This is a genomic window from Burkholderia sp. BC1 (assembly GCF_052683555.1).
In genome coordinates this window covers 1-56,452 of the sequence record NZ_JBQYLP010000015.1, presented here as the reverse complement: position 1 = coordinate 56,452, position 56,452 = coordinate 1, and the positions used below count along the sequence as shown (strand labels likewise).

The following is a 56,452-nucleotide window of genomic DNA, read 5'->3' as shown; positions in this document are numbered from 1 at the left end:
GCAGCAGCCGCCCGAGGTTGCGCGCGAGCGGGTGCGGGAAGCCGGTCAGCGAGGCGAGCCACACGAGCCACACGAAGGTGCCGAGGATCGTGAAGCTGAGCACCGCGAACCAGTCGATCGCATTGATCGCGCCGCGCTTGAGCGTCGGCAGCGCGAACGTCGCGAGCACGGCGAGCGGCGGCAGCAGCAGCATGTACATGCGGTTCGACTGCTGACTTTGCAGGATCACGAGCGCGACGAGCGGCACGACGACCGACAGCGGAATCGCGATGTGCGCGCGCCGGCGCATCCCGGCCCAGCTCCACCACGCCCAGATCGCGAGCGGCCACGCGGGCCACGTGAACAGCGGCAGGTTCTTCGCCGCATAGCCGAGCACCGCGGTCGGCGGGCCCGAGAAGCGCATCAGGCTGCCGTGGATCCACTGGTTGAAGAACCACGCCGCGTCGTCGGGCGCTGCGATGAACGCGGCGATCGGCCACAGCGCGAAGATCGCGATCGCGACCGGCACGCCGACGAGCGGCAGGCGCAGGTTGCGCATCTCGGGCGTGACGAGCCAGAGCGCGGCCGTGCCGGCGAGCAGCGCGACGACGAGCACCGGGTTGCCCGACAAGCCGACGAGGCCGATCGCGGCACCCCAGCAGAGCGCGCCTTGCAGCGGCTTGTCGATGCCGCGCACGATGCCGTAGACGAGCATCGCGATCCACGCGAACTGCGCAAGCTGCGGCGTCGTTTCGTGTCCGCGCTCGGCGAGGCCGAAGCACGCGACGAGGATCAGCAGCGCACCGTCGGCGAGCGTGCGGCCGTAGTCGCGCGGCTCCGGCTCGCCGCCGAACGCGTACTTGAATGGCTGGACTTCCGCGCGCCGGCCGAGCAGATAGGCCGCATACCAGACGAACGCGCACGCGACGCAGAACCAGATGCCGGTATCGACGCGCGACGCGTTGCTCGCGTCGACCCAGGGCGCCAGCGCGCGGATCGACAGCGCGCCGAGCCAGTAGCCGAGCGGGCCGTCGCTCGTGATGAACTTGCCGACGAGGTTCGGCAGCAGCCAGTCGTCGTGGTGGCCTGTCGCCATCGTCCACATCACGCCGAAGCCCGCCGCGTCCTCGTTCTTCCACGGATCTCGGCCGAACAGGCCGAACGCCGCATAGACGAAGCAGAGCGTGAGCAGCAGCCAGCGCGGCAGCGCGCGCGTGGCGGAGGCGGTGAGACGGACGACAGGCTTCATGCAGATGAACGATGTGTGATGAGCGGGCGGCCGCGCGGCCGGGCCGGTTTCGAGCATCCGGCATTGTAGACGCGCGCACGCGCGCGCGGCAGCTCATGGCGGGCTCGCGGGCCGGGCCGTGTGCCGGACGCGCGGAGACAAAAAAGGGCAGCCGAGGCTGCCCTTTTGTGCGGAGACCGGTGCGTTGCAGCCACCGGCTGCGGTGCGAAGCTTACTTCGCGACCTTGCCGCTTGCGCGCGAACCGAACTTGTTCTTGAACTTCTCGACGCGGCCGGCCGTGTCCATGATCTTTTGCTGACCCGTGTAGAACGAGTGCGATTCCGACGAGACTTCGATCTTCGCGAGCGGATAGGTCTTGCCTTCGAGCTCGATGGTTTCGCGCGTCTGGATCGTCGAACGCGTGATGAACTTGAAGCCGTTCGACATGTCTTGGAAGACGACTTCGCGGTAATCCGGGTGAATGCCAGGTTTCATGATTTTCCTTGGTGAGAGCGGTAGCCAACCCGCCGCTTGCCGTGCCGAATGGCGCGCTGTGCGCGTATCGGCGACCGTCAAGCCCGGCGCGAGCCACTTGCCTAAGGTCGAAAAACGGCGATTATGCCAGAAAATCAGACGGTTGACGAATAATTTTCACGCCGCGTCGAGCGCGCCCGCGCGCGCCGGATCTTGCCGGTAGTAGCGGGCGAGCAGCCGGTACAGCTCCGGAAATTCGGACTCGAACGCTTGCGGCCGCACGAACAGCGCTTCGCTGCAGACCGCGAAGAACTCGGACGGATGGTCGGCTGCGTACGGATCGATCAGCGAGTCGCGCTCGAAGCGCGCCCAGGCGCGGTCCGGCACCGCGTCGACGCGCGCGCAGAACTGGTCGTATGCGTTGTCGAACACGTCGGCCCAGATCTGCGCATCGAGCTGCGGCGCATGCCAGCGGCGAAACAGCGGCGGGTAGCCGTCGGCCGCGCCGTTGACCATGTCGATCTTGTGCGCGAATTCGTGGATCACGACGTTGTACGCGTCGCGGCCGTCGGTCATCTGCGCGTCTTCCCACGACAGGATCACGGGGCCGCCTTCCCATGCCTCGCCGCTCGCGTCCTGCTCGACTTCGTGCACGACGCCGTCTTCGTCCTGCACGGTCTTGCGGATTACGAACTCGCCCGGATACACGACGACGCCGACCCAGCCGTCGTACAGCGACAGATCGAGGTTCAGCACGGGCAGGCACGCCTGCGCGGCGATCGCGACGATCATCGCGTCGGTCAACTCGAGCCCGTGCGCCGTCGAGAACGATTTCTTCGCGATGAACAGGCTCGTCAGCTCGCGCAGCCGGCCGAGATCGTCGGGCGACAGCGCGTCGAGGAACGGCAGGCGTGCGACGGTGTCGTGCCACAGCGCGTCCGGAATCGGATGGCTGCGCAGCGCGCGATCGCGGCGGCGATCGTCGAGCCAGCGGGTCAGTTTCGAAAGCATGGAGGCGGCGCGCGGAAATCCAAAGCCAGTCTTTTAACTCAATCGATCTCTTTTTGCCATGCCGCGAACACGCCGCCGACGAGCGCGACGCCCGCGAGGAAGTAGAAGCCGTCGAGCGAGGCGAGAAACGACGCCTGCTGCGCGACCATCCGCGCGATCGACGCGACGGCGAGGCCGTGCGCTTCGGTCGCCGCGTGGCCGGCTGCCGCATAACCGTTCGCGAGCGTGTCGAGCGTCTGCCGGAACAGCGGGTCGAACACGTTCGCGCGTTCGACGAGCCGGGTCTGGTGCACCGCGAGCCGATGCTGCTCGACGATGATCACCGACGACGTCGCGAACGTGATCGTCAGCTGCCGCACGATGTTCTTCAGCCGATAGCCGTGCGTGTACTCGTCGATCGCGAAGATCCGGAACGTGAGGTTCGCGACCGGCAGCACGATGAACAGCAGCAGCAGGCCGCGCAGCAGCAGCGGCACGACGAGCGCGACCTCGCCGACTTGCGGCGTGAGCCGCGTCATCCATAGCGTCGCGACGATCGCGATCGCGAAGCCCGGCACGACGAACCATTTCTTGTGCGCAACGTGCTTCGCATAGCGCAGGTACGCGAACAGCGCGGTGGCCGAAATCAGCGACATCGTGCCGACGAGCCGCCCGGCGTTTTCGACCGGATAGCCGAGCCCCGATTCGAGAAAGCGCGACGTCAGATAGCTGAAGCCCGTCGACTCGTAGTAATAGAACATGTAGAGCAGCAGGCCGATCTGGAACGTGCGCTCGCGCAGCGCGTGCAGCCGCACGAGCGGCGTCGGGTGGTTCCACTGGTGATACGCGAACCAGGCGAGCGCGCCGAGCCCCGCGGCGCTCAGACCGATCAGCATCGGCGAGCCGCTGTACAACTGGTAGTGCACCTGCTGCATCACGATCTGCAGCGCGCCTTGCGCGAGCGCGAACACGACGTACGGCCAGAAGTGTCCGGAGCCGCGTTCGTCGTCCGGCGTGCGGCCCGAGTCGGGCAGCGTGAGCAGCGCGAGGATCGCGAACGCGATGCCGGCCGGCGCCGTGCACGCGAACAGCGCGCGCCACGTCGAATACGCGACGAACAGCCCGCCGACGATCGGCGCGAGCGCGCTGCCGAGCAGGATCATGATCAGGAACGCGCGCGTAGCGGGCGGCCGCGTCTGCGGCTTGAAGCTGATCTGGATCAGGATCCGGCACGCGCCCATCATCGGGCCGATGAAGTAGCCCTGGAAGCCGCGCGCGAAGGCGAGTTCGAGCGACGTATCGGCGAGCGCGGCCGCGATCGCGCCGAACGAGAACATCAGCATGCAGCCGGCGACGTAGCGGCGATGCCCGAGGCGGTCGACCCACCATTGCTGCTGCAGGATGCCGAGCACGGCCGTGACCGCATACGCGCTCGACGCCCACACGAGTTCGTCCGGCGACGCGTTGATGCCGCCCGCGATATAGCTCGCGAAGAACGAGAAGATCGCGTTGTCGAAGTAGTCGAGCCCGGTGACGAGTGCAAGCGCCCACGGGAACAGGTCCGCGCGCAGGTTCGCGCGGCTCCAGAGCGGCGGGCGCCCCGACGTGACGTTCATGCGCGGCCCTTGCCGCGCCGTGCGCCGGCTTCGGCGCGCCGTTGCGCGATCAGCGCATCGGCGTTCTCGCCGGCGAGGCGTCGTTCGACGTAGTCGATGTCGTGCTGCAACTCCTTGCGCAGCGCGACCGCTTCCTTCAACTCGCGCTGGACGGCCGCGATCCGGCGATCGAGCGTCGCGATCTGCTCGGCGAGCCCGGCGCGGATCTCGCGCAGCGAAGCGTCCGAATAGCGGCGCCGGCCGTCGCCGGTTTCCTCGAGCGGACGCTTGAGCATTTCGGTGATGCCGTGCAGCGAGAAACCGAGTGCGCGCAATCGCAGGATGCGCGCGAAGCGCTCGAGGTCGGCCTCGTCGTACAGGCGGTAGCGGCCCTCGCTGCGCGACGGCGTGACGAGCCCGCGCTCCTCGTAATACTTCAGCGTGCGCGGCGTGACGCCGAGCCGCGCGGCGGCGTCGCCGACGGTCAGCAGCGGGGTGGAGGCGGCATCGGACATGAGCGAAACGCGGATCGTGACGATCGCGTCATTATAGATCAACCTGTACGTTCACGTTCAGGTTGGCGCAAAAAAACGGCCGCCGGCGCAGGGCGCGGGCGGCCGTCGGGCGCGCAGCGGGGCGCTTAGCCGCCGCGGCGCATCAGATCGAAGAACTCGGAGTTGCTCTTCGTCTGGCGGATCTTGTCGAGCAGGAATTCCATCGCCTCGACTTCGTCCATGTCGTGGATGAACTTGCGCAGCACCCAGATCTTCTGAAGGATGTCGGGCTTGATCAGCATTTCCTCGCGGCGCGTGCCCGACTTGTTCAGGTTGATCGACGGATAGACGCGCTTTTCCGCGAGACGGCGCTCGAGGTGCACTTCCATGTTGCCGGTGCCCTTGAACTCTTCGTAGATCACGTCGTCCATGCGGCTGCCGGTTTCGATCAGCGCGGTGCCGATGATCGTCAGCGAGCCGCCTTCCTCGATGTTGCGCGCCGCGCCGAAGAAGCGCTTCGGACGCTGCAGCGCATTCGCGTCGACACCGCCCGTCAGCACCTTGCCCGACGCCGGGATCACGGTGTTGTAGGCGCGTGCGAGACGCGTGATCGAGTCGAGCAGGATCACGACGTCATGCTTCATTTCGACGAGACGCTTGGCCTTCTCGATCACCATTTCGGCGACCTGCACGTGACGCGTGGCCGGTTCGTCGAACGTCGACGCAATCACTTCGCCGGCGACCGAGCGCTGCATTTCGGTCACTTCTTCGGGGCGCTCGTCGATCAGCAGCACGAACAGGATCACGTCCGGATGGTTCTGCTTGATCGCATGCGCGATGTGCTGAAGCATCACGGTCTTGCCCGACTTCGGCGATGCGACGAGCAGGCCGCGCTGGCCCTTGCCGATCGGCGCGATCATGTCGATGATGCGGCCCGTGACGTTTTCCTCGCCGCGCATTTCGCGCTCGAGCGACAGCGGCTTGTTCGGGTGCAGCGGCGTGAGGTTCTCGAACATGATCTTGTGTTTCGAGGCCTCGGGCGGCTGCCCGTTGACTTTGTCGACCTTCACGAGCGCGAAGTAGCGCTCGCCGTCCTTCGGCGTGCGGACTTCGCCTTCGATCGTGTCGCCGGTGTGCAGGTTGAAGCGGCGGATCTGCGACGGGCTGATGTAGATGTCGTCGGTGCTCGCGAGGTACGACATTTCCGGCGAGCGGAGGAAGCCGAAGCCGTCCGGCAGCACTTCGAGCGTGCCGTCGCCGAAGATCGTCTCTCCCGTCTTGGCGCGCTTTTTGAGAATGGCGAACATCAGCTCCTGCTTGCGCAGGCGGTTCGCGTTTTCGATCTCGAGGCCGTTGGCCATTTCGATCAGTTCGGAGACGTGCAGAGACTTGAGCTCGGATAAATGCATACGGAGAACCCGCCAGGGAGGAGATGCGACGAAAGATATAAAGGGAGGAGGGCGAGCGGAAGCGCTCAGAGACTTAAATGCGTCTTGTAGACGTTTTTTGATTCTAGCATACGCCGATTCGCGCTTGAGCGGCCGATCGGCGGTGCGGCGGCGGACGTGTTGCCGGCTGACAACACGTCCGCGGGACGTGCCGGTATTACAGGTGGCTGTCCAGGAATGCGGTGAGCTGCGACTTCGACAGCGCGCCGACCTTCTGCGCGGCAGCCGCGCCGTTCTTGAACAGGATCAGCGTCGGGATGCCGCGCACGCCGAACTTCGCGGGCGTCGCCTGGTTGTCGTCGACGTTGATCTTCGCGATCTGCAGCTTGTCGCCGTAGTCCTTCGCGACTTCGTCGAGGATCGGGGCGATCATCTTGCACGGACCGCACCATTCGGCCCAGAAGTCGACGAGGACGGGCTTGTCGGATTTGACGACGTCCTGTTCGAACGATGCGTCGCTGATGTGTTTGATCTGTTCGCTCATTGGGTCAATACCTCTTTCGGTTCGGGGACTGCCTGCTTCGCGCGTTGCGGCGCACCGGCCGCCGAAGCAGCCGGCCGCTGCGGCAGGTAGCTCCGCTCTCCGGGAAAGAAGGGCGTAAGCGCTGCATACCGCGGCTCGCGGGTCGTTCGGGCGTCATATTAGCCTAAATTGCTATCCGTTGCGGGCGGCGATAGTAGCCGCTTTGCAAGTAGGGGTACGACGCGCCGTTCGGCCGCTGCAATCGGCAGGTGGAGGCGTGCACGCAAAATACAAGAGCGCACCGCCGCGGCACGACCGGCGCGCCATTTATCCGCCGATTTACGGCGCAGCCGAATAAACGGTCGCATTCGGCGCGCAGCGGTGATAGAATACGCCGTGACGGGCCTCCTCGCATGGTGGGCCGGTGAACTTGGTCAGGTCGGGAACGAAGCAGCCACAGCCGTTTTCCGCCAGTGCCGAGGGTCGGGCTCGTCACCTTTCTCCTCGCCCCATTCGTCGGGCGTTTTTTGTTTCTGCAATCGATTTTCGTTTCCCCGGTTTTCGCTGTTTCGATGCTGTCAGGTGCAGGCGCGGCCGTGCATCTGGTCGACGCTCGTCCCGAGCATTTCGCCCGTCGCGACGCGTGCGTCGTCAAGCGCCGTCATGCGCCGCGATTGCCGCAGCGCGCGGCGTTTCGCGTGTCGGCGCGGGGCAGCGTTGCTGATACAATTTCCCGATGACCTATCAAGTTCTCGCACGCAAGTGGCGTCCGAAGGATTTCGCTTCGCTCGTCGGCCAGGAGCACGTCGTCAGGGCGCTCACGCACGCGCTCGACGGCGGGCGTCTTCATCACGCGTATCTGTTCACCGGCACCCGCGGCGTCGGCAAGACGACGCTGTCGCGCATCTTCGCGAAGGCGCTCAACTGTGAAACCGGCGTGACGTCGCAGCCGTGCGGCGTCTGCCGTGCGTGCCGCGAGATCGACGAAGGCCGCTTCGTCGACTACGTCGAAATGGATGCCGCGAGCAATCGCGGCGTCGACGAAATGGCCGCGCTGCTCGAGCGCGCGGTGTACGCGCCGGTCGATGCGCGCTTCAAGGTCTATATGATCGACGAAGTGCACATGCTGACGAACCACGCGTTCAACGCGATGCTGAAGACGCTCGAGGAGCCGCCGCCGCATGTGAAGTTCATCCTCGCGACCACCGATCCGCAGAAGATTCCCGTCACGGTGCTGTCGCGCTGCCTGCAGTTCAACCTGAAGCAGATGCCGGCCGGGCACATCGTGTCGCATCTCGAGCGCATTCTCGGCGAAGAGCGCATCGCGTTCGAGCCGCAGGCGCTGCGTCTGCTCGCGCGTGCGGCGCAGGGCAGCATGCGCGACGCGCTGTCGCTGACCGACCAGGCGATCGCCTATTCGGCCAACGAAGTGACCGAAGCGGCCGTGTCGGGCATGCTCGGCGCGCTCGACCAGACTTACATGGTGCGGCTGCTCGATGCGCTCGCGGCCGGCAGCGGCCCCGAGATTCTCGCGATCGCCGACGAAATGTCGCTGCGCAGCCTGTCATTCTCGACCGCGCTGCAGGATCTCGCGAGCCTGCTGCACCGGATCGCCTGGGCGCAGTTCGCGCCGGGCGCGGTGCTCGACGAATGGCCGGAAGCGGCCGATCTGCGTCGCTTCGCCGAGTTGCTGAGCCCCGAACAGGTACAGCTGTTCTATCAGATCGCGACGGTCGGCCGCGCGGAACTCGGCCTCGCACCCGACGAATACGCGGGTTTCACGATGACGCTGCTGCGCATGCTCGCGTTCGAGCCGGCCGTCGGTGCCGGCAGCGCGCCGGGCGGTCAGCAGTCCGTGCCGCGCGCCGTACCGGCGCCGCGTGCAGCTGCTGCGGCGGCAGCGCCTGCGGCGAAGCCGGTGTCGGCTGCCCGCCCGCAAGCGGCTGCTCCGGCTGCGCCTGCTGCGCGCCCGGCAGCGGTTGCGCCGGCACCGACCGGCGACGCCGCCACGCGGCCGTCCACGCAAGCCGCGCCTGCGCCGCAAGCCACGCCGGTTTCGCCCGTCGCGAAGGTAGCGGACGCCGGCGCGACGCCGCAACCCGACGCGAGCGCTCGATCGGAAGCGTCGATCGCAGCGGCCGACGCGCCGGCGGCCGTTCGTGCCGAACCGGCACCGTCTGCCGACGCACAGCGCAGCACCGAAGCCGACGTGTCGGCCGCCGCGCCGCGCAACAGCGCGCCGGAACCGCGCGTCGCCGCGCAGCAAGCGCGCGAGCCCGAAGCATCGGCGGTCGCGCCGCGCAATGACGAACCTGCATCGCCGGCTGAACCGGCGCCGCGCGCCGCATCCGCAGGGTCGGCCGCGCGCCCGGCCGCTCGTTCGGGTGGCGCAGCCGCCGCGCTCGACGTGTTGCGCAATGCCGGGATGCGCGTGTCGTCCGATCGTTCTCGCGCGGGCGCCGCAGCCAAGCCCGCGGCCGAGCCCGCCGCCGCGAAGCCTGCGCCGGCGCGTCCGGCCGTACAGGTGCCGACGCCGCGCGCGACCGCGCGCGCCGCGCAGCCGAGTGCCGACACGCGCCATGCGCCGCCGCCGTGGGAAGACATTCCGCCGGACGACTACGTGCCGCTCAGCGCGGACGAAATGTTCGGCGGCCCGCCGGACGACGGCTTCGTGCCCGTGTTCGACAGCGGTCCGGACGACGTGCGCGTCGCGCCTTCGCCCGCCGACAGCCGGCCGTCGGCGCCGGTCGATACGCGTCCGTTGCCGCCCGCGATCGCGCTCGACGCGATCGGCTTCGACGGCGAATGGCCGACGCTCGCGGCACGATTGCCGCTGAAGGGCGTCGCGTATCAGCTCGCGTTCAACAGCGAGCTGACGGCCGTCGACGCGACGTCGCTGAAGCTGTCGGTGCCCGTCCCGCAATACGCGGACGCCGCGCAGGTCGCGAAGCTGAAGGCGGCGCTTGCCGATGCCCTCGGCAAGCCGGTCGAGGTGGCGGTCGAGGTCGGCCCCGCGCGCCGCACCGCGGCGGCGCTCGACGCGGCCGCACGCGCGGCGCGTCAGCGCGAGGCCGAACAGGAGATTCACGCCGATCCGTTCGTCCAGCAACTCGTGCGCGATTTCGGCGCACGCATCGTCGAAGGCTCCGTGCGTCCGCTCGCCGATTCGGCGCCGGACGGCGGCGCGCCGACGCTGCATTGAACGGATCGCGCCGCGACAGGCACAATCACGCCCCAGCACATTGGCCGGCACGCGCCGCGTGCCGGTTTTCACACGATCGAGAAGGAGTATTCCCATGTTGAAAGGCAACCTCGCCGGACTGATGAAGCAAGCGCAGCAAATGCAGGAAAACATGAAGAAGATGCAGGAGCAGCTTGCGCAGATCGAAGTCGAAGGGCAGTCGGGCGCCGGCCTCGTCAAGGTGACGATGACGTGCCGCAACGAAGTGCGCCGCGTGTCGATCGACCCGAGCCTGCTCGCGGACGACAAGGACATGCTCGAGGATCTCGTCGCGGCCGCGTTCAACGACGCGGTGCGCAAGGCCGAGGCGACGTCGCAGGAAAAGATGAGCGGGATGACGTCGGGCCTGCCGCTGCCGCCGGGCTTCAAGCTGCCGTTCTGAACGCCGCGTTCGTCTCGACGTCTGCCGCCGTATGAAACAACCGTCCGCCCTGTCCGCGCTCGTCGAAGCGCTGCGCGCGCTGCCCGGCGTCGGGCCGAAGTCCGCGCAGCGCATGGCGTACCACCTGATGCAGCACGATCGGGAGGGCGCGGAGCGGCTCGGCCGGTCGCTGCTGTTCGCGACCGAGCATCTGCGGCACTGCGATAAATGCAACACGTTCACCGAAGCGCAGATCTGCGAGGTCTGCAGCGACGAGGAACGCGACCCGACGCTGCTGTGCGTCGTCGAAACGCCTGCCGATCAAATCATGCTCGAGCAGACGATGACCTATCGCGGCCTGTACTTCGTGCTGATGGGGCGGCTCAGTCCGCTCGACGGCATCGGCCCGAAGGAAATCCACTTCGACCGGCTCGTGCGCCGCGCATCCGACGGCATCGTCAAGGAAGTCGTGCTCGCGACCAACTTCACGAACGAAGGCGAAGCCACCGCGCATTACCTCGGCCAGACGCTGAAGGCGCGCGGGCTCGCGGTCACGCGCCTCGCGCGCGGCGTGCCGGTCGGCGGCGAGCTCGAATACGTCGACGCGGGCACGATCGCCCGCGCGATGCTCGACCGCCGCACGATGTAATTTCCGGCGCCGCCCGCCGGCGGCGCCGTTCCTCATGTCAGGGAGACACATGAGCGCCAGCCAGGGCCCGCTCGCGGGCGTCAAAGTGCTCGAATTCGGAACGCTGATCGCCGGGCCGTTCGCGTCGCGGCTATTCGCCGAGTTCGGCGCCGAAGTGATCAAGATCGAAGACCCGAAAGGCGGCGATCCGCTGCGCAAGTGGCGCAAGCTCCATCCGGAGCAGGGCGGCACGTCGCTGTGGTGGGCCGTGCAGGCGCGCAACAAGAAATCGGTCACGCTGAACCTGAAATCGGACGCCGGCAAGACGATCGCGCGCCAGCTCGCGCGCGAAGCCGACATCGTGATCGAGAACTTCCGTCCGGGCCTGCTCGAAAAGCTCGGCCTCGGCTACGACGTGTTGTCGGCCGAGAATCCAGGCCTCGTGATGGTGCGCCTGTCCGGCTACGGGCAGACGGGCCCGTATCGCGACCGCCCGGGCTTCGGCGCGATCGCCGAATCGATGGGCGGCCTGCGCCACATCACCGGCTATCCCGACCTGCCGCCGCCGCGCATCGGCATCTCGATCGGCGATTCGATTGCCGCGCTGCACGGCGTGATCGGCGCGCTGATGGCGCTGCATCATCGCAAGGTGAACGGCGGCGCGGGGCAGGTCGTCGACGTCGCGCTATATGAAGCGGTGTTCAACATGATGGAAAGCGTCGTGCCGGAGTACGGCGTGTACGGGATGGTGCGCGAGCGCACCGGCGCGTCGCTGCCGGGCATCGTGCCGTCGAACACCTACGCGTGCCGCGACGGCAGCATCGTGATCGGCGGCAACAGCGATCCGATCTTCAAGCGGCTGATGAAGGCGATCGAGCGCGACGATCTCGCGGACGATCCGGCGCTCGCGCAGAACGACGGGCGCGTGCCGCGCACGCAGGAAATCGACGACGCGATCGCCGCATGGCTCGCGCCGCGCACGATCGACGAGGCGCTCGAGGTGTTGCACGCGGCCGACGTGCCGGCCGGGCGCATCTACAGCGTCGCCGACATGTTCACCGATCCGCAGTTCGCCGCACGCCAGATGATCCAGCACTTCAAGCTCGCCGACGGTACCGACATCCCGCTGCCGAACGTGACGCCGAAGCTGTCCGACACGCCGGGCGAAACGCGCTGGCTCGGGCCGGCGCTCGGCGAGCATACGGACGAGGTGCTGCGCGGCCTCGGCTACGACGCGCAGGCCATCGCGGCGCTGCGCGACGCCGGCGCGATCTGAGCGCAAACGCCGCCGCGCGATGCGGCGGCGCACCGTGCGCGCATGTGTCCGGCTGCCGTCGGACTGTCGCTCGCGCGCCATCTTTCCTCGGTTACAATCGCCGGATGCGAATCCTACTCAGCAACGACGACGGCTATCTCGCCCCGGGTCTTGCCGCGCTCAACGACGCGCTGCAACCGCTGGCCGAACTCACGGTGATCGCGCCCGAGCAGAACTGCAGCGGCGCATCGAACTCGCTGACGCTGTCGCGGCCGCTGTCCGTGCAGCGCGCGGCGAGTACGGGTTTCTTCTACGTGAACGGCACGCCGACCGACTCGGTGCACGTCGCGCTGACGGGGATGATCGATGCGCGGCCCGACCTCGTCGTGTCGGGCATCAACAACGGCCAGAACATGGGCGAAGACACGCTCTACTCGGGCACGGTCGCCGCCGCCACCGAAGGCATCATGTTCGGCGTGCCGGCGATCGCGTTTTCGCTGGCCGACAAGGGCTGGGCCCATCTCGCGGACGCCGCGCGCGTCGCGGCCGAGATCGTCGCGCACTACCTCGCGCATCCGCTGCCGGGCCATCCGCTGCTGAACGTCAACATCCCGAACCTGCCGTACGACGAACTGAAGGGCTGGAAGGTGACGCGCCTCGGCAAGCGTCATCCGTCGCAGCCGGTGATCCGTCAGACCGATCCGCGCGGCGAGCCGATCTACTGGATCGGCGCGGCGGGCGACGCGATGGACGCGAGCGAAGGTACCGATTTCCACGCGGTCGCGAACGGTTTCGTCTCGATCACGCCGCTGCAGCTCGATCTCACGCACACGCAGATGCTGCCTGCGACGCGCGAATGGGCGCGCGCCGGAGGGCGGGCTTCATGAGCGGCGAGCGCGCGAAGCGGTTCCCGCTCGCGCTCGAAGATCTCAAGCGAGCGCCACGCAAATCTGACGGGCGGCCCGGCGAACGCCATGCGCTCGCCGCGTCGAAGTCCGCCGACGGTCCGGTCGCCGTGCCGAAGCCCGGCGCGGCGCGCGGCGTGCCGGCCGGCCTCGCCGCCGCGAAGCCCGCGACGGCGCCGAAGGCCACCGCACCGAAGCCGACGCTGCCGAAGCCTGCCGCACCGCGGCCGATCGCACCGAGCGCGGCGCCGGCCGGCGCGTTCGCGCTCACCTCGGAACGCGTGCGCGAGCGCATGGTCGAACGGCTGCGTGCGAACGGCGTCGCCGACGCGCGCGTGCTGGCGGCGATGGCGGCGGTGCCGCGCCACCTGTTCGTGGATCCCGGCCTCGCGACGCAGGCCTACGAGGATTCCGCACTGCCGATCGGCCACCAGCAGACCATTTCGAAGCCGTCGGTCGTCGCGCGCATGATCGAGCTCGCGATGGCCGGCCGCTCCCTCGAGCGCGTCCTCGAAATCGGCACCGGCTGCGGCTATCAGGCCGCGGTGCTGAGCCACGTGGCGCGCGACGTGTATTCGATTGAACGCATCAAGCCGCTGTACGAGCGCGCGAAGCTGAACCTGAGGCCGCTGCGCGTGCCGAACATCCGTCTGCACTACGGCGACGGGCGTGTCGGCCTGCCGTCCGCCGCCCCGTTCGATGCGATCGTGATCGCAGCCGCGGGGCTCGACGTGCCGCAGGCGCTGCTCGAGCAGCTCGCGATCGGCGGGCGCCTCATCGCGCCGGTCGGTGCGCAGAGCGGGCAGCCGCAGGTCCTCACGCTCGTCGAGCGCGTCGCGCACGCGCAGTGGCGGGAGTCTCGGCTTGATCGCGTTTTCTTTGTCCCTTTAAAATCCGGAGTGATTTGAAACCGATGAGTATGTTGCGCGCGATGCAAAACAACCGTTCCAGGGAACCGCTTACGCTCGCCCAGCGCGCGATCTGCGTGGCCGCGTTCTCCACGTTACTGGCCGCCTGTGCGACGCGGCTCGACAACGCGCCCGTCGTCGACCGCTCCGGTTCGTTCGGCACGACGGCCGCCGCGCAGCCCGCGGTGCCGCTCGGCCCGCCGCCGCCCGGTTTCTACCGCGTGAAGCCGGGCGACACGCTGTACCGGATCGCACTCGAGAACGGACAGAACTATCGCGACATCGCCGCGTGGAACAATCTGTCGAACCCGAATCAGATCGAAGTCGATCAGCTGCTGCGCGTCGTGCCGCCGGGCGGCGCCGCGGTGGCCGGCGCGCCGGCCACGGCACCGCTCGCGGGCGGCGCGGTCGCGACGGCCCCGCTGAGCAGCGGCCCGGCGACGCCGTCGGCGAGTGCGCCGTCGGCCGTTACGCCGCCGCCCGCCGCGAGCGACACGACGGCCGCGCCGAGCGGCCCGATCGCGTTCGCCTGGCCGGTGCGCGGCCCCGTGCTGAACGGTTTCGACGACACGAAGAACAAGGGTGTCAACATCGGCGGCACGGCCGGCGAGGCCGTGAAGGCGGCGGCGGACGGCCGCGTCGTCTACGCGGGCAACGGGCTGCGCGGCTACGGCAACCTCATTATCATCAAGCACGACGCGACTTACCTCACCGCGTATGCACACAATCGCGCTTTGATGGTAAAAGAGGGGGACGCGGTGACGAAGGGGCAGAAAATCGCCGAGATGGGTAACAGCGATGCCGACCGCGTGATGCTGCATTTCGAGGTTCGCCGACAGGGTAAGCCTGTCGATCCGATGAAGTATCTGCCGCCTCAATAACGGGACGACCATGCCGAAATCGAAGCGCCACGAGCCGCAAGCCGAGTCTGAGAAGATCAGTCGTGCCACGCAAGCATCGGTGGATCGCGCTGGCGCTTCGACGGACGAAGACGACGACGTCGCGGACAACGAGCGGGACTTCGAAGCGCGCGACGCCGATTCCGAAGGCGGCGACGAGCGCGAAGACCGCCCGGACGCGGCGCCCGACGTCGACGATTTCCGCGCACTGCTGCAGGCCGAGCTCACGGCCGACACGATCCAGCACTATCTGAATCGCATCAGCGTGAAGCCGCTGCTCACCGTCGAGGAGGAGCAGCGCTATTCGCGTCTGGCCAAGGCCGGCGAATTCGAGGCGCGGCAGGTGATGATCGAGCGCAATCTGCGTCTCGTCGTCAGCATCGCGAAGGGCTATCTGAACCGCGGCGTGCCGCTGCTCGATCTGATCGAGGAAGGCAATCTCGGGCTCATGCATGCGATCGAGAAGTTCGATCCCACGCGCGGCTTCCGTTTCTCGACCTATGCGACCTGGTGGATCCGCCAGAGCATCGAACGCGCGATCATGAACCAGGCGCGCACCGTGCGCCTGCCCGTGCACGTGATCCGCGAACTGAACCAGGTGCTGCGCGCGAAGCGTCACCTCGAAAAAAACTCGATGTCGACGGGCGAAGCGGCCGAGCGCCGCGAAGCCAGCATCGACGACATCGCCTATCTCACCGGCAAGACCGCCGAGGAAGTCACCGACATCCTCGCGCTGAACGAGCACACCGCGTCGCTCGACGCACCGCTCGACCTCGATCCCGCGAGCAGCCTGCTCGACCTGCTGCCGGACGACCAGAGCCAGTCGCCCGACGCCGAAGTGCAGCACCGCGAGCTCGAGACGCTCACGCGCGCGTGGCTGTCGCGTTTGTCCGACAAGCATCGGCACGTCATCGAGCGGCGCTTCGGGCTGAACCATATCGAACCGGCGACGCTCGAGGAGCTCGCTGACGAAATGGGGCTGACGCGCGAGCGTGTGCGGCAGATTCAGCAGGAAGCGCTGGTGCGCCTCAAGCGGTTCTTCGCGTCCAACGGCGTGCGCAAGGACGCCGTTCTGTAACTGATGACACCGATTCTCGTTTTTGACATCGAGACGATTCCCGATGTCGACGGCATTCGCCGTCTCGAAGATTTGCCCGCCACGCTCGACGATGCCGCGGTGGCCGAACATGCGTTCGCCGCGCGCCGCGAGAAGACCGGCAGCGATTTCCTGCCGCATCACCTGCAGCGCGTCGCTGCGATCTCGTGCGTGTTTCGCGACAACAACGGTTTTCGCGTGCGCTCGCTCGGCACGCCGCAGGACAGCGAAGCGACGCTGATCCAGTCGTTTTACCGCGTGATCGAGAAGTACACGCCGCAGCTCGTGTCGTGGAACGGCGGCGGCTTCGATCTGCCGGTGCTGCATTACCGCGCGCTCGTGCACGGCATCGCCGCGACCCGCTACTGGGATCTCGGCGAGGACGACCGCGACTTCAAATGGAACAACTACATCTCGCGCTATCACTCGCGGCATACGGATCTGATGGATCTGCTCGCGATGTATCAGGCGCGCGCGAACGCGCCGCTCGACGCGCTCGCGAAACTGTGCGGCTTTCCCGGCAAGCTCGGCATGGACGGCAGCCAGGTCTGGACGGCCTTCCAGGAAGGGCGCATCGACGAGATCCGCAGCTATTGCGAAACGGACGTCGTCAATACGTATCTGTTGTACTGCCGCTTCCAGCTGATGCGCGGCGGCCTCACGCCGAGCGAGTACGACGACGAGATCCTGCTCGTGAAGAACGCGCTCGCCCAGGAGTCGGCGCCGCACTGGGCCGAGTATCTGGCCGCCTTCGACGCGTAACGCATGCCGGCCCCGATCAGTCGAGCAGTTCCAGCACGATCGGCTGGTGATCCGATGCGCGCACGGCGCCATCGATCTCGCAGCGTGCGAGGCGCGGCAACAGCGTGTCGGTGACGAACGCGAAGTCGCACGCGAGCGGGCCGTCCGACCATTGGGCGGTGTCGTAGACGCCGGCCGTCGGCGGCGGCGTGCGGCCGGGATGCTGCGCAATCCATGCGTCGACGAAGGCCGGCGCGCCGTCGATCGGTTCGAGCATGCGCCGGTATGCGGCGCTGTCGAACGCGCTGTTGAAGTCGCCGCAGAGGATCGCATCGCGCGACTGCGCCGTCGCGACGAACGGGCCCGTGTCGTTTTCCGCCGGCGCCGGCCGGTCCGCATGCGCGCATGCTTCGCGATGCCGCGCGCGTATTGCGTCGACCTGCGCGAGGCGCTGCCGCTCCGAATAGAACTCGAGATGCGTCGTCACGACGCGCAGCGGGCCGGACGCCGTCAGCAGTTCGACATCGAGCGCGACGCGCGGCATCGACGGCGCGTCGGCATCGGCCTGCCACGGCAGCAGCTGGCGCAGCACGCGGCCGACCGGCAGCCGCGTCGCGATCGCGTTGCCGAACTGGCGGCGCGGTGCGCCCGGTTGCGCGGGCGGTAGATCGGCGCCGATTGCATCGACGACCGTATAGCCGGGCAGCAGTGCGGCCAGTTCCGCAAACTGATCGACGCCCGGGCGGCCGGGCAGGGCGTCGAAGCCGCGCGTGATTTCCTGTACACAGAGGACATCGAAGTCGGCGAGTTGGCGCGCCACGGCGATCGTGCGGCGCAGGTCGACGACGCCGTCGGCGTCCCGACCCCATTGGATGTTCCAGTCGATCACGCGCATGATGGAATCTCCCCGCGGCGGATGCCGCTTTCTGCTGCTAGCTTCGTCTACAATCTCGCCTTCTTCAACGTTTGTCAGGAAAAGCTGGTGTCTGAAGCCGTCCCCACTTCTGCGCGCAAATTGAAAAGCGTGCCCGCCGCGCCCGGGAGCGCCCCGGTTCTCGAGATCGAGTCGCTCGACATGGAAGCGCGCGGTGTCGGCCGTGCGACGACCGAGGACGGCGAGCCGGGCAAGGTCATCTTCGTCGAGGGCGCGCTGCCCGGCGAGCGCGTGACCTATTCCAGCTACCGCCGCAAGCCCAGCTACGAGCAGGCGACGGTCGTCGACATCCTGCGACCGAGCGTGATGCGTACGCAGCCGAAGTGCGCGTTCTTCGGCACCTGCGGCGGCTGTTCGATGCAGCATCTCGACATGCGCGCGCAGGTCGCGATCAAGCAGCGCGTGCTCGAGGACAATCTCTGGCATCTCGCGAAGCTGCGCGCGGAGTCGATCTTCGCGCCGATCCACGGCCCGTCGTGGGGCTATCGCTATCGCGCGCGCCTGACCGTGCGCCATGTCGCGAAGAAGGGCGGCGTGCTGGTCGGCTTCCACGAGAAGAAGAGCAGCTACGTGGCCGACATGACGAGCTGCGAGGTGCTGCCGCCGCACGTATCGGCGATGCTTGTGCCGCTGCGCCGGCTCGTCGAGGGGCTGTCGATTCGCGACCGGATGCCGCAGATCGAGCTCGCGGTCGGCTCGCAGGTGACGGCGCTCGTGCTGCGCGTGCTCGAGCCGATCGACGCGAACGACGAAGCGCTGCTGCGCGCGTTTGCGGACGAACACAAGGTGCAGTTCTGGCTGCAGCCGAAGGGGCCGGACACGGTCACGCCGTTCTATCCGCTCGACGTGTCGCTCGACTACACGCTGCCGGAATTCGGCATCCGGATGCCGTTCAAGCCGACCGATTTCACGCAGGTGAACCATCAGATCAACCGCGTGCTGGTCGGCCGCGCGCTGCGTCTGCTCGCGCCGGCCCGCGACGATCGCGTGCTCGATCTGTTCTGCGGGATCGGCAACTTCACGCTGCCGCTCGCGCGGCTCGCGCGCGAGGTGGTGGGCATCGAGGGCAGCGAGACGCTGACCACGCGCGCGCTCGCCAACGCACGCGAGAACGGCGTCGACGGTCATACGACGTTCGCGTGCCGCAACCTGTTCGAGGTGACGGCCGACGACATCCGCGCGCTCGGCGCCTTCGACAAGTTCCTGATCGATCCGCCGCGCGAAGGCGCGCTCGCCGTGTCGAAGGCGCTGGCCGACATCGCGCAGAGCGGCGAGGGCCCGCTGCCGAAGCGGATCGTCTACGTGTCGTGCAATCCGTCGACGCTCGCGCGCGACGCAGGCCTGCTCGTGCATGAAGCCGGCTATCGGCTCAAGGGCGCCGGCGTCGTCAACATGTTCCCGAATACGTCGCACGTCGAATCGATCGCGCTGTTCGAGCGCGACTGAGCGACGCAGGCGGCAGCGGACGTAAAAAAACCGGCCCATGACGGGCCGGTTTTTCATCGGATGCCGCGAACGTCAGTTGCGGTTGCCGCCGAAGATGCCCAGCAGCGCGAGCAGGTTCGTGAACACGTTGTAGAGGTCGAGATAGATCGCGAGCGTGGCGGTGATGTAGTTCGTTTCGCCGCCGTTCACGACGCGCTGGACGTCGAACAACATGTACGCGGAAAAGATCGCGATCGCGAGCACGGAGACGGTCAGCATCAGCGCCGGCAGCTGCAGGAAGATATTCGCGACCGAGGCGAGCAGGATCACGATCACGCCCATGAACAGCCACTTGCCGAGGCCCGAGAAATCGCGCTTGCTGACGGTGGCGATCGTCGCCATCGCGGCGAAGATGATGCCGGTGCCGCCGAACGCGAGCATGATCAGCGACGGCCCGTTCGAGAAGCCGAGGATGAAGCTCAGCAGCCGCGACAGCATCAGGCCCATGAAGAACGTGAAGCCGAGCAGCACGAACACGCCGGCCGCGCTGTTCTTGGTGCGCTCGATCGCGAACATGAAGCCGAACGCGATCGCGAAGAACGCCAACAGGCTCATCATCGGGCTCGTGGCCGCGAACAGCGAGAAGCCCGTCGCGACGCCGACCCACGCACCGAGCACCGTCGGCACCATCGACAGCGCGAGCAGCCAGTACGTGTTCCGCAGCACGCGGTTGCGAACCTCGGCGGTGGTGACGGAGCCGCCTCGGCCGAAATTGTACGGATAGTCGTTCATGGTTTCTCCTAACATTGAACGCAGGGCGTTCGGGGCCGGTTCGGCACACGCGGTGTGCGGCGCAGCAAACCGGAACAGCTATGGCTAAGATACGTTCCGCGCCGCGAGGTTTCAATGGCTGCGCCGCGCAGAACACATCGTTTTGGAACCTTTCGATCGTGTAAGGGTTCAATCGCAATGATACACGGGATCGTGCTACAATAGCGGATTCATTTGAACCTGTAACTTCTTAATTTCTTGGAGTTTTTATGGCAATCGAGCGCACCCTGTCGATCATCAAGCCGGATGCGGTGGCAAAGAACGTGATCGGCCAGATCTACAGCCGTTTCGAAGGCGCCGGCCTGAAGATCGTCGCAGCGCGCATGGCGCATCTGTCGCGTGCAGACGCTGAGAAGTTCTATGCGGTTCACGCGGCGCGTCCGTTCTTCAAGGACCTCGTCGACTTCATGATCTCGGGCCCGGTGATGATCCAGGTTCTGGAAGGCGAAGGCGCGATCCTGAAGAACCGCGACCTGATGGGCGCGACCGATCCGAAGAAGGCGGAAAAGGGCACGATCCGCGCCGACTTCGCGGACAGCATCGACGCGAACGCCGTGCACGGCTCGGACGCACCGGAAACGGCAGCGGTCGAAATCGCGTTCTTCTTCCCGGAAATGAACGTTTACTCGCGCTAAGCCCTGGCTTTTGGCAAGTAGGCAGGATTCAGCGCACGCGGCAAGGCAGCACATCATGACGAGCGAAACTTCCGTCAATCTTCTCGACTTCGACGCCGAGGGTCTTGTCGCGTACTGCGGCAGCCTTGGCGAGAAGCCGTTCCGCGCCAAGCAGTTGCAGCGCTGGATCCACCAGTACAACGCCGGCGATTTCGACGGCATGACCGATCTCGCGAAGTCCCTCAGGGAAAAGCTGAAGGGGCGCGCGTCGATCACGATGCCCGACATCGTCAGCGATCACGTTTCCGCCGACGGCACGCGCAAGTGGCTCGTCGACGTCGGCAACGGCAACGCGGTCGAAACCGTGTTCATCCCCGAGGAAACGCGCGGCACGCTCTGCGTGTCGTCGCAGGCCGGGTGCGCGGTCAACTGCCGCTTCTGTTCGACGGGCAAGCAGGGGTTTTCGCGCAACCTGTCGACGGCCGAGATCATCGGCCAGCTGCGCATGGCCGAATTTGCGCTGCGTGCGTCGCTCGGGCGCGCGCCGGGGCCGAACGGCAAGGCCGAGCGCGTCGTCACGAACGTCGTGATGATGGGCATGGGCGAGCCGCTCCTTAATTACAACGCGGTCGTTCCCGCGATGCGGCTGATGCTCGACGACAACGCGTACGGGCTGTCGCGCCGTCGCGTCACGCTGTCGACTTCGGGCGTGGTGCCGATGATGGACCGTCTCGGCGCCGAACTGCCGGTCGCGCTCGCGGTGTCGCTGCATGCGCCGAACGATGCGCTGCGCGACGAACTCGTGCCGCTGAACAAGAAGCATCCGCTGCGCGAGCTGATGGCTGCGTGCAAGCGTTATCTGAAGGTCGCGCCGCGCGACTTCATTACTTTCGAATATTGCATGCTCGACGGTGTCAACGACACCGAAGCGCATGCGCGCGAACTGCTGGCCGTCACGCGCGACGTGCCGTGCAAGTTCAATCTGATCCCGTTCAACCCGTTCCCGGAGTCGGGCCTCATCCGCTCGAAGCCGGAGCAGATCAAGCGTTTCGCGCAGATCCTGATCGACGCGGGCGTCGTGACGACCGTGCGCAAGACGCGCGGCGACGACATCGACGCCGCATGCGGTCAGCTCGCCGGTGCAGTGAAGGACCGCACGCGCCTGGCGGAACGAACGGGCGCAGGAAAAATCATCGAGGTTCGGGCGGTTTGACGGGGTGACCCGGCCGGGGATGCCCGAACCCGTGGCGGTACAACACGCGAATAGCGATCGTCGCGGCGCACGGCGCCGCGCATGGCATGAACAGTTGCGGGGGCGGCCGGTGGAGCCGGCGCGCCCGCCAGTGAAGAAGAATCGACGCGAGGACAAGGATGAGTGAGCCGCAGCCGTCAAACGGCGCAGAGACGAATGCCGCACAGCCGGCACCGGCGGGACTGGAATCGCTGGTCGCGGTCGGCAGCCGGCTGGCGCAGCTTCGGGAGGCGAAGGGGTGGACGGTCGAGGACGTATCGGCGCGGCTCAAGGTCGCGCCGCCGAAGCTGCGGGCGCTGGAGGCCGGTGATATCAGCCATCTGCCCGGCGTGACGTTCGCACTGGGCGTCGTGCGCAGCTACGCGAAGATGCTCGGCGTCGATCCGGAACCGTTTGCACAGGCGCTGCGTCGCGAGCGCGGTGTGCCGGAGGTCGATCTGTCGATGCCCGCGTCGTCGGGCGCCGATCTGCCGCGCGGCCGCGTGTCGATTCCGCTCGGACACTCGTCGCGTCACCATCCGTGGCTATGGGGAACGGCGCTCGTCGTGGTGGCGGTGATCGCGGTGCTCATGTGGCACACTGGCGGCGATTCGTCGGGCTGGCTCGCGCGCCTGAAGGGTAACGACGCGCAGCAGCACGCCTCGGCCGCAGCGGCGGCGACGGCCTCGCCGGTCGAGGAAGCGTCGGCGGGCGGCGCATCGAACGCGGCGCCCGTTGCCGCCGTGCCGGCCGCCGCATCGGCAGCGCCGGCACCGGCCACACCGGTCGCAACCGCGGCGGCATCGCAGCCGGTCGCGGTCGCCGGCGCGGCCGCATCGGCCGAAGCGGCGAGCGTGGCGGTGGCGCCCGGCCAGTCGACGATCGAACTGAAGGTGAAGCAGGACAGCTGGTTCAGCGTGCGCGACAACCGCGGCAAGGAGCTGTTCTCGGGCCTCGTGCATGCCGGCGAGGCGAAGCAGGTCGCCGGCGACGGCCCGTTCCGCGTGACGATCGGCAACAAGGCGGGCCTCGACGCGATCGCGTTCGACGGAAAACCCGTCGATCCGGCAAAATATTCGGCAGCGCGGGGTAACGTGGCGCGGTTCACGTTGCCCTGATGCCAAGCGCCGTGGCCAGAGGCTGCCGCCGCGTCGGCAGCCGTGGCTGCACGGCGCTTTTTCAATTCGTGCGCCGCCTCGCGGCGCATTCCGCGTAAATGGATCTATCGATGCAATCCGAAGCTCAATCCCCACGCAGCAGTCAGATTTGTTCAACCGAACCGGTATTCGGCGGGCCGGCGCCGCGTCGCGTATCGCATGCGGTCGATGTCCGTTGGGGCGGGCAGCTCGTGACGATTGGCGGCGACGCGCCGGTGCGCGTGCAGTCGATGACGAACACCGACACGGCCGACGCGATCGGCACCGCGATCCAGATCAAGGAACTCGCGAACGCGGGCTCCGAGCTGGTGCGCATCACCGTCAACACGCCGGAGGCCGCGGCCGCCGTGCCGGCGATCCGCGAGCAGCTCGACCGGATGGGCGTGACGGTGCCGCTCGTCGGCGATTTCCATTACAACGGCCATCTGCTGCTGCGCGACTACCCGGGCTGCGCGGAAGCGCTCTCGAAGTACCGGATCAATCCGGGCAACGTCGGTCAGGGCGCGAAGCGCGACACGCAGTTCGCGCAGATGATCGAAGCGGCGATCAAGTACGACAAGCCGGTGCGGATCGGCGTGAACTGGGGCAGCCTCGATCAGGATCTGCTCGCGCGGATGATGGACGAGAATGCCGCGCGCGCGCAGCCGTGGGACGCGCAGAGCGTGATGTACGAGGCGCTGATCCAGTCGGCGATCGGCTCGGCCGAGCGTGCGGTCGAACTGGGCCTCGGGCGCGACCGCATCGTGCTGTCGTGCAAGGTCAGCGGCGTGCAGGATCTGATCGCGGTGTACCGCGAGCTCGCGCGCCGCTGCGGCTTCGCGCTGCACCTCGGCCTCACCGAGGCCGGCATGGGCTCGAAGGGCATCGTCGCGTCGACGGCGGCGCTCGGCGTGCTGCTGCAGGAAGGGATCGGCGACACGATCCGCATTTCGCTGACGCCGGAACCGGGCGCGCCGCGCACGGGCGAAGTGGTGGTCGGCCAGGAAATCCTGCAGACGATGGGCCTGCGCTCGTTCGCGCCGATGGTGATCGCGTGCCCGGGCTGCGGCCGCACGACGAGCACGCTGTTCCAGGAACTGGCGATGCAGATCCAGACGTATCTGCGCGAGCAGATGCCGGTGTGGCGCAAGGAATATCCGGGCGTCGAGAAGATGAACGTCGCGGTGATGGGCTGTATCGTCAACGGCCCGGGCGAGTCGAAGCACGCGAACATCGGCATCAGCCTGCCGGGCTCGGGCGAGAACCCGGCCGCGCCCGTCTTCATCGACGGCGAGAAGGTCAAGACGCTGCGCGGCGAGCGGATCGCCGAGGAATTCCAGCAGATCGTCAGCGACTATGTCGCACGCAATTACGGCCGCGCGGCGGCCACGAACTAATTCGTCCACACACAGATGACTGAACAGAAACGCAAGATCGAGAAGCTCACGGGCGTCAAGGGCATGAACGACATCCTGCCGCAGGATGCCGGCCTGTGGGAGTTCTTCGAGTCCACCGTGAAATCGCTGTTGCGCGCGTACGGCTATCAGAACATCCGCACGCCGATCGTCGAGCATACGCAGCTCTTCACGCGCGGCATCGGTGAGGTCACCGACATCGTCGAGAAGGAGATGTACAGCTTCACCGACGCGCTGAACGGCGAGCACCTGACGATGCGTCCGGAGAACACCGCGGCCGTCGTGCGCGCGGCGATCGAGCACAACATGCTGTACGACGGCCCGAAGCGCCTCTGGTACATCGGGCCGATGTTCCGTCACGAGCGTCCGCAGCGCGGCCGCTATCGGCAGTTCCATCAGGTCGGCGTCGAGGCGCTCGGCTTCGCGGGTCCCGATGCCGATGCCGAGATCATCATGATGTGTCAGCGTCTGTGGGACGACCTCGGGCTGACCGGCATCAAGCTCGAGATCAACTCGCTCGGCCTCGCCGAAGAGCGTGCGGCGCATCGCGTCGAACTGATCAAGTATCTCGAGCAGCACGTCGACGCGCTCGACGAAGATGCGAAGCGTCGTCTGTATACGAACCCGCTGCGCGTGCTCGACACGAAGAATCCGGCGCTGCAGGAAATCGCGCAGAACGCGCCGAAGCTGATCGACTTCCTCGGCGACACGTCGCGTGCGCACTTCGAGGGGCTGCAGCGCCTGCTGCTCGCGAACAACATTCCGTTCAAGATCAATCCGCGGCTCGTGCGCGGCCTCGACTACTACAACCTGACCGTGTTCGAGTGGGTGACCGACAAGCTCGGCGCGCAGGGCACCGTCGCGGCCGGCGGCCGTTACGATCCGCTGATCGAGCAGCTCGGCGGCAAGCCGACGGCTGCGTGCGGCTGGGCGATGGGCATCGAGCGCATTCTCGAGCTGCTGAAGGAAGAGAACCTTGCGCCGGAACAGGAAGGCGTCGACGTGTACGTCGTGCACCAGGGCGACGCGGCGCGCGAGCAGGCCTTCATCGCGGCCGAGCGTCTGCGCGATACGGGCCTCGACGTGATCTTCCACTGCAGCGCCGATGGCGCGCCGGCAAGTTTCAAGTCGCAGATGAAGCGCGCCGATGCGAGCGGCGCCGCATTCGCGGTGATCTTCGGCGAAGAAGAAGTCGCGAACGGCACGGTGGGCGTGAAAGCGCTGCGCGGCACGGGCGGCGACGGGGAAAAGAACGCTCAGCAGACCGTACCGGTCGAAAGCTTGACCGAATTCCTAATCAATGCGATGGTTGCATCCGCCGAAGACGGCGACGACTGATCGCGCTGGCGTTCGCTCGACAAGAAAAGGCCTGAACAGGAAGGAATCGCTCGCCGATGAGTTATCACGACGAACAAGAATCGATTGAAAGTCTGAAAGCGTGGTGGGCCCGCTGGGGCAATCTCACCACGTGGATCGTCCTCGCGGCGCTCGTCGTCGCGGCCGGTTTCAACGGCTGGAAGTACTGGCAGCGCCGCCAGGCCGCCGAAGCGTCGGGGCTGTACGAGCAGGTCCAGAAGGCCGCCGCCGCGAACGACAAGGCGACGATCGCACGCGCGGCTGCCGACATGGAAGACAAGTACGGCCGCACCGCGTATGCACAGATGACGGCGCTGTCGGCCGCGAAGGTGCTGTACGCGGCGGGCGATACGGCCGGCGCGAAGGCGCAGCTGCAGTGGGCGGCCGATCACGCGAAGGACGACGAGTACAAGCAGATCGCGAAGCTGCGCCTTGCGTCGCTGCTGCTCGACGAAAAGGCGTACGACGCAGGGCTCGCGCTGCTGTCGGGCACGCCGATGGACGCATTCAAGGGCCTCGTGGCCGATCGCCGCGGCGATCTGCTCGCCGCGCAAGGCAAGACCGACGACGCGCGCACCGCCTACAAGCTCGCGCTCGACAGCCTGTCGAAGGACGACCAGTCGGCACGCCAGCTCGTGCAGTTCAAGCTGGACGCGCTCGGCGGCTGAATCGCGGTCCCCTCAACCTCTTAACTCTGCTTCGCTAACCGATGAATTTGCTGAAACGTTACGCTGTGCCCGTTGCCTGCGCGGCGGCCGTCATGACATTGGCGGCCTGCTCGTCGTCGAAGGACGCGCGCCGCGTGCCGACGCCGCTCACCGAGTTCAAGCCCGTGATGGACGTGCAACAGGTCTGGAAGGCGAGCGTCGGCAAGGGCGGACGCTATCTGTTCTCGCCGGTGGCCGTCGGCGACGCCGTGTTCGCGGCGGGCGAGAACGGCTCGGTCGAGAAGATCGACGCGAAGACGGGCCAGACGGTCTGGCGCACGAAGCTTGGCTCGGATCTGTCGGCGGGCGTCGGCAGCGACGGCAACCTGACCGCGGTCGGCGCGCTGAAGGGCGGCGTGTTCGTGCTCGGCCCGGACGGCAAGCAATTGTGGAAGACCGCGGTGCAGGGCGAGATCATTTCGCCGCCGCTCGTCGGCAACGGTCTCGTGATCGTGCGCACGATCGACGGCCAGGTGATCGCGTTCAACGCGCAGACGGGCGAGCAGAAGTGGAACTACCGCAACCGCGCGGTGCCGCTCAATCTGCGCGTGTCGGCCGGGATGACGTTCGCGGGCGACGCGGCCGTGCTCGCGGGCTTCCCGGGCGGCGGTCTCGTCGCGATCAACCTGCAGACCGGCGAGCCGTTCTGGCAGACGCCGGTGTCGTTCCCGAAGGGCGTGACCGAAGTCGAGCGGATCAACGACGTCAGCGGCCCGCCGACGCTCGTCGGCGCCGAAACCTGCGCCGTGACGTTCCAGGGTCAGCTCGGCTGCTTCGACGCGAACTCGGGGCGACCGCTCTGGGAAAAGCCGTTCTCGAGCCGCAGCGGCCTCGCGCAGGACGACTCGGTCGTTACCGGCGGCGACGACTGGTCGATCGTCACGGCGTACGACGCGGCGACCGGCAATCCGCTGTGGCATAACGACAAGCTGAAGAGCCGCGACGTCGGCGTGCCCTATCTGCTCGGCCATGCGGTCGTGATTGGCGACTACCAGGGCTACGTGCACTTCCTGTCGCGCGAGGACGGCAGCTTCATCGCGCGGATGAAGACCGACGGCAGCGCGATCACGGCTGCGCCGGTGCTGGCCGGCAACACGCTCGTCGTGCAGACGAAGGACGGCGGCCTGTACGGCTTCCGTCCGCGCTGACGCGCAGCAGGTACGCGCCGCGCGGGCACGCCCGCGCGCAGCGGCGTACGACATGAAGGCGGCCGGTGTTCCCGGCCGCTCGGTATTTGAAAGGCAGTTCGAAACGAAAGACGGACGGCGCGCAGTGCGCGCCCGGCGCGCGCATCCGGCGCGGCGCGAATTCGTGATATTTTCATTCAGCGCAGCCGCCCGCAGCAGCGGGCCTCCCGCTGCTGCGCTTCACCGTAGACAACACAGATGAAACCGGTCATTGCCCTCGTTGGGCGCCCCAATGTGGGGAAATCCACGCTGTTCAACCGGCTCACGCGCTCGCGCGATGCGCTGGTGGCCGACTTGCCGGGCCTCACGCGCGATCGCCATTACGGCGAAGGGCGCGTGGGTGCGCGGCCGTATCTCGTCGTCGACACGGGCGGCTTCGAGCCCGTCGCGAAGGACGGGATCCTGCACGAGATGGCGCGTCAGACGCGGCAGGCCGTCGAGGAAGCCGACGTCGTCGTGTTCATCGTCGACGGCCGCAACGGCCTCGCGCCGCAGGACAAGTCGATCGCCGACTATCTGCGCAAGACGGGCCGGCCGATTTTCCTCGTCGTCAACAAGGCCGAGGGGATGAAGTACACGGCGGTCGCGACCGATTTCTACGAACTCGGGCTCGGCGATCCGCGCGCGATCTCGGCCGCGCACGGCGACGGCGTGACCGACATGATCAACGAGGCGCTGGAAGTCGCGTACGCCGACCAGCCGGAAGAAGAGGACGACAACGATCCGTCGCGCGGCATCAAGATCGCGATCGTCGGCCGGCCGAACGTCGGCAAGTCGACGCTCGTGAACGCGCTGATCGGCGAGGACCGCGTGATCGCGTTCGACATGCCGGGCACGACGCGCGACTCGATCTACGTCGACTTCGAGCGCAACGGCAAGAAATACACGCTGATCGATACGGCCGGCCTGCGTCGCCGCGGCAAGGTGTTCGAGGCGATCGAGAAGTTCTCGGTCGTGAAGACGCTGCAATCGATCTCCGACGCGAACGTCGTCATTCTTCTGCTGGATGCGCAGCAGGACATTTCCGACCAGGACGCGCATATCGCGGGCTTCGTCGTCGAGCAGGGCCGCGCGCTCGTGATCGGTGTGAACAAATGGGACGGGCTCGACGAGCACGCGCGCGAGCGCGCGAAAGCGGATTTGACCCGCAAGCTGAAATTCCTCGATTTCGCGAAGTCGCACTTCATTTCGGCCGCGAAGAAAACGGGCATCGGCGCGCTGATGCGCTCGGTCGACGATGCGTATGCGGCCGCCATGGCGAAGCTGCCGACGCCGAAGCTCACGCGCGCGCTGATCGAGGCCGTAGAATTCCAGCAGCCGCGCCGCCGCGGCCCCGTGCGACCGAAGCTGCGCTACGCGCACCAGGGCGGCCAGAATCCGCCGATCATCGTGATCCACGGCAACGCGCTCGACGCCGTGACGGAAACGTACAAGCGTTACCTGGAGAACCGTTTCCGCGAAACTTTCTCCCTGACCGGCACTCCATTGCGCATAGAGTTCCGTTCGTCGACCAACCCGTACGCGGACAAGGGCTGAAGCACGCCTGATACCCGCTTCCGGCAACGGATCGGCCGCATGGCCGACGCCGGGCGCGGCAGGCAAAATCAGCTATAGTGTAGCGATTGGCGCCGGATCTCTTTTTCTTCGTCGCCAATCCAGATCAACCTGCAAAAAAAGATGGAGTACGCCATGAGCAACAAAGGGCAATTGTTACAAGACCCGTTTTTGAACGCACTGCGCAAGGAGCACGTGCCCGTTTCGATCTATCTCGTCAACGGCATCAAGCTCCAAGGGAACATCGAATCGTTCGACCAGTACGTCGTGTTGCTCCGTAATACGGTGACCCAGATGGTCTACAAGCACGCCATCTCGACGGTCGTGCCGGCGCGCCCGGTGAACTTCCACCCGGACGCGGAAGCCTCGTCCTAACCCATTGCAGCGGCCGGCATCCGGTCGCCGCGAGCGACCGATGCCAGCCGCCTTATCTTGACACCTGACAATTTGATCAACGCAGCGCTCGTCGGCATCGATTTCGGCAAGACCGATTTCGAAGCCAGTCTCGAAGAACTCAGTCTTCTCGCCTCCAGCGCCGGGGCGCATCCCGCCGTCACTCTCACGGGCCGCCGGTCCAGTCCCGATGCCGCGATGTTCATCGGCAGCGGCAAAGCAGACGAATTGCGGCTCGCGTGCGAAGCGCACGACGTCGACATCGTCATCTTCAATCACGCACTCGCGCCGGCTCAGCAGCGCAACCTCGAGCGCGCGCTCAACCGGCGCGTCGTCGATCGCACGAGCCTGATCCTCGACATCTTCGCGCAACGCGCGCGCAGCCACGAAGGCAAGCTGCAGGTCGAGCTCGCGCAGCTGCAATATCTGTCGACGCGGCTGATCCGCGCGTGGACCCACCTCGAGCGCCAAAAGGGCGGTATCGGCCTGCGCGGCCCCGGCGAGACGCAGCTGGAAACCGACCGCCGGCTGATCGGCGAGCGCATCAAGATGCTGAAGTCGCGGCTCGACAAGCTGCGCCGTCAGCACAGCACGCAGCGGCGCCAGCGTGCGCGCAGCGGCACGATGTCGGTGTCGCTCGTCGGCTATACGAACGCCGGCAAGTCGACGCTGTTCAATGCGCTGACGAAAGCGCAGGCCTACGCGGCCGATCAGCTGTTCGCGACGCTCGACACGACGTCGCGGCGCGTCTACCTCGGCGACGAAGTCGGTCAGATCGTCGTGTCCGACACGGTCGGCTTCATCCGCGAGCTGCCTCACCAGCTCGTCGCCGCGTTCCGCGCGACGCTGGAAGAAACGATCCACGCCGATCTGCTGCTGCACGTGGTCGACGCATCGAGCGCGGTGCGGCTCGAGCAGATCGAGCAGGTCAACGGCGTGCTGCACGAGATCGGCGCGGACACGATCCGGCAGGTGCTGGTGTTCAACAAGATCGACGCCGTGCCCGAGCTGGCGGCCCGCGGCGACGCGGTCGAGCGGGACGAGTATGGTAATATTTCGCGCGTCTTTTTGAGCGCACGCACCGGTCAGGGTCTCGACACGTTGCGTGCCGCCATCGCCGAGATCGCCTCCGCGGAACACCTGTCCGGCGCGACGTTACCCAACGACGCGCTCGACGGCGCGCCCGCTGAACCGCACGAAGACCACACGATTTCCGAACACGGGCGCTAACCGGTCCCGGCCGGTTCGCCGGCGTCTAATCTGGTGAACAAACTCTGGTGAACGAATACAACGAGCGGAGTACCTGGCGGCGGATGCGCGCCTTGCTGTCGATCAACGATCCCCGTTGGGGGCGCGGCGAAGGCAATGGCAACGGCGGCTCCCGTCCGCGCGCGAACGAATCGAAGCGTCCGCCCGGCGGCGACGGCGACGGTCCGCCCGATCTCGACGAGATGTGGCGCAATTTCAACCGCCGCCTGAGCGGGCTGTTCGGCGGCAAGGGCGGCAACGGTTTCCGTCCCGATAACGGGCGCGCGGCGCGCATCGGCGTCGGCATCGTGATCGGCGTGCTGATCGCGGTCTATGCCGGCAGCGGCCTGTTCGTCGTCCAGGAAGGTCAGACGGGCGTCGTCCTGCAGCTCGGCAAGCTGGCCGGCACGGTCGGCCAGGGCGTGCACTGGCGTGCGCCGTATCCGTTCGCGTCGCACGAGATCGTCGACACGACGCAGGTGCGCTCGATCGAGATCGGCCGCAACAACGTCGTGCGGCTCGCCAACGTCAAGGAAGCCGCGATGCTCACGCGCGATGCGGACATCGTCGACGTGCGCTTCATCGTCCAGTACCGCATTCGCTCCGCCACCGACTATCTGTTCCGCAGCGTCGATCCCGAACGCAGCGTGTCGCAGGCCGCGCAGGCGGCGGTGCGCGCGATCGTCGGCACGCGCAGCGCGGCCGACCTGCTGAGCCAGGATCGCGACGCGATGCGCGAGCAACTGTCGGCCGCGATTCAGCGCGATCTCGACCGTTATCGGACGGGCCTCGAAGTGACGGCCGTCACGATGCAGCGCGTCGCGGCGCCCGAGCAGACGCAGTCCGCCTATGCGGACGTCGCCAAGGCGCGCGACGAGCGCGAGGCCGCGAAGCGTGCCGCGCAGGCCTACGCGAGCGAGCTGCTGCCGAAGGCGCAGGGCGATGCCGCGAAGCTGATCGACGATGCGAAGGCCTATGCGGAGCGCGTCGTCACCGAAGCGCAAGGCGACGCGGAGCGTTTCACGCAGGTCTACGCCGCGTATTCGAAGGCGCCCGCGGTCGTTCGCGAACGGATGTACGTCGACACGATGCAGGAAATCTATTCGAACGCGACGAAGGTCTTCGTCGGCAACAACGGCAACAACGTCGTCTATCTGCCGCTCGACAAGCTCGTCGAGCAGCAGCGGCAAAACGCCGCGGCGTCGGCCGGCGCGGCGGCGCCCGACGCGGCCTCGGCACCGGCGGCTGCGTCGGGCGCCGTCGCGAGCGCGGCATCGACGCCGGCGGCCGCAGCGGCACCGGGCAGCGATGCGCTGCGATCGCGCGAAGCGTTCCGCAGCCGGTCGCGCGAAGACGATCTGAAGTAACGGGGAGCGCAGAACATGAATCGAATCGTTGCGCTCGTCGTCGCAATCGTGATCCTGGCTTTCGCGGCATCGTCGACCGTGCTGACCGTCGATCCGCGCCATATCGCCGTGCTGTCCGGGCGCGGCGGCGCGGAGCCCGAGCTTGCCGGCCCCGGCGTTCATTTCAAGCTGCCGCCGCCGCTGCAGACGGCCACGCTCGTCGATACGCGGCTGCAGTCGCTGGAATCGCCCGATCCGCTGCAGCTGGCAACCGAAGACAAACACGATCTGCTCGTTTCGTATGCGGCGAAGTACCGGATCAGCGATCCGATGAAGTACTTCACGGCAACCGGCGGCGATCCGGCCGCGGCCGGCGAGCGGCTGGCCGGCGCGCTGAAGGGCGCGCTCGGCGACGCCTTCGGCAAGCATGCGCTCGACGACGCGCTCGGCGCGCAGCGCGCGATCGCCGACGCCGCGCGCGACGCGGTACGGGCGAGCGCGGCAGCGCTCGGCATCGAGCTGGTCGACGTGCAGCTCACGCGCGTCGACTTGCCGGCCGCGCAGACCGATGCGGTCTATCAGCGCATGATCGGCGCGCTGCACGACCAGGCCGCGCAGGTGCGTGCCGACGGAGCAGCCGAGGTCGAGCAGATCAAGGCGGACGCCGAACGCGAGCAGCAGGCGGTGCTCGCGAACGCGTACAAGTCGGCGCAGACGATCAAGGGCGAGGGCGATGCGAAGGCGGCGACGATCGCCGCGGACGCGTTCGGCCGCGATCCGCAGTTCTACGAGTTCTACGCGAGCCTGCAGGCGTACCGGAAGACGTTCAAGCGCAACGACGTCATCGTCGTCGATCCCGACAGCGCGTTCTTCCGTTTCATGCGCAGCCCGACGGGCGGCGCCGCACCGGCGGCGCCTGCTCCCCGCAAACACTGACTCTGGGGCGCCGCGTCGTGCGGCGCCGTCGCCCGCATGGATCTCGCTGCCTCGTTGTTGCTTGCCGTCGCGCTGATGCTGATCATCGAAGGGGCGTTCCCCTTCGTGTTTCCCGTCGCCTGGCGCGACACGTTTCGTAGAATAGCGGAGCGGCCGCCGCATCATATCCGGATCGGCGGGCTGATCGTGATGGCGCTCGGGCTCGTGCTGCTGCTGCTCGCCACCTGATCCCGGACGGCGCACCCGCCGTTCGTTCCCGTCCGATTCCGATTACCGATTCATCCGTCGGCGCGCGTGCCGCGCGCCGTTTCCTGTCGTAGGACCGTACCGATGTCGACCTGGTTACTTCCCGAGAATATCGCCGACGTACTGCCGTCGGAAGCGCGCAAGATCGAGGAGCTGCGCCGCAGGCTGCTCGATCGCTTCCGTTCGTACGGCTATGAGATGGTGATGCCGCCGCTGCTCGAATATCTCGAGTCGCTGCTGACGAGCGGCGGCGCCGATCTGCGCCTGCGTACCTTCAAGCTGGTCGACCAGCTGTCGGGCCGCACGCTCGGCCTGCGCGCCGACATCACGCCGCAGGTCGCGCGCATCGACGCGCATCTGCTGAACCGCCAGGGCGTCACGCGCCTCTGCTATGCGGGGCACGTCATGCATACGCGCCCGCGCGGCCTGCACGCGACGCGCGAGCAGATCCAGATCGGCGCGGAAATCTACGGTCACGCGGGACTAGAAGCCGATCTCGAGATCCAGCAGTTGATGCTCGATGCGTTGCATCTCGCCGGCCTGTCGCGGATCCGCCTCGATCTGTGCCATGCGGGCGTGCTCGCGGCGCTGCTCGCGCGCGATACGCAGGCGGCCGCGCGCGGCGAGGCGCTCTACGACGCGCTGTCGGGCAAGGACGTGCCGTTGCTGAACGAACTGACCGACGATCTCGGCGCCGACACGCGCGCGGCGCTGCGCGCACTGCCGCACCTGTACGGCGACGCGAGCGTGCTCGACGAAGCGCGCCAGCGCCTGCCGGCGCTGCCCGAGATCGCGCGCGCGCTCGACGATCTCGCGCAGCTCGCGGCGCAGGCGAAGGGCGTGGAAGTCGCGATCGACCTGGCCGATCTGCGCGGTTACGCGTACCACAGCGGCGCGATGTTTACCGCGTACATCGACGGCGTGCCGAACGCGATCGCGCGCGGCGGCCGTTACGACCACGTCGGCCAGGCATACGGCCGCGCGCGTCCGGCGACCGGCTTCTCGCTCGACCTGCGCGAGCTCGCGCGGATTTCGCCGGTCGAGGCGCGCGGCACCGCGATTCTGGCGCCGTGGGCGCAGGACGATGCGCTGCGCGCGGCCGTGGCCGCGCTGCGCGACGCCGGCGAGGTCGTGATCCAGGCGCTGCCGGGCCACGATCATGTGCTCGACGAGTTCGCCTGCGACCGTTCGCTCGTCGAGCGCAACGGCGCGTGGGTGGTCGAGCCCCGCTAACAAGGCGTTCGCGAGCGGCAGTCGGCTGCATATCGTTGACGCGAAACGGAAAAATTCGGAATCGCTCGCGAACATAGGTAAAATACGTTTTTAACCAGCTAACGAATCAACATGTCTGCCAGCGCAGTGAACGTGACTCCCGGGCGCAACGTCGTCGTCGTGGGGACTCAATGGGGTGATGAAGGCAAGGGCAAGATCGTCGACTGGCTGACGGACCACGCTCAGGGCGTCGTGCGTTTCCAGGGCGGCCACAACGCCGGCCACACCCTCATCATCGGCGGCAAGAAGACGATCTTGCGCCTCATCCCGTCGGGCATCATGCGCGATGGCGTCGCGTGCTACATCGGCAACGGCGTCGTTCTGTCCCCGGAAGCGCTGTTCAAGGAAATCGGCGAGCTCGAAGAAGCGGGCGTGAACGTGCGCGACCGTCTGTTCATTTCCGAAGCCACGACGCTGATCCTGCCGTATCACATCGCGATCGACCAGGCGCGCGAAGCGCGCAAGGGCGCCGGCAAGATCGGCACGACGGGCCGCGGCATCGGCCCCGCGTACGAAGACAAGGTCGGCCGCCGCGCGCTGCGCGTGCAGGACCTGTTCGACGCGAAGACCTTCGCCGATCGCCTGCGCGAAAACCTCGATTTCCACAACTTCGTGCTGACGCAGTACCTCGGCGGCGCAGCCGTCGATTTCCAGGCGACGCTCGACACGATGCTCGGCTATGCCGACCGCCTGAAGCCGATGGTGGCCGACGTGTCGCGCCGTCTGTACGACGCGAACAACGCGGGCCAGAACCTGCTGTTCGAAGGCGCGCAGGGCACGCTGCTCGACATCGATCACGGCACCTATCCGTTCGTCACGTCGAGCAACTGCGTTGCCGGCGCGGCCGCGGCGGGCGCGGGCGTCGGTCCGCAGAAGCTGAACTACATCCTCGGCATCACGAAGGCATACTGCACGCGCGTCGGCTCGGGTCCGTTCCCGAGCGAGCTGTACGATGCCGATAATCCGAAGCGCCAGGATCAGGTCGGCGTCACGCTCGCGAACGTCGGCAAGGAATTCGGCTCGGTCACCGGCCGTCCGCGCCGCACCGGCTGGCTCGACGCGGCCGCGCTGCGCCGCTCGATCCAGATCAACGGCGTGTCGGGCCTCTGCATGACGAAGCTCGACGTGCTCGACGGTCTCGACGAAGTCCGGCTGTGCGTCGGCTACAAGATCGACGGCAAGGACGCCGACATCCTGCCGCGTGGCGCCGCCGATGTCGCACGCTGCGAACCGGTGTACGAAACGTTCGAAGGCTGGAAGGAAAGCACGGTCGGCATCAAGACGTGGGACGCGCTGCCGGCGAACGCGCAGGCTTACCTGACGCGCGTCCAGGAAGTGGCCGGCGTGCCGATCGACATGGTGTCGACCGGCCCGGACCGCGACGAAACGATCCTGCTCCGCCATCCGTTCAAGGTGTAATTTCCAGATGACGCAGCAAAACACGATCAAGGCGGCCGACCTGATGACGGATCCGCGTAACGACGACAAGAACCTCTGGGTGGGCTGGGACGAATATCACCGGCTCATCGAACTGCTCGCGCTGCAGGTGCACGAGTCGGGCTGGAAGTTCGACCAGATCCTGTGCCTCGCGCGCGGCGGCCTGCGTGTCGGCGATCAGCTTTCGCGCATCTACGACGTGCCGCTCGCGATTCTCGCGACGAGTTCGTATCGCGAAGCGGCCGGCCGCGAGCAGGGCGAGCTCGACATCGCGCAGTACATCACGATGACGCGCGGCAACCTCGCGGGCAACGTGCTGCTCGTCGACGATCTGGTCGACTCGGGCGTCACGCTCGCGCGCGTGCAGGAGCACCTGAAGGAGCGTTATCCGGCCGTCACGGCCGTGCGCTCGGCGGTGCTCTGGTACAAGGGTTGCTCGAAGGTCAAGCCCGACTACCACACGCAGTTCCTGCCGACGAACCCGTGGATCCATCAGCCGTTCGAGGAGTGGGACACCGTGCGTCCGCACAACCTCGAAGCGTGGATCAAGCGCGGTCGCGCGCAGCGCGACGGCGCGGGCGCGTAAGCGCGCCGGTCGATCGACGAAAGCCTCGTACGGCGCCGCTTGCGGCGCCGTTTTCGTTTGCGGGCCGGGCGCCCGCCGTGCAGTCGCGCCGTGCACGCCCGCCGTGCACCCCGATAGGCAGACGGTGCGGCCCCGGCTATGATGGCAGCCCTGCCACAGCTCGCGCCGCAATGCATGTGCGCGATCGGTTACGTGGCTTCGGGGCAACACGGCGGCGCGGTGTTTGCGGGACGCGCGGGTAGAATAGCGCTCGTTTTGTCCGAATCCGGACCCGATTATTACGCTTCATATGAACGATACGACCCACGCGGCCGACGCCGCTCACGCGCCGCACCCGATGCACCAACACTCGCTGCGGGCGCTGGCGATAGCGGCCATCGGCGTGGTGTTCGGCGACATCGGCACGAGCCCGTTGTATTCGCTGAAGGAGGCGTTCAGCCCCGCGCACGGGATTCCGCTCACGGAAAGCTCGATCCTCGGCGTGATCTCGCTGCTGTTCTGGGCGATCATCCTCGTGGTCGGCGTCAAATATCTACTGTTCGTGATGCGGGCCGACAACAACGGCGAGGGCGGCGTGCTCGCGCTGATGGCGCTGTCGCTGCGGCCGCTCGACCCGAAGACGCGTGTCGCGGGTGCGCTGATGGCGCTCGGCATCTTCGGCGCGTGCATGTTCTACGGCGACGCGGTCATCACGCCGGCGATTTCGGTGATGTCGGCGGTCGAGGGTCTCGAGATCGCGACGCCGCATCTGTCGCATCTGGTGCTGCCGATCACGATCGTGATTCTGATCGCGCTGTTCTGGATCCAGCGTCACGGCACGGCAACGGTCGGCAAGCTGTTCGGCCCGATCATGGTGCTGTGGTTCATCGCGATCGCGGCGCTCGGCGTGTACCACATCGTGCGTGCGCCCGGCATCGTCGCGGCGATCAATCCGTACTACGCAGCGTCGTTCATGTCCGAGCACTTGCTGCAGGCCTATGTCGTGCTCGGTTCCGTCGTGCTGGTGCTGACCGGTGCGGAAGCGCTCTATGCGGACATGGGCCACTTCGGCGCGAAGCCGATCCGCCTCGCCGCATACGGGCTCGTGATGCCGTCGCTGGTGCTGAACTACTTCGGGCAGGGCGCGTTGCTGATCCAGAATCCGCGCGCGATCGAAAACCCGTTCTTCCTGCTCGCGCCCGACTGGGCGCTGCTGCCGCTCGTCGTGCTGTCGACCGTCGCGACCGTGATCGCGTCGCAGGCGGTGATCTCCGGCGCCTATTCGCTGACGTCGCAGGCGATCCAGCTCGGCTATGTGCCGCGCATGAAGGTGCTCCACACGTCCGAACTCGCGATCGGCCAGATCTACGTGCCGCTCGTGAACTGGCTGCTGCTGTTCGTGATCCTCTGCATCGTGATCGGCTTCAAGAGCTCCGACAACCTCGCGGCCGCGTACGGGATCGCCGTGACCGCGACGATGGTGATCACGACCGTGCTCGCATGCGTCGTGATGGTGAAGGTGTGGAACTGGAACCGGCTGCTGGTCGGCGCGATCATCGCCGTCTTCCTGACGATCGATCTCGGCTTTTTCGGCGCGAACCTACTGAAGGTCGCGCAGGGCGGCTGGCTGCCGCTCGGCATCGGCGCGCTGCTGTTCTTCCTGCTGATGACCTGGTACAAGGGCCGCCACATCGTCAAGGAGCGCACGGCCGCCGACGGCATTCCGCTCGAACCGTTCCTGCAGGGGCTGCTCGCGCATCCGCCGCACCGCGTGTCGGGCACCGCGATCTATCTGACCGGCAACGACAAGCTCGTGCCCGTGAGCCTGCTGCACAACCTGAAGCACAACAAGGTGCTGCACGAGCGCACGCTGTTCATGACGTTCGTCACGCGCGACATCCCGTACGTGCGCGACGACAAGCGGCTGAGCGCGCGCGACGCGGGCGGCGGCCTGTACATCGTGAAGGCCGAGTACGGGTTCAACGAGACGCCGGACGTGAAGGCCGTGCTCGAAGAGTTCGGCCGCACGCACGACATGACGTTCGAGCTGATGGACACGTCGTTCTTCCTCGCACGCGAGACGGTCGTGCCGACGCAACTGCCCGGCATGTCGATCTGGCGCGAGCGCGTGTTCGCGTGGATGCACCAGAACGCCGCGAAGCCGACCGACTTCTTCGCGATTCCGGCGAACCGCGTCGTCGAGCTCGGCACGAAGATCGAAATCTGAGCGCCAGGTGGCGTGCGCGATCGCGCATGCCGCTTGGCGGCTCGCTTGCCGAGACGCTGCGCCAACAAAAAGCCCGCCTGACGGCGGGCTTTTCTCATTGCGGCGCGATCCGCACGCTCAGCGCTGCTTGAGCTTCGCGAACGCGGCGGCCATCGCGCCGGCCGCTTCGGGTTCGCGCGCGCGGGGCGGGCGGGCGCCGCCGCGCGGGGCGTTGCCGCGCTCCTGCGTGCCGCGCGACGACAGGCCGGGCGCCGCTTCGTCGTCGAGCCGCATCGTCAGCGAGATGCGCTGGCGCTTCACGTCGACGTCGAGCACCTTGACCTTCACGACCTGGCCGGCCTTCACGACTTCGTGCGGATCCTTGATGAACTTCGTCGACATCGCGGATACGTGGACGAGCCCGTCCTGATGGACGCCGATGTCGACGAACGCACCGAATGCGGCGACGTTCGTCACGACGCCTTCGAGCGTCATGCCCGGCACGAGGTCCGACACCTTCTCGACGCCTTCGCGGAACGTCGCGGTCTTGAACTCCGGACGCGGATCGCGGCCGGGCTTCTCGAGCTCGGACAGGATGTCGCGCACCGTCGGCAGGCCGAAACGTTCGTCGACGAATTCGGCGGGCGACAGGCCCGACAGCGCGTCGCGATTGCCGAGCACGTCGTCGATGCGCTTGTTGATCTTCGCGAGGATCCGCTCGACGACCGGATACGCCTCCGGGTGCACCGACGAGCGGTCGAGCGGATTCTCGCCGCCGTTGATCCGCAGGAAGCCGGCGGCCTGCTCGAACGTCTTGTCGCCGAGGCGCGGCACCTTACGCAGGTGCTCGCGCGACGGGAACGGGCCGTTCGCGTCGCGGTAGTCGACGATGTTGCGCGCGAGCGTCGCGTTCAGCCCCGACACGCGCGCGAGCAGCGGCGCCGATGCGGTGTTGGCGTCGACGCCGACCGCGTTCACGCAGTCTTCGACGACCGCGTCGAGCGAGCGCGCGAGCTCGCGCTGATTCACGTCGTGCTGATACTGGCCGACGCCGATTGCCTTCGGCTCGATCTTGACGAGTTCGGCGAGCGGATCCTGCAGCCGGCGCGCGATCGACACGGCGCCGCGCAGCGATACGTCCAGTTCCGGGAATTCCTTGGCCGCGAGTTCGGACGCCGAGTAGACCGACGCGCCGGCTTCCGACACGACGATCTTCTGCAACCGCAGTTCGGGGTGCTTCGCGATCAGTTCGCTCGCGAGCTTGTCGGTTTCGCGCGACGCGGTGCCGTTGCCGATGCTGATCAGTTCGGCCCGCGTCTGCGCGGCGAGGCGCGCGAGCTTCGCGATCGAGCCGTCCCAGTCGCGGCGCGGTTCATGCGGATAGATCGTGTCCGTCGCGAGCAGCTTGCCGGTGCGGTCGACGACGGCGACCTTCACGCCGGTGCGCAAGCCGGGGTCGAGACCGATCACGGCCTTCGGGCCGGCCGGCGCCGCGAGCAGCAGATCCTTCAGGTTGCGCGCGAAGACACGGATCGCCTCGGTTTCGGCCGTTTCGCGCAGCTGCGTCAGCAGCTCGTTCTCGATATGCGGCTGAACCTTCACGCGCCAGCACCAGCGACACACGTCGCTCAGCCATTTGTCGGCCGGGCGATTCTGGTTCGCGATCCCGAAATGGCGCGCGATCATCGCTTCGCCGGGATGCGGCACCTGCGCGTCGAGTTCCTCGCCGAGGCCCAGCCGGATCGTCAGCACGCCGGCGTTGCGGCCGCGGAACAGTGCGAGCGCACGGTGCGACGGCACGGTCTTCAGCGTCTCCGCGTAGTCGTAATAGTCGCGGAACTTCTCGTCTTCTTCGTTTTCCTTGCCCTCGACGACCGCCGACGACACGACGCCGCGATCGTGCAGATAGTCGCGCAGCTTGCCGAGCAGCTCGGCCGTCTCGCCGAACTGTTCGGACAGGATGTCGCGCGCGCCGTCGAGCGCGGCCTTCACGTCCGCGACGCCCTTGTCGGCATCGACGTACGCGGCCGCCTCGGTTTGCGGATCGAGCATCGGATTGGCGAGCAGCGCCTGCGCGAGCGGCTCGAGACCCGCTTCCCGCGCGATCTGGGCGCGCGTGCGGCGCTTCGGCTTGTACGGCAGATAAAGGTCTTCGAGCACCTGTTTGCTGTCGGCCGCATCGATTGCCGCACGCAGTTCGTCGGTCAGCTTGCCCTGTTCCTCGATGCTCGACAGGATCGCCGCGCGGCGATCCTCGAGTTCGCGCAGATACAGGAGGCGCTCTTCGAGCTGGCGCAGTTGCGTGTCGTCCAGGTTGCCGGTCACTTCCTTCCGATACCGGGCAATGAACGGAACGGTCGAGCCTTCGTCGAGAAGTTGCACCGCGGCCGCGACCTGGCGCGGCTGGACGGACAGTTCGGTGGCGATGCGCTGTACGATCTTGAGTGCTACGGTTTCCGTCATGTCGTTGATGAGCTTCTGCCTGCTGAAATCGCGGCGCGGGCCGGCATGCCCGGCGCGGCGGGCTGCATGGCGGGCCCGCCGGACCAGATGCCGCGGGTGAGTGAAGCGGGGCATTTTGCCATAAATGGCAGAGCGTCCAGCCGGGGGTGATAGAATTTGACACATGTCCCGCAGCTTTCCTACGACGTTGCCAACTTCCCGTTTTTCTCTCGTCGCGCTCGGCGCAGCGCTTGCCGCCGCTTTGTCCGTCGGCACGTCCGGCGTGTATGCGCAGGCCTCGGCCGTCGCGGCCGATAGCGCCGCGTCGGCGCCTGCCGCGCCCGGTCTCTCGGACGATTTTGCCGCCCGTCAAAAAGTGCTCGATCAACGTTCCGCGGAAAACGATTATCGTTATGCGGTGGCCGAGCACGATTGCTACAGCCGGTTCTTCGTCAATCACTGCCTGGGCGTCGCACGCGACAAGATGCGCGAGGAGCGCGCGAGCATCCGGCAGGCGCAGCTCGCGCTCGACGACGAGCAGCGCGCGGTGCGTGCGAAGCAGCGCGACGAGCAGATCGCGCTGAAGCAGGCGCAGAACGCGGCGGAGGCGCCGCAGCGCGCCGCGAACGAGGCGGCGAACGCGGCCGCGTTCCGCGACAAGCAGGAGCAGAATGCGCTGAAGCAGGCGCAGCGCGGCGCGGAGGCGCCGCAGCGCGCGGCGAACAAGCAGGCGTACGACCAGAAGCAGGCCGATTTCCAGCGCAAGCTCGACGAGGCGCACGCCCAGGCCGCGCAGAAGGCGCAGGCACGTGCGGAGAACGCGGCGCGCTACGAGCAGAAGCAGAAGGAGGCGGCGCAGCACAAGGCCGAGGTCGAGCAGCGTCAGCGGGAAGCGGCCGAGAAGGCCAAGCAGCAGCAACAGCAGGGGCAGTAACGTGTTGGGTTGATCCGGAAACAGCTCGTGCGCGTCGGCACGCCGGTCGGCGCGTTGCTTCGATGAGGAGGCGTATATGCAAAACCGTCACGCGGAACAGCAGCAGGAATTGCACAACCGTTTGGCTGCATTGCAGGAACAGCACCAGCAGCTCGCTCGCGAGATCGAACTGAAGGAAGGCCGCTCCGATATCGACGACCTCACGTTGCACAGGCTGAAGAAGGAAAAGCTGCTGGCCAAAGACAAGATCATCATGCTGCAATCGCAGCTCGAACCGGATAAGCGCGCCTGAGCGCGGCCTGGCAAGCGCCGGCGCCGCCCGGGCGCTGGATACAGGAACGCTTGCCTTGAATTCACCGCTTGAAGCCACCCCCGATGCCCGGCGCGACGCGTCGCCCGGGCGCGTTCGTGCGTCCGAAGGCACCTTCGAACTGAGCCGCAAGCGCGTCGACGAACTCGACGCGATTTTCGGCGAAGGCGGGTTGCTGGCGCGCGCGCTCGACGGCTATCGTCCGCGCGCATCGCAGATCGAGATGGCGCGTGCGGTCGCGTCCGCGATGGAGGCGTCCGCGCGCCGGATGCCGGAGCCGGAAATCTTCGAAGCGCGCAAGCGGCCGGCGCGCCGGCTCGGCGAAACGGGCGGCGGGGGCGGCGCGGGCGGTGCCGCCGACGCCGGCGCGAGCGACGCCGCGAACGAAGCCGACGCCGATGCCGGCGACAACACGCTGATCGTCGAGGCCGGCACCGGCACGGGCAAGACCTATGCGTATCTCGTCCCGGCGATGCTGTGGGGCGGCAAGGTGATCGTGTCGACCGGCACGAAGCATCTGCAGGACCAGCTTTTCCTGCGCGACATTCCGACCGTGCGCAATGCGCTCGCCGTGCCGGTGACGGTCGCGATGCTGAAGGGCCGCGCGAACTACCTGTGCCACTACTATCTGCAGCGCACCGCGGACAACGGCCGCCTGCCGTCGCGGCAGGACACCGCGTATCTGCAGGAGATCGTCCGTTTCGCGAAGATCACGAAAAGCGGCGACAAGGCCGAGCTCGCGAGCGTGCCGGAGACGGCGCCCGTATGGTCGATGGTCACGTCGACGCGCGACAACTGCCTCGGCCAGGAGTGTCCGCACTACAAGGAATGCTTCGTGATGCAGGCGCGGCGCGAAGCACAGCAGGCCGACATCGTCGTCGTCAACCACCACCTGTTCTTCGCGGACATCATGCTGCGCGACACCGGCATGGCCGAGCTGCTGCCGAATGCGAACACGGTGATCTTCGACGAAGCGCATCAGCTGCCGGAGACGGCGACGCTGTTTTTCGGCGAGACGCTGTCGACGACGCAGATTCTCGAACTCGCGCGCGATACGGTCGCCGAGGGCCTCAGTCACGCGCGCGACGCCGTCGAATGGGTGAAGCTCGGCGGCGCGCTCGAACGCGCGGCGCGCGACGTGCGGCTCGCGTTCGCCGACGATCAGATCGTGCGGATGTCGCTCGCGCAACTCGGCGACGATCATCCGCTGTTCGCCGCGCTCGATGCGCTCGAAGCGGCGCTCGACGCGCTGGCTTCGGCGCTCGCGAGTCAGGCCGAACGCGCGGAATCGCTCGGCGCGTGCCTGCGGCGCGCGCGCGAGCTGCAGGATCTGCTCGCGGGCTGGGTCGCGCCCGGCGCGGCCGAGGCCGCTGCACAGGCCGATGCGGCCGCCGCCGGCGACGCGGCAGCCGCGGCCGGCGATCCGAACGAGAAGGTGCGCTGGGTCGAGGTGTTCGCGCATACGGTGCAATTGCACGAAACGCCGCTGTCGGTCGCGCCGATCTTCGCGAAGCAGCGCGCGGGCGTGCCGCGCGCGTGGATCTTCACGTCGGCGACGCTGTCGGTGCGCGGCGACTTCACGCACTACGCGGCGCAGATGGGCCTGAGCTCGCGCCGTTCGATGACGCTCGCGAGCCCGTTCGACTACCAGACGCAGGGGCTGCTGTACGTGCCGCGCAATTTGCCGCAGCCGTCGTCGCCGGCGTTTACCGACGCCGTGTTCGATGCGGCGCTGCCGGCGATCGAGGCCGCGGGCGGCGGCGTGTTCATGCTGTGCACGACCTTGCGTGCGGTCGACCGGATCGCCTCGAAACTGCGCGACGTGATCGAATCGCGCGGCTGGAACACGCCGCTGCTCGTGCAGGGCGATGCGAGCCGGACCGAACTGCTCGACCGCTTCCGTGCGTACGGCAATGCGATCCTCGTCGGCAGCCAGAGCTTCTGGGAAGGCGTCGACGTGCGCGGCGACGCGCTGTCGCTCGTCGTGATCGACAAGCTGCCGTTCGCGCCGCCCGACGATCCCGTGCTGGCCGCGCGGCTCGACGCGCTCGCGAAGAAGGGCTTGAGCCCGTTCGCCGTGCATCAGTTGCCACAGGCCGTCATCACGCTGAAGCAGGGCGCCGGGCGGCTGATCCGTGCGGAGACCGATCGCGGCGTGCTGATGATCTGCGACACGCGGCTCGTCGACAAGCCGTACGGCCGCCGGATCTGGCAGAGCCTGCCGCCGTTCAAGCGCACGCGCGAAATCGCGGTCGTGCAGGACTTCTTCGACGAGCAGCGCGCCGCGCGTCGCGCCTGACGGCAAGGGCGGCGTGTGCGGCCGCCGCCGGTCGCATCGCCGGCGGTCCGCGTCTCGCAGCAATGAAAAACCCGGCTCGCAGGCCGGGTTTTTCTATGGCTGCCGCGTTCGCGCGGCATGCGGCATCGCTCAGAACTGCCACCACGACTTCTTCGTGCCGGGACGCGCGCGGCCCGTGATGTACGGGCTGTCCGGGAACGTGCCCGCGAGCACGCGCTTCGTGTCTTCGGCGAGCTGCGGCTGATTCAGCTTTTGGTACGACAGGACCATGATGTGCAGCGCGTCCTCGATGGCCGGCGCGCCCTTGTAGTCCTTGATCGCGAGCTGGGCGCGGTTGATGGCCGCGACATACGCGCCGCGCCGATAGTAGTAGTCGGCCGCATGCACTTCGTGCGATGCGAGCGCGTTCACGATGTAGCGCATCCGTGCCGCTGCGTCCGGCGCGTACTTGCTCTTCGGATAGCGGTCGACGACGACCTTGAACGCGTCGTAGGACTCGCGCAGCGCCTGCGGGTCGCGCTCGCTCATGTCCTGCCCGGAGAAGCGGCCGAACAGCCCGAGATCGTCGTTGAAGTGGATCATCCCCTTCAGGTAGTACGCGTAGGCGATGTCGGGATGATCGGGATGGAGCTGGATGAAGCGGTCGACGGCCTGGTCGGCGGCGGCCGGTTCGTTGTCCTTCCAGTTGCAGTACGCGACGTTGATCTGCGCCTGCTGCGCGAAATGGCCGAACGGATCGCGACCTTGCAGCGCCTCGAAATATTTCGCGCACTTGCCCCAGTCGCCGCCGGACAGGGCGTCCTGGGCCTCTGAGTATAATTTGTTGTTCGACCAGGTAGCCGTCTCGTCCTGCTTCTGCGGCAAGCCGTGGCAGCCGGCGATGAGGGCCGCGGCCGCTACCGCCGCAGCCCGGGCGGCGACGGTTTTAGCCGTGCGTTTGGTCGAATTCGTCATGCTCGCATGTCCTAGCTTCAAGTCTCGGTGACCCAGTCTAAATGACCCGTTCAAGTTCGCAGAATGCCCGCTCGGGCACGTCAAATCGCGAAGATTATAGCCCAAGCGATCGGCCCGCCGACGCTGCCCTCGGGGATTCCCTCGACGACGATCTGATCGGCGACGCGTTGCAGCCGCCTGTTGCGCCGTCCGGCGGCAGCGACGATGCGCCGCGCGTCGTCGAAGTGCCCGCGTCGCTCGCGGGCGAGCGCCTCGACAAGGCGCTTGCCCAGTTGTTTCCCGAATTCTCGCGCAGCCGGCTGCAGAGCTGGATCGATGCGCAGCGCGTGCGCGTCGACGGCGCGCCGGCGAAGATCCGCCAGCCGGTGCCGCTCGGCGCGACGATCGAGCTCGTGCCCGATCTGCTGCCCGAACAGCTTGCGTTCGCACCCGAGCCGGTGCCGCTCGACATCGTCTACGAAGACGACGCGCTCGTCGTCATCAACAAGCCGGCCGGGCTCGTCGTGCATCCGGCGGCCGGCAACTGGAGCGGCACGATCCTGAACGGGCTGCTGCATCGCTACGGCGACGCCGCGGCCGGCCTGCCGCGCGCGGGCATCGTGCATCGGCTCGACAAGGAGACGTCCGGCCTGATGGTGGTCGCGCGCACGCTGGCCGCGCAGACCGATCTCGTGCGCCAGCTGCAGGCGCGCACGGTCAAGCGCCGCTATTTCGCGCTCGTGTGGGGTGCGATGCCCGACGAAGGGACGATCGACGCGCCGATCGGGCGCGATCCGCGCGAACGCACGCGCATGGCCGTCGTCACCGGCGCGTCGGGCAAGCCGGCGCGCACGCATTTCCGCACGGTTGACACATGCCTGTGGCAACGTCAGCCGGTGTCGGCGATCCAGTGCGATCTCGAAACGGGCCGCACGCATCAGATCCGCGTGCATTGTTCGCATGTCGGGCATCCGCTGCTCGGCGATCCGGTCTACGGACGCGCGCGCGGCAAGCGCTCGGTCGCACCGCTGCCGGGCGGCTTCGCACGGCAGGCGCTGCATGCATGGCGGCTCGGGCTCGTGCATCCGGTCACGGGCAGTGCGATGCAGTGGCGCTGTCCGCTGCCCGACGACATGACCGCGCTCGTCGAGGCGCTCGGTTTCGGGCAGAACGACGAGGAGTTCGACGATGACGGCATCGACGACGACGATTTCGGCGGCGATTATCACGACGACGTGTCCTATCCGGACGACGAGAGGGAGTAAAGCCGATGACGAACCCCACGCCGCTGAGCTGGCGGGACTGCGTGCTGCCGGACTGGCAGGTGTCGCCGCGCGTGCGCGCATTGATCACGACGCGCGACGGCGGCGTCAGCGAAGGGCCGTACGGCCGCTGGCAGGACGGCGCCGCGCTGCCGGGCGGCATGAATCTCGGCCTGCATACGGGCGACGATCCCGCGCATGTCGCGCAGAACCGCGCGCGACTGCTCGCGCTGACCGGGCAGCCGCGCGCCGCGTGGCTCGAGCAGGTGCACGGCGCGCAGATCGTGCGCGCGGACGAAGTGATCGCGTCGGCCGGCGACGGCGCGACGCCGGTGCAGGCCGACGCAAGCGTCACCGATCGCGCGGGCGCGGTGTGCGTCGTGATGGTGGCCGACTGCCTGCCCGTGTTGCTGTGCGATGCGCACGGCCGCGCGGTGGGCGCCGCCCATGCGGGCTGGCGCGGGCTCGCGGCCGGCATCGTCGAGCAGACGGCCGCGCGCGTCGCGGCGCTGGCCGGCGGCGCGGCGGCCGACGTCCATGCGTTTCTCGGCCCGGCGATCGGGCCGCGCGCGTTCGAAGTCGGTGCGGACGTGCGCGACGCGTTTCTCGACACGGCCACGCAGTCGGAGCATGATGAAACCCGTCGTGCGTTCGTCGCGATCGACGGCGCGCCGGGCAAGTATCTGGCCGATCTGTACGCGCTTGCGCGCGTGCGTGTCGCGCGGGCCGGCGTCGTGCACGTGAGCGGCGGCGACGCATGCACGCTCACCGAGCGCGCGCGTTTCTATTCGTATCGCCGCGACCGCGTGACGGGCAGGATGGCCGCGGCGATCTGGCTGGCCGATTGACCGATGCGTGCGCAGCTGGTTTGCTGCGCCGCGCAATCGATTTATCTCGATATTGATGCGGCAATGGTGGGCAGTATGCTTGACCGATTGAAAAATCCGGGAGTCGCGTTGGACAAAATGTTTTATGTTTCCCCGAAACCCTTGTCCTGCCTGTTTTCCGCCGATTATTGCGGTGTTCGAATGTTCGGTGGTTTGACGCACGGCTTCACATGGGGAAAACGATAATGATAAAAATACCGCACTGCGGCAGAATCTGGAGACGCCTCTCCAGGGCATGACGGCCCGGCTCGCAGCCGGCATGCCGCGCGCGAGCAGGATTTCGCGATTGACGCTCACGAATCACCGGTAAGGCAGGTAATGACAGCATCGAAAAATTCGTCGACGTCCGCTGCGGCGGGCACTTCCGCGGGCAATACGGGATTCGGTTCCGCCGCGCAGCCGATGCAGCAGATGTTCGAAGCTTGGCTGAACGCATGGCGCGATTTTGCCGATCCGGCGCGTGCCGCGACTGCGTCGCCCGCCGTCAATCCGTTCGCTTCGTTCCAGTTTCCGAAGTCGTTCCCGTTCCAGATGCCGTCGATGCCCGATTTCGGCGCGATGGCATCGCCGTTCGCGGGCCTCACGCTGCCGGTCGCGGCGATTCCGCCCGAGCGCCTGCAGAAGCTTCAGGCCGACTATGCGCGCGACTGCGTCGCGCTGATGCAGCAGGCGGCCGCAGCGAAGCTCGAGGCTCCCGAGCTGAAGGATCGGCGCTTCAGCGGCGACGCATGGAAGGCATCGCCGGCCCATGCATTCGCGGCCGCGTGGTATCTGCTCAACGCACGCTATCTGCAGGAACTCGCCGACGCGCTCGAGACCGATCCGAAAACGCGCGAGCGCATCCGTTTCGCCGTGCAGCAGTGGACGGCCGCCGCCGCGCCGAGCAACTTCCTCGCGCTGAATCCCGATGCGCAGAAGTCGATTCTCGAAACGCAGGGCGAAAGCCTGCGGCAGGGGATGATGAACCTGCTGGGCGATCTGCAGCGCGGCAAGATTTCGCAGACCGACGAATCGCAGTTCGTCGTCGGCAAGAACCTCGGGTGCACGGAAGGCGCGGTCGTCTACGAGAACGACCTGATCCAGCTGATCCAGTACACGCCGAAGACCGCGAAGGTGTTCGAGCGGCCGCTGCTGATCGTGCCGCCGTGCATCAACAAGTTCTACATCCTCGATCTGCAGCCCGAGAACTCGCTCGTCGCGCACGCGGTGTCGAGCGGCCATCAGGTGTTTCTCGTGTCGTGGCGCAATGCCGATGCGTCGGTCGCGCACAAGACGTGGGACGACTACATGAACGAAGGGCTGCTCGCCGCGATCGACGCGGTGCAGCAGGTGAGCGGACGCGAACAGATCAATACGCTCGGCTTCTGCGTGGGCGGCACGATGCTCGCGACCGCGCTCGCGGTGCTCGCCGCGCGCGGCGAACATCCGGCCGCGTCGATGACGCTGCTCACCGCGATGCTCGACTTCTCCGATACGGGCGTGCTCGACGTGTTCGTCGACGAGGCGCACGTGCAGATGTGCGAGCAGACGATCGGCGGCAAGAACGGGACGCCGCCCGGGTTGATGCGCGGCGTCGAGTTCGCGAACACGTTCTCGTTCCTGCGCCCGAACGATCTCGTCTGGAACTACGTCGTCGACAACTACCTGAAGGGCCGCACGCCGGCGCCGTTCGACCTGCTGTACTGGAACAGCGATTCGACGAGCCTGCCGGGGCCGATGTACGCGTGGTACCTGCGCAATACGTATCTCGAGAACAAGCTGCGCGAGCCGGGCGCGCTGACCGTCTGCGGCGAGCCGGTCGATCTGTCGCGCATCGACGTGCCGACCTTCATCTACGGGTCGCGCGAGGATCACATCGTGCCGTGGCAAACGGCCTATGCGTCGACGTCGATCCTCACGGGGCCGCTGAAGTTCGTGCTCGGCGCCTCGGGCCACATCGCCGGCGTGATCAATCCGCCCGCGAAGAAAAAGCGCAGCTATTGGGTCAACGACGACGACCTGCCGAGCGCCGCCGACGACTGGTTCGCCGGCGCGACCGAGCATCCGGGCAGCTGGTGGACGACCTGGATCGAATGGCTCGACCAGTACGGCGGCCGCAAGGTGGCAGCGCCGGCCGAGCTCGGCTCCGCGCAATTCCCGGTGATCGAACCGGCACCCGGCCGTTACGTATTGCAGCGCGATTGACGAAAGCCGGACAGCGGCGCACGCTGTCCGACGCACCGCAGTTTTTTTAACAGGGTCGGCAGCGACGCGCCGTGTCGCGCGGGCTCGGAGGAATGGAAAATGACGGACGTAGTGATCGTATCGGCCGCGCGGACCGCGGTCGGCAAATTCGGCGGCTCGCTGGCGAAGGTGGCGGCGCCCGAACTGGGCGCGACGGTGATCCGCGCGGTGCTGGAGCGCGCGGGCGTGAAGCCGGACCAGGTCAGCGAAGTGATCATGGGGCAGGTGCTGACCGCGGGTTCGGGCCAGAACCCGGCGCGCCAGTCGCTGATCAAGGCCGGACTGCCGAGCGCGGTGCCGGGGATGACGATCAACAAGGTGTGCGGCTCGGGGCTGAAGGCCGTGATGCTGGCTGCGAACGCGATCGTCGCGGGCGACGCGGAGATCGTCGTGGCGGGCGGGCAGGAGAACATGAGCGCGGCGCCGCACGTGCTGCCGGGCTCGCGCGACGGGTTCCGGATGGGCGACGCGAAGCTGGTCGACACGATGATCGTCGACGGCCTCTGGGACGTGTACAACCAGTACCACATGGGCATCACGGCGGAGAACGTCGCGAAGGAATACGGCATCACGCGCGAAGAGCAGGACGCGTTCGCGGCGCTGTCGCAGAACAAGGCCGAAGCGGCGCAAAAGGCGGGGCGCTTCAATGACGAGATCGTGCCGGTGTCGATTCCGCAGCGCAAGGGCGAGCCGCTGCAGTTCGCGACCGACGAGTTCGTGCGTCACGGCGTGACGGCGGAGTCGCTCGCGGGGCTGAAGCCGGCGTTCGCGAAGGACGGCACGGTGACGGCGGCCAACGCGTCGGGCATCAACGACGGCGCGGCGGCGGTGCTCGTGATGTCGGCGCAGAAGGCCCAGGCGCTGGGCCTGACGCCGCTCGCGCGGATCAAGGCGTATGCGAACGCGGGCGTGGATCCGAGCGTGATGGGGATGGGCCCGGTGCCGGCGTCGCGTCGATGCCTGGAGCGTGCGGGCTGGACGCCGGGCGATCTGGATCTGATGGAGATCAACGAGGCGTTTGCGGCGCAGGCGCTGGCCGTGCACAAGCAGATGGGCTGGGACACGTCGAAGGTGAACGTGAACGGCGGGGCGATCGCGATCGGTCACCCGATCGGCGCATCGGGCTGCCGGATCCTGGTGACGCTGCTGCACGAGATGGTCAAGCGCGATGCGAAGCGCGGGCTCGCGTCGCTCTGCATCGGCGGCGGGATGGGCGTCGCGCTGGCGGTCGAACGTCCGTAACGGGCGAACCGTATCCCGGCGCCGGCCGGCCCAGCATCGGCCGGCGCCGTGTGAAGTCGGAGGGCGCTTCGGCGGCCCTCGAAACCCAAAAATGGAGTGAGATTTATGTCTCAGCGAATTGCGTACGTAACGGGCGGGATGGGCGGCATCGGCACCAGCATCTGCCAGCGTCTGTCGAAAGACGGCTTCAAGGTGGTCGCAGGCTGCGGCCCGAACTCGCCGCGCCGCGTGAAGTGGCTCGAGGAGCAGAAGGCGCTCGGGTTCGACTTCATCGCGTCGGAAGGCAACGTCGGCGACTGGGACTCCACGAAGGCGGCATTCGACAAGGTCAAGGCCGAAGTCGGCGAAATCGACGTGCTGGTGAACAATGCGGGCATTACGCGCGACGTCGTGTTCCGCAAGATGACGCACGAAGACTGGACTGCCGTCATCGATACCAACCTGACGAGCCTGTTCAACGTGACGAAACAGGTGATCGACGGGATGGTCGAGCGTGGCTGGGGCCGCATTATCAACATTTCGTCGGTGAACGGCCAGAAGGGGCAATTCGGCCAGACCAACTACTCGACCGCAAAGGCCGGCATTCACGGCTTCACGATGGCGCTCGCGCAGGAAGTCGCGACGAAGGGCGTGACCGTCAACACCGTGTCGCCCGGTTATATCGGCACCGACATGGTGAAGGCGATCCGCCCCGACGTGCTCGAGAAGATCGTGGCGACGATTCCGGTGCGCCGTCTCGGCACGCCGGAGGAAATCGGCTCGATCGTCGCGTGGCTCGCGTCGAACGATTCCGGCTTCGCGACGGGCGCCGACTTCTCGCTGAACGGCGGCCTGCACATGGGCTGAACCCGCGGGCTGCGCGGATCGAACAGCGCGCGGCCCCGGGCTTTCCGAAGCGCCCCGCCACCCGGTTCCGGGCGGCGGGGATTCGTCACTTGCGCTACGCTGCACTCAAAGGCGTTACATGACTACTACAAAGAAGACGGCCGAGCGGCTCATCAAGAAATATCCGAACCGCCGGCTCTACGATACCGAGACGAGCACGTACATCACGCTTACCGACGTGAAGCAACTCGTGCTGGACCAGGAGGATTTCAAGGTCGTCGATGCGAAGTCGAACGAAGACCTGACGCGCAGCATCCTGCTGCAGATCATCCTCGAGGAGGAAAGCGGCGGCGTCCCGATGTTCTCGTCGTCGATGCTGTCGCAGATCATCCGTTTCTACGGACACGCGATGCAGGGCATGATGGGCACGTACCTGGAAAAGAACATCCAGGCGTTCATCGACATCCAGCACAAGCTCGCGGATCAGTCGAAGAACCTGTACGAAAACAACGCGATGAATCCCGAGATCTGGTCGCAGTTCATGAACATGCAGGCGCCGATGATGCAGGGGATGATGACCAGCTACATCGAGCAGTCGAAGAACATGTTCGTGCAGATGCAGGAACAGATGCAGAACCAGGCGAAGTCGATGTTCGCGACGTTCCCGTTCAAGCAGCCGGGCGCATCGGAGCCCGAGAAGAAGTAACGCGCGTACGCGGCTGGCCGGCTAGCCGCGGCGGCAAGCGCCGCCGAACGGCCGGCGCCGCGACGTGCGGCACGCGTGCAGCGTCGGCGCCGCGGCACGCCGCCGGCCCGCGGGCGCGCTCTCAGTACGCGGGATCGAGGTCCTGATCGTCGCCCGGCGGCAGGTCGAGCACCAGCTTGACGGCGCTGAAGTTCGCCTTCAGCGAGAACACGCGGCCGATCACGAGAAACGTCTGCGGCGAATGCTCGAGCTCGACGAAATCGCCCGGCTGCGGCAGGTGCGCGCTCTGATCGTACGAAAAGCTCGTGCTGGTTTGCTCGCCGATGGCTTCCGCGGCCTGGTCGGTGAACTCGATCGTGATGTGGGTTGTCATGCAGGGTTCCGTCGCTGTTGCGTTGCAGGGATGAAGGTCTCGATTTTCGCATAGCGGCGGGGTGCGGTCGGGCCGTTTCGTTGGCGAATTCGCGCGGTGCGCGGGCAGGGCCGGCGCCGGGCCGCTCCGGCGCGGCAGCGTCCGTTGCCGAAAGGGCCGCATCGCTGCACGCATTCGCGGCCGGTTTTGGCTCGGCGAACCTAAATGGCTGTAAACTCACGGTTTTGCTGCCACGCCCCCACACTCCCGATGTCTCAATCCCCCAAAGTCGGCTTCGTTTCCCTCGGCTGCCCGAAAGCGCTCGTCGACTCCGAACAGATCATCACCCAGCTGCGCGCCGAAGGCTATGAAATCTCCGGCACCTACGACGGCGCCGACCTCGTCGTCGTCAACACGTGCGGCTTCATCGACGAAGCCGTGCAGGAAAGCCTCGACGCGATCGGCGAAGCGCTGACCGAGAACGGCAAGGTGATCGTCACCGGCTGTCTCGGCGCGAAGAAGAGCGCGAGCGGCTCGGGCCTGATCGAGGAAGTGCACCCGAAGGTGCTCGCCGTCACGGGCCCGCATGCGGTCGGCGAAGTGATGCAGGCCGTGCACTCGCACCTGCCGAAGCCGCACGATCCGTTCGTCGATCTCGTGCCGCCGGCCGGCATCAAGCTCACGCCGCGTCACTATGCGTACCTGAAGATTTCCGAAGGCTGCAACCACCGCTGCACGTTCTGCATCATCCCGTCGATGCGCGGCGATCTGGTGTCGCGTCCCGTCGCCGAAGTGATGCTCGAGGCGGAAAACCTGTTCAAGTCCGGCGTGAAGGAACTGCTCGTGATCTCGCAGGACACGAGCGCGTACGGCGTCGACGTCAAATACCGCACGGGCTTCTGGAACGGCAAGCCGATCAAGACGCGCATGACCGATCTCGTCGCCGCGCTCGGCGAACTCGCCGCGCAGTACGGCGCGTGGGTGCGTCTGCATTACGTGTATCCGTATCCGAGCGTCGACGAAGTGATTCCGCTGATGGCCGAAGGTCCGTTCAAGGGCCACGTGCTGCCGTATCTCGACGTGCCGTTCCAGCACGCGCATCCGGAAGTGCTGAAGCGGATGAAGCGTCCGGCGAATGCCGAGAAGGTGCTCGAGCGCGTGCAGAAGTGGCGCGAGATCTGCCCGGATCTGACGATCCGCAGCACGTTCATCGCGGGCTTTCCGGGCGAGACGGAAGAACAGTTCGAAACGTTGCTCGACTTCATCCGCGAGGCGGAACTCGATCGCGTCGGCTGCTTCGCGTATTCGCCGGTCGAAGGCGCGAGTGCGAACGAACTCGACGGCGCGCTGCCGGACGACGTCCGCGAGGAACGTCGCGCGCGCTTCATGGAAGTCGCCGAGGAAGTGTCGGCCCGGCGCATCGCGCGCAAGGTCGGCAAGACGCTCAAGGTGCTGATCGACGAAGGCGGGATCGGACGCACGGCGGCCGATGCGCCGGAGATCGACGGCGTCGTCTATGTCGAGCCGGCGACCAAGGCATCGAAGCGCTACAAGGTCGGCGATTTCGTGTCGGTGAAGATCACCGGCGCGGACGGCCACGACCTGTGGGGCGAGGTGTAAGCGATGAGCGCCGCGTTTCCGGAGATCCTCGCGCTCGGCGAGGCGATGATCGAGTTCAACCAGGCGCAGCCCGGCCGTGCCGAGTTCCTGCAGGGCTTCGGCGGCGACACGTCGAACTTCTGCGTCGCGGCCGCGCGCCAGGGCGCGTCGACGGGCTTCGTGTCGGCCGTCGGCGACGATCCGTTCGGCCGGCTGCTCGGCGAACTGTGGGGCACCGAAGGCGTCGACACGCGCTTCGTGCGCATCGACCCTGGCGCACCGACGGGCGTCTATTTCGTCACGCACGGCGCGGACGGCCATCGGTTCGATTATCTGCGCGCCGGTTCGGCCGCGAGCCGCTACGCGCCGGCCGACCTGCCGCTCGATGCGCTGGCCGCCGCGAAGGCCGTGCATCTGTCGGGGATCAGTCTCGCGATCAGCACGAGCGCGTGCGATGCCGCGTTCGCGGCGATCGATCATGCGCGCGCGCATCGCGCGAAGGTCAGTTTCGACACGAATCTGCGTCTGAAACTGTGGCCGCTGCCGCGCGCGCGTGCGGTGATGCGCGAGGCGTTGCGCCACACCGATATCTGTCTGCCGAGCTGGGACGACGTGACGGCGCTGACCGGCGCGAACGATCGCGACGCGATCGTCGACGCGATGCTCGAACACGGGCCGCAGATCGTCGCGCTGAAGCTCGGCAAGGAAGGCGCCTACGTCGCGACGCCGCAGGAGCGGCGCGTGGTGCCGGGTTTCGCGGTCGAGGCCGTCGATGCGACCGGTGCGGGCGACTGCTTCGGCGGCGCGTTCGTCGCGCGGATCGTCGCCGGCGACGATCCGTTTGCGGCCGCACGCTATGCGAACGCGGCCGCCGCGCTGTCGACGACGGGCTACGGCGCGGTCGCGCCGATTCCGCGCCGCGACGCGGTCGAACGGCTGATGCAGGGCTGACGCGCGATGCCGCGTGCGGCCGCATGCCGCCGCGGCGTTCGCGCGCACGGGAAGCAAGGACTGGAGCAAGGAGCAACACAACGTGGGTCGACATTCGAAATCGCACCGGGCGCTCGTCGTCGCGGGGGCGCTGGCGGCCTGTTTCGCGATGCCGGGCGCGTCGGTCGCGCAGCCGCTGACGCCGGACGCCCGGCAGCAGGACGACACGGCACCCGCGCGGCCGCTGCGGCCGAATCCGGAGTTCGCGCGGCTGCCGCGCTACGAAGGGACGCTCGGCGGACGGCCGATCGTCGTGCATCTGGGGCCGAAGACGGACGAGGAGGGCGTGCACGGCGAATACCAGTTCGCGGACACCGGCGAGGTCATTCTGCTGGCCGGCGACCGCGATGGCGACACGCTCGAAGTCGAGGAATCGAACGACGGCACGAACATCACCGGCGTCTGGATCGGTCGGTTCGATGCAACGGGCGGCCTGAAGGCCGACCGGATGAACGCGGACGAATCCGATCCGCAGCCGGTCGTGCTGCGTGCGGCGCCCGGCAAGCGCGCGGCATTGCAGGTGCGCGACGGCCGCGTGCAGGAGATCGAAACGGTCGGCAACGTCGTCATGCTGCGCAGCGACGACTGACGTGCGCTGGCTTGGTTGGCGCGCCGCGCATTGTACCGGGCCAAACGCGGCGGTTTTGACTAACCTAGGGAAACGCTGATCAATGGACCAACTTCCGAAGTTGCAGGCGAGATG

52 protein-coding genes and 1 other RNA gene (1 of these 53 cut by a window edge) are annotated in these 56,452 nt (G+C 67.1%); 41 read left to right on the top strand and 12 right to left on the bottom strand.

Translation table 11 applies throughout. The annotated features are described in order from the left end of the window. From ACSHSS_RS10240 to trxA, 7 genes are all read right to left on the bottom strand, one after another. A protein-coding gene (locus ACSHSS_RS10240) for an ArnT family glycosyltransferase (RefSeq protein ID WP_170935272.1) crosses the window boundary here: on the bottom strand, positions 1-1,228 show its 5' portion. 530 nt of this gene lie to the left of the window's left edge; 1,228 of the gene's 1,758 nt are visible here — the first part of the coding sequence; its start codon is at positions 1,226-1,228; the stop codon falls past the left edge of the window. Between the two features lie 211 nt (positions 1,229-1,439). Continuing rightward, a complete protein-coding gene (locus ACSHSS_RS10235) occupies positions 1,440-1,703 on the bottom strand; it encodes a type B 50S ribosomal protein L31 (RefSeq protein ID WP_006402343.1) in 264 nt (87 codons plus the stop codon). 156 nt (positions 1,704-1,859) lie between these two features. Then, positions 1,860-2,693 carry a M90 family metallopeptidase gene (locus tag ACSHSS_RS10230; RefSeq protein ID WP_006402344.1) on the bottom strand — a complete coding sequence of 278 codons (834 nt, stop codon included), beginning with the start codon at positions 2,691-2,693 and terminating at the stop codon, positions 1,860-1,862. A 38-nt stretch (positions 2,694-2,731) separates the two neighbouring features. Then, entirely contained in the window at positions 2,732-4,288 is a 1,557-nt protein-coding gene (locus tag ACSHSS_RS10225; protein WP_445544921.1) for an MFS transporter, read from the bottom strand. After that, on the bottom strand, positions 4,285-4,782 hold the full coding sequence (locus ACSHSS_RS10220; protein ID WP_012467631.1) for a MerR family transcriptional regulator: 498 nt from the start codon (positions 4,780-4,782) through the stop codon (positions 4,285-4,287). The genes ACSHSS_RS10225 and ACSHSS_RS10220 overlap by 4 nt, the downstream gene beginning before the upstream one ends. Positions 4,783-4,907: 125 nt before the next feature. Beyond that, positions 4,908-6,170, bottom strand: coding sequence for a transcription termination factor Rho (gene rho / locus ACSHSS_RS10215; protein ID WP_006402347.1), 1,263 nt, complete (start codon positions 6,168-6,170; stop codon positions 4,908-4,910). Positions 6,171-6,366: 196 nt separating this feature from the next. Continuing rightward, positions 6,367-6,693, bottom strand: a complete 327-nt coding sequence (trxA, locus tag ACSHSS_RS10210; protein WP_006402348.1) for a thioredoxin TrxA — start codon at positions 6,691-6,693, stop codon at positions 6,367-6,369. Between the two features lie 377 nt (positions 6,694-7,070). Between trxA and ffs the strand changes: the two genes are divergently transcribed. The 10 genes from ffs (at position 7,071) to ACSHSS_RS10160 (ending at position 16,727) form a co-directional block, all read left to right on the top strand. Further along, an RNA gene (gene ffs, locus ACSHSS_RS10205) (signal recognition particle sRNA small type) lies at positions 7,071-7,169 on the top strand. A 239-nt stretch (positions 7,170-7,408) separates the two neighbouring features. Next, positions 7,409-9,874: a DNA polymerase III subunit gamma/tau gene (locus ACSHSS_RS10200; protein ID WP_445544920.1), complete on the top strand. Its 2,466-nt coding sequence runs from the start codon at positions 7,409-7,411 to the stop codon at positions 9,872-9,874. Positions 9,875-9,968: 94 nt separating this feature from the next. Next, the gene (locus ACSHSS_RS10195; protein WP_006399891.1) at positions 9,969-10,295 is read left to right on the top strand and encodes a YbaB/EbfC family nucleoid-associated protein; all 327 of its coding nucleotides are present in this window, start codon (positions 9,969-9,971) and stop codon (positions 10,293-10,295) included. A gap of 31 nt (positions 10,296-10,326) precedes the next feature. Next, positions 10,327-10,923: a recombination mediator RecR gene (gene recR, locus ACSHSS_RS10190; RefSeq protein WP_006399892.1), complete on the top strand. Its 597-nt coding sequence runs from the start codon at positions 10,327-10,329 to the stop codon at positions 10,921-10,923. Between the two features lie 49 nt (positions 10,924-10,972). Then, positions 10,973-12,178: a CaiB/BaiF CoA transferase family protein gene (locus tag ACSHSS_RS10185; RefSeq protein WP_048806128.1), complete on the top strand. Its 1,206-nt coding sequence runs from the start codon at positions 10,973-10,975 to the stop codon at positions 12,176-12,178. Positions 12,179-12,282: 104 nt separating this feature from the next. Further along, entirely contained in the window at positions 12,283-13,044 is a 762-nt protein-coding gene (gene surE / locus ACSHSS_RS10180) for a 5'/3'-nucleotidase SurE (protein WP_006399894.1), read from the top strand. Then, positions 13,041-13,970 (top strand): protein-L-isoaspartate(D-aspartate) O-methyltransferase, encoded by a 930-nt coding sequence (locus ACSHSS_RS10175; RefSeq protein WP_012213249.1) that lies wholly within the window; start codon positions 13,041-13,043, stop codon positions 13,968-13,970. Before surE ends, ACSHSS_RS10175 begins: the two co-directional genes overlap by 4 nt. A gap of 5 nt (positions 13,971-13,975) precedes the next feature. Then, entirely contained in the window at positions 13,976-14,851 is an 876-nt protein-coding gene (locus ACSHSS_RS10170) for a peptidoglycan DD-metalloendopeptidase family protein (protein ID WP_445544919.1), read from the top strand. A gap of 10 nt (positions 14,852-14,861) precedes the next feature. After that, positions 14,862-15,947, top strand: a complete 1,086-nt coding sequence (gene rpoS, locus ACSHSS_RS10165) for an RNA polymerase sigma factor RpoS (RefSeq protein WP_006399897.1) — start codon at positions 14,862-14,864, stop codon at positions 15,945-15,947. Positions 15,948-15,950: 3 nt separating this feature from the next. Then, the gene (locus ACSHSS_RS10160) at positions 15,951-16,727 is read left to right on the top strand and encodes a 3'-5' exonuclease (RefSeq protein ID WP_445544918.1); all 777 of its coding nucleotides are present in this window, start codon (positions 15,951-15,953) and stop codon (positions 16,725-16,727) included. Positions 16,728-16,743: 16 nt separating this feature from the next. On the opposite strand, the gene ACSHSS_RS10155 is transcribed toward ACSHSS_RS10160, so the two are convergent. After that, the gene (locus tag ACSHSS_RS10155) at positions 16,744-17,601 is read right to left on the bottom strand and encodes an endonuclease/exonuclease/phosphatase family protein (RefSeq protein WP_445544917.1); all 858 of its coding nucleotides are present in this window, start codon (positions 17,599-17,601) and stop codon (positions 16,744-16,746) included. Positions 17,602-17,622: 21 nt separating this feature from the next. On the opposite strand from ACSHSS_RS10155, the gene rlmD reads away from it, so the two are divergent. After that, a complete protein-coding gene (rlmD, locus tag ACSHSS_RS10150) occupies positions 17,623-19,086 on the top strand; it encodes a 23S rRNA (uracil(1939)-C(5))-methyltransferase RlmD (protein WP_059782526.1) in 1,464 nt (487 codons plus the stop codon). Positions 19,087-19,158: 72 nt separating this feature from the next. Here the strand turns inward: rlmD and ACSHSS_RS10145 are convergent, their stop codons facing one another. Further along, on the bottom strand, positions 19,159-19,857 hold the full coding sequence (locus ACSHSS_RS10145; RefSeq protein ID WP_006399901.1) for a Bax inhibitor-1/YccA family protein: 699 nt from the start codon (positions 19,855-19,857) through the stop codon (positions 19,159-19,161). A 248-nt stretch (positions 19,858-20,105) separates the two neighbouring features. Between ACSHSS_RS10145 and ndk the strand changes: the two genes are divergently transcribed. From ndk to ACSHSS_RS10060, 17 genes are all read left to right on the top strand, one after another. Next, positions 20,106-20,531, top strand: coding sequence for a nucleoside-diphosphate kinase (gene ndk, locus ACSHSS_RS10140; protein WP_006399902.1), 426 nt, complete (start codon positions 20,106-20,108; stop codon positions 20,529-20,531). A gap of 55 nt (positions 20,532-20,586) precedes the next feature. Beyond that, a complete protein-coding gene (rlmN, locus tag ACSHSS_RS10135; protein WP_261539688.1) occupies positions 20,587-21,723 on the top strand; it encodes a 23S rRNA (adenine(2503)-C(2))-methyltransferase RlmN in 1,137 nt (378 codons plus the stop codon). Positions 21,724-21,881: 158 nt separating this feature from the next. Further along, positions 21,882-22,859: a helix-turn-helix domain-containing protein gene (locus ACSHSS_RS10130; RefSeq protein ID WP_445544916.1), complete on the top strand. Its 978-nt coding sequence runs from the start codon at positions 21,882-21,884 to the stop codon at positions 22,857-22,859. Positions 22,860-22,969: 110 nt separating this feature from the next. Next, complete coding sequence (ispG, locus tag ACSHSS_RS10125; protein WP_006399905.1) at positions 22,970-24,274, top strand: flavodoxin-dependent (E)-4-hydroxy-3-methylbut-2-enyl-diphosphate synthase; 1,305 nt, start codon at positions 22,970-22,972, stop codon at positions 24,272-24,274. A 15-nt stretch (positions 24,275-24,289) separates the two neighbouring features. After that, positions 24,290-25,630 (top strand): histidine--tRNA ligase, encoded by a 1,341-nt coding sequence (gene hisS, locus ACSHSS_RS10120; protein ID WP_006399908.1) that lies wholly within the window; start codon positions 24,290-24,292, stop codon positions 25,628-25,630. Between the two features lie 56 nt (positions 25,631-25,686). Continuing rightward, the gene (locus tag ACSHSS_RS10115; RefSeq protein ID WP_217263114.1) at positions 25,687-26,316 is read left to right on the top strand and encodes a tetratricopeptide repeat protein; all 630 of its coding nucleotides are present in this window, start codon (positions 25,687-25,689) and stop codon (positions 26,314-26,316) included. A gap of 41 nt (positions 26,317-26,357) precedes the next feature. Further along, positions 26,358-27,503 carry an outer membrane protein assembly factor BamB gene (gene bamB / locus ACSHSS_RS10110; RefSeq protein ID WP_445544915.1) on the top strand — a complete coding sequence of 382 codons (1,146 nt, stop codon included), beginning with the start codon at positions 26,358-26,360 and terminating at the stop codon, positions 27,501-27,503. 237 nt (positions 27,504-27,740) lie between these two features. Further along, positions 27,741-29,078: a ribosome biogenesis GTPase Der gene (gene der, locus ACSHSS_RS10105; protein ID WP_006399916.1), complete on the top strand. Its 1,338-nt coding sequence runs from the start codon at positions 27,741-27,743 to the stop codon at positions 29,076-29,078. Between the two features lie 153 nt (positions 29,079-29,231). Beyond that, entirely contained in the window at positions 29,232-29,471 is a 240-nt protein-coding gene (hfq, locus tag ACSHSS_RS10100; RefSeq protein WP_006399927.1) for an RNA chaperone Hfq, read from the top strand. Positions 29,472-29,543: 72 nt separating this feature from the next. Beyond that, entirely contained in the window at positions 29,544-30,719 is a 1,176-nt protein-coding gene (gene hflX / locus ACSHSS_RS10095; protein ID WP_006410362.1) for a GTPase HflX, read from the top strand. A gap of 47 nt (positions 30,720-30,766) precedes the next feature. Then, positions 30,767-32,104: an FtsH protease activity modulator HflK gene (hflK, locus tag ACSHSS_RS10090; RefSeq protein WP_261527720.1), complete on the top strand. Its 1,338-nt coding sequence runs from the start codon at positions 30,767-30,769 to the stop codon at positions 32,102-32,104. Positions 32,105-32,119: 15 nt separating this feature from the next. Further along, positions 32,120-33,019 carry a protease modulator HflC gene (hflC, locus tag ACSHSS_RS10085; RefSeq protein WP_039221592.1) on the top strand — a complete coding sequence of 300 codons (900 nt, stop codon included), beginning with the start codon at positions 32,120-32,122 and terminating at the stop codon, positions 33,017-33,019. 36 nt (positions 33,020-33,055) lie between these two features. After that, positions 33,056-33,247 (top strand): DUF2065 domain-containing protein, encoded by a 192-nt coding sequence (locus ACSHSS_RS10080; RefSeq protein WP_006399932.1) that lies wholly within the window; start codon positions 33,056-33,058, stop codon positions 33,245-33,247. A gap of 102 nt (positions 33,248-33,349) precedes the next feature. Then, positions 33,350-34,498, top strand: coding sequence for an ATP phosphoribosyltransferase regulatory subunit (locus tag ACSHSS_RS10075; RefSeq protein WP_006399933.1), 1,149 nt, complete (start codon positions 33,350-33,352; stop codon positions 34,496-34,498). A gap of 111 nt (positions 34,499-34,609) precedes the next feature. Continuing rightward, positions 34,610-35,956 carry an adenylosuccinate synthase gene (locus ACSHSS_RS10070; RefSeq protein WP_006417401.1) on the top strand — a complete coding sequence of 449 codons (1,347 nt, stop codon included), beginning with the start codon at positions 34,610-34,612 and terminating at the stop codon, positions 35,954-35,956. A 7-nt stretch (positions 35,957-35,963) separates the two neighbouring features. After that, positions 35,964-36,560 carry a phosphoribosyltransferase gene (locus ACSHSS_RS10065; protein WP_006399935.1) on the top strand — a complete coding sequence of 199 codons (597 nt, stop codon included), beginning with the start codon at positions 35,964-35,966 and terminating at the stop codon, positions 36,558-36,560. Positions 36,561-36,849: 289 nt separating this feature from the next. Further along, positions 36,850-38,766, top strand: coding sequence for a potassium transporter Kup (locus ACSHSS_RS10060; protein ID WP_006399937.1), 1,917 nt, complete (start codon positions 36,850-36,852; stop codon positions 38,764-38,766). Positions 38,767-38,883: 117 nt separating this feature from the next. On the opposite strand, the gene ACSHSS_RS10055 is transcribed toward ACSHSS_RS10060, so the two are convergent. Continuing rightward, positions 38,884-41,208, bottom strand: coding sequence for a Tex family protein (locus ACSHSS_RS10055; RefSeq protein ID WP_445544914.1), 2,325 nt, complete (start codon positions 41,206-41,208; stop codon positions 38,884-38,886). 163 nt (positions 41,209-41,371) lie between these two features. Here ACSHSS_RS10055 and ACSHSS_RS10050 point away from each other — a divergent pair, with 163 nt between their 5' ends. The 3 genes from ACSHSS_RS10050 to ACSHSS_RS10040 all read left to right on the top strand — a co-directional run bounded on the left by ACSHSS_RS10050 (position 41,372) and on the right by ACSHSS_RS10040 (position 44,730). After that, positions 41,372-42,121 carry a hypothetical protein gene (locus tag ACSHSS_RS10050; protein WP_105843067.1) on the top strand — a complete coding sequence of 250 codons (750 nt, stop codon included), beginning with the start codon at positions 41,372-41,374 and terminating at the stop codon, positions 42,119-42,121. 76 nt (positions 42,122-42,197) lie between these two features. Continuing rightward, positions 42,198-42,413: a YdcH family protein gene (locus tag ACSHSS_RS10045; protein WP_006399940.1), complete on the top strand. Its 216-nt coding sequence runs from the start codon at positions 42,198-42,200 to the stop codon at positions 42,411-42,413. 55 nt (positions 42,414-42,468) lie between these two features. After that, on the top strand, positions 42,469-44,730 hold the full coding sequence (locus tag ACSHSS_RS10040; RefSeq protein WP_060112428.1) for an ATP-dependent DNA helicase: 2,262 nt from the start codon (positions 42,469-42,471) through the stop codon (positions 44,728-44,730). A 129-nt stretch (positions 44,731-44,859) separates the two neighbouring features. On the opposite strand, the gene ACSHSS_RS10035 is transcribed toward ACSHSS_RS10040, so the two are convergent. After that, positions 44,860-45,684: an outer membrane protein assembly factor BamD gene (locus ACSHSS_RS10035; protein ID WP_006399942.1), complete on the bottom strand. Its 825-nt coding sequence runs from the start codon at positions 45,682-45,684 to the stop codon at positions 44,860-44,862. A gap of 41 nt (positions 45,685-45,725) precedes the next feature. Between ACSHSS_RS10035 and ACSHSS_RS10030 the strand changes: the two genes are divergently transcribed. The 7 genes from ACSHSS_RS10030 to phaR all read left to right on the top strand — a co-directional run bounded on the left by ACSHSS_RS10030 (position 45,726) and on the right by phaR (position 52,808). Continuing rightward, on the top strand, positions 45,726-46,928 hold the full coding sequence (locus ACSHSS_RS10030; protein WP_217263117.1) for an RluA family pseudouridine synthase: 1,203 nt from the start codon (positions 45,726-45,728) through the stop codon (positions 46,926-46,928). Positions 46,929-46,933: 5 nt separating this feature from the next. Further along, the gene (gene pgeF / locus ACSHSS_RS10025) at positions 46,934-47,773 is read left to right on the top strand and encodes a peptidoglycan editing factor PgeF (protein WP_175795315.1); all 840 of its coding nucleotides are present in this window, start codon (positions 46,934-46,936) and stop codon (positions 47,771-47,773) included. Positions 47,774-47,776: 3 nt separating this feature from the next. Next, a complete protein-coding gene (locus ACSHSS_RS10020; RefSeq protein WP_217263118.1) occupies positions 47,777-47,998 on the top strand; it encodes a hypothetical protein in 222 nt (73 codons plus the stop codon). A gap of 132 nt (positions 47,999-48,130) precedes the next feature. Further along, entirely contained in the window at positions 48,131-49,996 is a 1,866-nt protein-coding gene (gene phaC, locus ACSHSS_RS10015; RefSeq protein WP_445544913.1) for a class I poly(R)-hydroxyalkanoic acid synthase, read from the top strand. Positions 49,997-50,095: 99 nt separating this feature from the next. Beyond that, a complete protein-coding gene (locus tag ACSHSS_RS10010) occupies positions 50,096-51,277 on the top strand; it encodes an acetyl-CoA C-acetyltransferase (RefSeq protein ID WP_006399946.1) in 1,182 nt (393 codons plus the stop codon). A 105-nt stretch (positions 51,278-51,382) separates the two neighbouring features. Next, the gene (locus ACSHSS_RS10005; protein ID WP_006399947.1) at positions 51,383-52,123 is read left to right on the top strand and encodes a 3-ketoacyl-ACP reductase; all 741 of its coding nucleotides are present in this window, start codon (positions 51,383-51,385) and stop codon (positions 52,121-52,123) included. Between the two features lie 118 nt (positions 52,124-52,241). Beyond that, positions 52,242-52,808, top strand: a complete 567-nt coding sequence (phaR, locus tag ACSHSS_RS10000) for a polyhydroxyalkanoate synthesis repressor PhaR (protein WP_006399948.1) — start codon at positions 52,242-52,244, stop codon at positions 52,806-52,808. Positions 52,809-52,929: 121 nt separating this feature from the next. On the opposite strand, the gene ACSHSS_RS09995 is transcribed toward phaR, so the two are convergent. Beyond that, complete coding sequence (locus tag ACSHSS_RS09995; protein WP_006417214.1) at positions 52,930-53,181, bottom strand: hypothetical protein; 252 nt, start codon at positions 53,179-53,181, stop codon at positions 52,930-52,932. Positions 53,182-53,430: 249 nt separating this feature from the next. Between ACSHSS_RS09995 and rimO the strand changes: the two genes are divergently transcribed. The 3 genes from rimO to ACSHSS_RS09980 all read left to right on the top strand — a co-directional run bounded on the left by rimO (position 53,431) and on the right by ACSHSS_RS09980 (position 56,338). Further along, the gene (rimO, locus tag ACSHSS_RS09990; RefSeq protein ID WP_445544912.1) at positions 53,431-54,780 is read left to right on the top strand and encodes a 30S ribosomal protein S12 methylthiotransferase RimO; all 1,350 of its coding nucleotides are present in this window, start codon (positions 53,431-53,433) and stop codon (positions 54,778-54,780) included. Positions 54,781-54,783: 3 nt separating this feature from the next. Then, a complete protein-coding gene (locus tag ACSHSS_RS09985; protein WP_445544911.1) occupies positions 54,784-55,710 on the top strand; it encodes a sugar kinase in 927 nt (308 codons plus the stop codon). A gap of 82 nt (positions 55,711-55,792) precedes the next feature. After that, positions 55,793-56,338: a hypothetical protein gene (locus tag ACSHSS_RS09980; protein ID WP_445544910.1), complete on the top strand. Its 546-nt coding sequence runs from the start codon at positions 55,793-55,795 to the stop codon at positions 56,336-56,338. Positions 56,339-56,452 lie beyond the last annotated feature (114 nt).

Bases quoted from the DNA above. Each gene is read 5' to 3' on its own strand.
- ACSHSS_RS09995 (WP_006417214.1), bottom strand. From the start codon at position 53,181: ATGACAACCCACATCACGATCGAGTTCACCGACCAGGCCGCGGAAGCC.
- rimO (WP_445544912.1), top strand. From the start codon at position 53,431: ATGTCTCAATCCCCCAAAGTCGGCTTCGTTTCCCTCGGCTGCCCGAAA.
- ACSHSS_RS10070 (WP_006417401.1), top strand. From the start codon at position 34,610: ATGTCTGCCAGCGCAGTGAACGTGACTCCCGGGCGCAACGTCGTCGTC.
- trxA (WP_006402348.1), bottom strand. From the start codon at position 6,693: ATGAGCGAACAGATCAAACACATCAGCGACGCATCGTTCGAACAGGAC.
- bamB (WP_445544915.1), top strand. From the start codon at position 26,358: ATGAATTTGCTGAAACGTTACGCTGTGCCCGTTGCCTGCGCGGCGGCC.
- ACSHSS_RS10045 (WP_006399940.1), top strand. From the start codon at position 42,198: ATGCAAAACCGTCACGCGGAACAGCAGCAGGAATTGCACAACCGTTTG.
- ACSHSS_RS09985 (WP_445544911.1), top strand. From the start codon at position 54,784: ATGAGCGCCGCGTTTCCGGAGATCCTCGCGCTCGGCGAGGCGATGATC.
- ACSHSS_RS10145 (WP_006399901.1), bottom strand. From the start codon at position 19,857: ATGAACGACTATCCGTACAATTTCGGCCGAGGCGGCTCCGTCACCACC.
- ACSHSS_RS10080 (WP_006399932.1), top strand. From the start codon at position 33,056: ATGGATCTCGCTGCCTCGTTGTTGCTTGCCGTCGCGCTGATGCTGATC.
- ACSHSS_RS10030 (WP_217263117.1), top strand. From the start codon at position 45,726: ATGACCCGTTCAAGTTCGCAGAATGCCCGCTCGGGCACGTCAAATCGC.
- ACSHSS_RS10220 (WP_012467631.1), bottom strand. From the start codon at position 4,782: ATGTCCGATGCCGCCTCCACCCCGCTGCTGACCGTCGGCGACGCCGCC.
- rho (WP_006402347.1), bottom strand. From the start codon at position 6,170: ATGCATTTATCCGAGCTCAAGTCTCTGCACGTCTCCGAACTGATCGAA.
- ACSHSS_RS10075 (WP_006399933.1), top strand. From the start codon at position 33,350: ATGTCGACCTGGTTACTTCCCGAGAATATCGCCGACGTACTGCCGTCG.
- ACSHSS_RS10170 (WP_445544919.1), top strand. From the start codon at position 13,976: ATGAGTATGTTGCGCGCGATGCAAAACAACCGTTCCAGGGAACCGCTT.
- ACSHSS_RS10230 (WP_006402344.1), bottom strand. From the start codon at position 2,693: ATGCTTTCGAAACTGACCCGCTGGCTCGACGATCGCCGCCGCGATCGC.
- ACSHSS_RS10065 (WP_006399935.1), top strand. From the start codon at position 35,964: ATGACGCAGCAAAACACGATCAAGGCGGCCGACCTGATGACGGATCCG.
- ACSHSS_RS10055 (WP_445544914.1), bottom strand. From the start codon at position 41,208: ATGACGGAAACCGTAGCACTCAAGATCGTACAGCGCATCGCCACCGAA.
- ispG (WP_006399905.1), top strand. From the start codon at position 22,970: ATGCAATCCGAAGCTCAATCCCCACGCAGCAGTCAGATTTGTTCAACC.
- hfq (WP_006399927.1), top strand. From the start codon at position 29,232: ATGAGCAACAAAGGGCAATTGTTACAAGACCCGTTTTTGAACGCACTG.
- ACSHSS_RS10200 (WP_445544920.1), top strand. From the start codon at position 7,409: ATGACCTATCAAGTTCTCGCACGCAAGTGGCGTCCGAAGGATTTCGCT.
- ACSHSS_RS10175 (WP_012213249.1), top strand. From the start codon at position 13,041: ATGAGCGGCGAGCGCGCGAAGCGGTTCCCGCTCGCGCTCGAAGATCTC.
- ACSHSS_RS10235 (WP_006402343.1), bottom strand. From the start codon at position 1,703: ATGAAACCTGGCATTCACCCGGATTACCGCGAAGTCGTCTTCCAAGAC.
- pgeF (WP_175795315.1), top strand. From the start codon at position 46,934: ATGACGAACCCCACGCCGCTGAGCTGGCGGGACTGCGTGCTGCCGGAC.
- ACSHSS_RS10005 (WP_006399947.1), top strand. From the start codon at position 51,383: ATGTCTCAGCGAATTGCGTACGTAACGGGCGGGATGGGCGGCATCGGC.
- ACSHSS_RS10010 (WP_006399946.1), top strand. From the start codon at position 50,096: ATGACGGACGTAGTGATCGTATCGGCCGCGCGGACCGCGGTCGGCAAA.
- rlmN (WP_261539688.1), top strand. From the start codon at position 20,587: ATGACGAGCGAAACTTCCGTCAATCTTCTCGACTTCGACGCCGAGGGT.
- ndk (WP_006399902.1), top strand. From the start codon at position 20,106: ATGGCAATCGAGCGCACCCTGTCGATCATCAAGCCGGATGCGGTGGCA.
- ACSHSS_RS10060 (WP_006399937.1), top strand. From the start codon at position 36,850: ATGAACGATACGACCCACGCGGCCGACGCCGCTCACGCGCCGCACCCG.
- ACSHSS_RS10115 (WP_217263114.1), top strand. From the start codon at position 25,687: ATGAGTTATCACGACGAACAAGAATCGATTGAAAGTCTGAAAGCGTGG.
- rlmD (WP_059782526.1), top strand. From the start codon at position 17,623: ATGCCGCTTTCTGCTGCTAGCTTCGTCTACAATCTCGCCTTCTTCAAC.
- ACSHSS_RS10155 (WP_445544917.1), bottom strand. From the start codon at position 17,601: ATGCGCGTGATCGACTGGAACATCCAATGGGGTCGGGACGCCGACGGC.
- ACSHSS_RS10185 (WP_048806128.1), top strand. From the start codon at position 10,973: ATGAGCGCCAGCCAGGGCCCGCTCGCGGGCGTCAAAGTGCTCGAATTC.
- der (WP_006399916.1), top strand. From the start codon at position 27,741: ATGAAACCGGTCATTGCCCTCGTTGGGCGCCCCAATGTGGGGAAATCC.
- hflC (WP_039221592.1), top strand. From the start codon at position 32,120: ATGAATCGAATCGTTGCGCTCGTCGTCGCAATCGTGATCCTGGCTTTC.
- phaR (WP_006399948.1), top strand. From the start codon at position 52,242: ATGACTACTACAAAGAAGACGGCCGAGCGGCTCATCAAGAAATATCCG.
- ACSHSS_RS10160 (WP_445544918.1), top strand. From the start codon at position 15,951: ATGACACCGATTCTCGTTTTTGACATCGAGACGATTCCCGATGTCGAC.
- ACSHSS_RS10225 (WP_445544921.1), bottom strand. From the start codon at position 4,288: ATGAACGTCACGTCGGGGCGCCCGCCGCTCTGGAGCCGCGCGAACCTG.
- recR (WP_006399892.1), top strand. From the start codon at position 10,327: ATGAAACAACCGTCCGCCCTGTCCGCGCTCGTCGAAGCGCTGCGCGCG.
- ACSHSS_RS10130 (WP_445544916.1), top strand. From the start codon at position 21,882: ATGAGTGAGCCGCAGCCGTCAAACGGCGCAGAGACGAATGCCGCACAG.
- hisS (WP_006399908.1), top strand. From the start codon at position 24,290: ATGACTGAACAGAAACGCAAGATCGAGAAGCTCACGGGCGTCAAGGGC.
- rpoS (WP_006399897.1), top strand. From the start codon at position 14,862: ATGCCGAAATCGAAGCGCCACGAGCCGCAAGCCGAGTCTGAGAAGATC.
- ACSHSS_RS10195 (WP_006399891.1), top strand. From the start codon at position 9,969: ATGTTGAAAGGCAACCTCGCCGGACTGATGAAGCAAGCGCAGCAAATG.
- surE (WP_006399894.1), top strand. From the start codon at position 12,283: ATGCGAATCCTACTCAGCAACGACGACGGCTATCTCGCCCCGGGTCTT.
- phaC (WP_445544913.1), top strand. From the start codon at position 48,131: ATGACAGCATCGAAAAATTCGTCGACGTCCGCTGCGGCGGGCACTTCC.
- ACSHSS_RS10050 (WP_105843067.1), top strand. From the start codon at position 41,372: ATGTCCCGCAGCTTTCCTACGACGTTGCCAACTTCCCGTTTTTCTCTC.
- ACSHSS_RS10035 (WP_006399942.1), bottom strand. From the start codon at position 45,684: ATGACGAATTCGACCAAACGCACGGCTAAAACCGTCGCCGCCCGGGCT.
- ACSHSS_RS10020 (WP_217263118.1), top strand. From the start codon at position 47,777: ATGCGTGCGCAGCTGGTTTGCTGCGCCGCGCAATCGATTTATCTCGAT.